Origin of the sequence: Myxococcus xanthus, assembly GCF_013116825.1 — a bacterium.
GTDB lineage: Bacteria > Myxococcota > Myxococcia > Myxococcales > Myxococcaceae > Myxococcus > Myxococcus xanthus_B.
Window position 1 is genome coordinate 1 of record NZ_JABFNS010000053.1, and the last position, 54,906, is coordinate 54,906.

Sequence of the window (54,906 nt, forward strand, 5' to 3'; positions counted from 1 at the left end):
GGGGCCGGTGGTGCCGCATCCTTGTTCGACATGAAGAACACCGCGCCGCCCGCGATGAGGCCCGCCAGCGCGAGCCCCCCCAGGCCACCCGTGAGCAGCGTGCGCTGCCGGGCGCGCTTGACGTCCCGGGGCACCTCCACGCTGATGTCCACCGCCAGCGTGTCACCGGATTCGGTGTTGTTGCCCACGTTGGAGAACAGCGCGGGGGACGGGTAGGGGCCCGTCGTCGTCGCGCCGCCGGGCCGCTTGAAGATGCCGCTGTTGCCGCCCGCGGCCATGCTCGCTTCGCGCAGGCCCTCCAGCAGCTCATCCATTGTCTGGTAGCGCCGCGCCGGGTCCTTCTCCAGGCAGCGGCGGACCACCGCCTCGATTTCCGGCGGGATGTGGAGGTCCGGCCGCACCTGCTGGAAGGTGGGTGGGGCTTCCTTGTAATGGGCGAAGATGAGCTCGATGTGGTCGCGCGCGATGAACGGCGGACGCCCCATCAGCATCTGGAAGAGCACGATGCCCAGCGAGTACACGTCGCTGCGCGCGTCGGTGGCGTTGCGCGCCTGCTCGGGCGCCATGTACTGCGGCGAGCCCAGGAACGTGCCGTTCTGGGTGATCTCAGGAGAGAGCTGCCCCTCCTGGGGCGCCGCCACCGACTTCACCAGGCCGAAGTCCAGCACCTTGACCAGGTCCTGATCCTGCTCGTTGAGGAGCATGATGTTGGCCGGCTTCAGGTCGCGGTGGACGATGCCCTGGCTGTGCGCCTCGCGCAGCGAGCGGCAGATCTGCTGGGTGATGGCGATGGCGCGAGACCACGCCAGCGGGCCGACCTGCCCCAGCACCTGGGCCAGCGTCCGGCCGTCCAGGTACTCCATGGCGATGTAGAAGATGCCGTCGTCCGTCTGCCCGTAGTCGATGACGGTGACGGTGTTGGGATGGCGCAGCTTGGACGTCAGCGACGCCTCGCGCAGGAAGCGCTTCTGGAAGCCAGGGTCCCGGCTGCTGGGGAAGCTGGGGTTGAGTACCTTGAGCGCGACCACGCGCTCGAGCGGCGCCTGCAGGGCCCGGTAGACCTTGCCCATGCCCCCGATGCCCAACGGTTCCAGGATGCTGAAGCGGCCGTTCAGGTTCCGCCCGATGAGAGGATCCGCGCCCGTTCCAGTGGGTGCCTCGGGATTCGGCGAGTCGCCCTTGATCATTCGTAGCCCCAGACTGCAAGCAACATCGGTTCTCCAGAAGTGTCGCCGCACTTCATCAAACCATACCTGCCGAGCGCTACGCACCAGTGGGCTGTCCGATCCAGCACGTCTGATGCCTTCCGTTGCCGCCATCACCCGCCAATCGTGTGAGAGTGAATGCCGGTTAGCCCGCATTGACGCCTCTTTGTCGGACAGACTAGCGTGCTCCAATCCCGCGCTTCAGTGACAGGCGGGAGTTCCCCTGATGGCAGATACACCAGACAATTCCATGTTCGCGCAGTCGCGCCGTCTCTCTGTCGAGGAGCGGTTGAGTCAGCTCGAGGAGGAGCAGGTCCAGCTGCGCCAGGAGCTGGCGTCGCTGACGGGCGAGCTGCGACTTCCAGGGATGTACCTGGCGGTGGACGCGGCGGGGACCAGCGCGCTGATGGACGCGGAGACGGTGCAGGAGGTGGTGCGGCTGGTGGAGCTGGAGCCGCTGCCTGGGGCGCCCGCGCATGTGGCGGGGACCTTCGTCTACCGGGGCAGCCCGGCCGTCGTCGTGGACCTGGCGGCGCTCCTGGGGGTGAAGCGAGAGGCCTCCCTGGATGCGCACCTGGTCGTCTGCGGCGGCGGTGCGCGGACGGTGGCCGTGCTGGTGGACCGCGTGCGCGACCTGGTGGAGTCCCCGGTGCTGGTGGACGGGACGCCGGATGGGGCGTCGCCGCTGCCGTGGGATGCCAGCGGGCTGATGGCGGGTCTGTGCCGGACGCCCGACGGCGTGCGTCCGTTGCTTCGGACGGCCGCGGTGCTCGTGGGGCCGGAGGCGCCGTGAGCGAGGGCGTGCTCGACGACGCGACGCTGGCCCGGGTCGAGGACGTCCTCCAGTCGGCCTGTGGGGTGACGTTGGCGCGCAGCCTGCGCCGCTCGCTGGAGACGGCGCTGGGCCGGGCCGCGCGTTCGCGAGCCCTGGAGCCCGACGCCTTCCTGCGCAAGCTCCTGGTGCGCGAGGCCGCGGCGGTGGAGTGCTTCATCGAGCACGCCGTCATTGGCGAGACGTACTTCTTCCGTCACCCGGAGCACCTGCGCGCCCTGGCGCGTCTGGCGCAGGCGCACCCGGCCCCGTGCTTCCAGGTGTGGAGCGCGGGCTGCGCCAGCGGCGAGGAGCCCTACAGCATCGCCATGGCCTTGATGGCGGAGGGGTTGCCCGAAGGCCGCTTCCGCGTACTGGCGACGGACGTGTCGGGCCGGGCGCTCCAGCGCGCGCGGGAGGGCGTGTACGGCCCGTGGTCCCTGCGCCGCATCGAGCCGGAGCAGGAGAAGCGCTTCCTGGTCGCCAACGGCGACGACTACGCCGTCATCCCCCAGGTCCGGAACGCCGTGGAGTTCCGGCGCCACAACCTGGCCGTGGACCCGCCGCCCTTCATGGGCCTGGGCGCCATCTTCTGCCGAAACGTGCTCATCTACTTCCCGACGGAGCTCGCGCGGGAGGTGCTGAAGCGCTTCATCTCCGCGCTGGCCCCCGGTGGGCTGCTCTTCGTCTCTCCGGCGGAGGTGCCGCTGACCAACGGTCTGGAGCTGGAGACGGTGGACGCCGAGGGCAGCGTGGCGCTTCGGGTCCCCGCGCCGGGCGTGCCTCGCGCGGGGACGCCGGCGGCGCGGCTTCCTCGCCCGAGGATGGGCCGCAATCAGGTGGCCTCGCCGGTGCCTCCTGCCGGGTGGCCTCATGCGCTGGACGATTCAAGGGCGCGCCGCGCGCGCGTGCCGGAGGGACGTCCAGCTCTGCGCGAGCCCGGGACGTCGCGCCCCGCGTGGGCCGCGTCAACGCCAGACCCCGTCACTCCCGCCGTGCCGCGCTCCGTGGCCGTGGATGCGCTCGCCGCCGAAGAGGTTTCTGCCCTGGAGCGCGCCATCATCGCGGCGCGCGCGGGACACTTCGAGGAGGCGGAGGCGCTGGCGCGCGAGGCCGCGAAGGCGCTCGTTCCCGAGGCGTACCTGTTGCTCTCCATGGTGGCCGAGGTTCGTGGCGACCTGAACGGGGCCGTGGAGGCGGTTCGCAAGGCGCTGTACCTGGAGCCCCGGTTGGCGCTGGGGCACGCCACGCTGGTGGCCCTCTATGGGCGCATGGATCGGCCCGAGGACGCGGAGCGCGCGCGGCAGAACGCCCTGCGCGCGCTGGATGGATTGGATGATGAACACCCGCTGCGTGGGGTGGAGACGATGACGGCCGGCGGCCTGAGGCAGGCCCTGGCGCCAGTCGAGCAGGCAGGCTGGCTTGGAGTGCGCTGAGTGGCGCGCGCTCCGCACGAGGTGGGAGGCAACGTGGACGTCAAAGGGACGCACCTGACACCGCCGGGCCGCGCGCCGGGGACCAGGCTCAGTCTGCGGATGAAAATCCTCGCGCTCACCGGGGCGACGGGGGGGCTGGTGGCCGTCATCCTCATCACCACGACGTGGATGCAGATGGGCGACGCGCTTCGCAACGACCTGTCCCGCCGAGCCAACTCGGTGAGCGTGGAGCTGGCGAAGACGCTGGCGCCCATGCTGAGCGCGAGGCGCGACCCGGAGCGGCTGCAGGAGTTGGTGCAGGGCGCGCTGAGCCTGGGGCCCGAGGTCGCGTATGTCCGCGTCCACGACGCGGACGGCGTCCTCCTGGGCGAGGCCGCCGCGGAGCGCTACGTCGGCGAGGCGCAGGCTCCGGCCTCCGTCGAAGGCGATGCCTCGGTGCTCCGCCGCAGGTCCGTGAAGGGCACGGGCCTGGTGGAGACGACGACGTCCGTGCTCGCGGCGGGCTCCACCGCGCAGCTGGGCACCCTCCAACTGGCGCTCCATGAGGAGGGGCTGAGCCAGACGCTGCGGGAGGCCACGCGCTTCACGGCCATCATCAGCCTGCTCGTGCTGGTGGCCTGCATGGTGGCGGCATGGCTGGTGTCCGGGATGCTCGTGGTGCCGCTGGAGCGGCTGGCGCGCGCGGCGGCGGGCATCGCGGCGGGAGACCTGCGCCAGCAGGTGGACCTCCAGGGCTCGGACGAGATTGGCGACGTGGCGCGCAGCTTCGCGGTGATGACGGACGCGCTCTCCCACCTGCTGCAGGACCTGCGCGGCGCGGCGGCGGAGATGGAGCGCGAGGCGGCGGGCGTGCTGGCCACCTCCACGCAGCAGTCGGCCATGGCCCACCAGCAGGCCTCCGCCATCAATGAGACGAGCACCACGGTGGCGGAGATTGCCCAGACGTCCAAGCAGGCCACGGCCTACGCGGACTCGGTCATCTCCCAGACGCAGAAGTCCGAAGCCCTCAGCGCGGAGGGGCAGCAGGTCGTCAGCGAGAGCGTCTCCGGCATGGAGAAGCTGGGCGAACAGGTGAAGGCCATTGCCCTGTCCATCACCGACCTCAGCGAGCGCACCATGCAGATTGGCGACATCATCGGCACGGTGAAGGACGTGGCCGAGCAGTCCAACCTGCTGGCACTCAATGCCTCCATTGAAGCGGCGAAGGCCGGGGAGCATGGCCGGGGCTTCGCGGTGGTGGCCACGGAGATGCGCACGCTGGCGGAGCAGTCCCGCATCGCCGCGGAGCAGGTGCGCGGCCTGCTCAACGAAGTGCAGAAGGGGACGAGGCAGGCCGTCAGCGCCACGGAGGAAGGCAGCCGCCGGGCGCAGTCGGCCATGGAGTTGGCTCGCGAAGCGGGGACGACCATCCTGGGCCTGTCGGAGGTCATCCGCGAGTCGTCGGGCGCGGCGCGGCAGATTGCCGGCAACACGCGTCAGCAGACCATTGGCGTGGAGCAGATTTCCACGGCCATGAGCGAGCTGACATCCGCCATGGGAGACTCAGTGGAGAGCACCCGGCGCATCGAACAGGTGTCAGGCAACCTGACCAATCTCTCGAAACGGTTCTCGGACCTGGTGGGTAGGTACCAGTTATGAACGCAAAGGTGCTCATCGTCGAAGACACGAAGACCATCACCAACCTTCTTCAGGTGTACCTGATGGGGTGGGGGTTGGAGTTCTTCGACGCTCCGAATGGCGCGATTGGACTGACCAAGGCGCGGGAGCTCAAGCCGGACCTCATCATCTCGGATGTGCAGATGCCGGAGATGGATGGCTTCGCGCTGTGCGCGGCGATCCGCGCGGACCGGCAACTCCACGACACCCCTTTCATGATGCTCACGTCGCTGAAGGACGACGCGAGCCGGCAGAAGGGCAAGCTGGTGGGTGCCAGCGCCTTCCTCAACAAGCCGGTGTCCGTGGACGACCTTCGTTCGAAGGTGCGCGACATCCTGAAGCTCCCCGCGACCCGGTACTGAGCGCATGTCGAAGGATGACGCCAAGATTGACTCCGCCGGGCTGCGACGCCAGCTCACCGAGGCGCACTCGCTGCTGGACGGCAAGCAGGGGGTGAGCCCCGAGAAGCGTCGCGAGGTGCTCAGCGCCCGCGCCCGGGCCCTGGCCGAATCCCGCCACGAGGAGCGCCAGGAGGTGCTCTCCGTGCTGGCCTTCCAGGTGGGCGGCGAACGCTATGCGGTGCGAATCGAGCACGTGGACCACGTGATTGAAGCGCGCGGCATCGCCTCGCTGCCCGGTGCTCCCCGGCACGTGCTGGGGGCGCTGGTGAGCCGCTCGCGCGTGGTGCCGGTGTTGGACCTGCGCCAGCTCCTGGGGCTGGAGGGGGGCGGCATGTCGGACCTCAGCAAGGTCGTGGTGGTCGAGGCGGATGACAGTGAAGAGGGGTTCGGGCTGGCGGCGGAGTCCGTCGAAGGGCGCAAGGAATTGCCGAAGGCGGAGCTGTCCCAGCCTCCGCCCGGGCCCTTCTTGTTCCTCACGCCGGACCGGCTGACGGTGTTGGACCTGGAGCAGCTCGGGGGCCCGTCCGCCACGCGGCCCGAAGGGGAGTAGGCACGCGCCATGGATCCTCAGCTCTTGCGCAGCATCTGGCCGGTGTTCTCCGCGGAGACGCGCGAGCAGATTCAGGCCATCGGGTCGAAGGTGTTGGGGCTGGAGGGCCCGGCGCAGGGGCGTGAGCCGGACCTGCTCCCGTCGCTCAAGCGGCTGGTCCACAGCCTCAAGGGCTCCGCGGCCAGCCTGGGCCTGGACGACATCGAGCAGGTGGTGCACGCCATCGAGGACGGGCTGGCCACCTTCAACCAGGAGGAGCGGCTGCCCCGCGACACGGTGGAGGCCATGCTGCGCGGCCTCTCCGCCATCGAAGGCGCCATGGCCCGTGGCGACGCCGGACAGTCGCCCGTGGTGGAGGGACTGGCCTCGCTGCTGGCCGCCCTGGGCCACGAGTCCGCGGAGGCCGTCCCCCAGACGGCGGCCTCGGGCGCGGCCGCGCAGGGGCTGGAGGTGTTGGACCTGCTCGAAGCGGGGTTGAGCGCGCTGTGCTCGCCGGATGTGCCGGACCGGGCGGCGGTGGTTCGCACGGCGGTGGAGCGGGCCCGCGCGTTGAAGGCGTCCGCCGAGTCCGCCGGGGCGCAGAAGGTGGCCACGCTGGCGGAGGCCGCGGCGTTGGGCTTCACGCGCATGGAGCCGGGCGGTGACTCCGCGGGGGTGGCCGCATCGGACGTGGCTGGAACGCTGGTGGACCTGCGGACGGCGTTGGAGGCCGAGGGTGGAGCGGGGGCGGTGGCCCGCGCCGTCCATTCGCTGCGCGCGTCGCCGTCGCCCGCGCCCGTGGAAAGCGCGGCGGCGCAGGGACCCGCGGGGGCCGCGGCCACGACAGAGTCCCGCGGACCGGCGGACCAGACGGTGCGCGTGTCGGTGAAGACGCTGGAGTCCATCGCGCTCCAGGTGGAGCTGCTCCTGGCCGGCCGCGCGCAGCAGACGCGGCGTGGCGCGGCGCACCGCGTGTTGATGGACGGCATGCGCGAGGTGCTGATGCACCTGGAGCGCGCGTCGTCGCAGCTCGCGATGGCGGGCGGCGGTCCCGCGCTGGAGCCGCTCCGCGCGGGCGTGACGCAGATGCGCGGACTGCAGAAGCAGCTCCTGGAGCTGACGAAGGAGTCGCACCGCGACGGTGAGCAGCTCACGCTGGTGGCCCAGGTGGCGCGCGATGATTTGCGCGACCTGCGCATGGTGCCGGCCTCGCAGGTGCTGGAGCCGCTGCGGCGCACCGTGCGTGAGACGTCCGCGCGGCTGGACAAGCAGGTGACGCTGGAGCTTTCGGGCGGCGAGGTCCGGCTGGACCGGCGCATCCTCGACGCGCTGAAGGACCCGCTGCTGCACCTGGTGCGCAACGCCATCGACCACGGCCTGGAGTCCACCGAGGAGCGGCGGGCCGCGGGCAAGCCCGAAGCAGGGCGCCTGACGGTAAGGGTGGAGCCTCGGGGCTCGCGCATCGCGGTGGTGGTGGAGGATGACGGCTCCGGTTTGTCACCCAGCCGGGTGCGCGCCACGGCGGTGCGGCGGGGGCTGCTGTCGGCAGATGAGGCGGAGAAGCTGTCGGACGCGCAGGCGGCGCGGCTCATCTTCCAGCCAGGCTTCTCCACGCGGGAGCAGGTGTCGGCGACGTCCGGGCGGGGCGTGGGCCTGGACGTGGTGCAGGCGACGGCGCAGCGCCTCCAGGGCTCGGTGGACGTGGCCTTCACGGCGGGCCGGGGTACGCGCTTCACCGTGGACCTGCCGCTGACGCTGGCCGCGGCGTTGGGACTGCTCGTGCGCACGGGCACCACGGTGTCCGCCATTCCCTCCGACAGCGTGAATCGCATCCTCCGGCTGAACCCGGACGACGTGGGCACCGTCGCGGGCCGCGTGGTGGCGCGGCTGGACGGGGAGCAGCTCACGTTCCTGCCGCTGGCGGAGGCCATTGGCCTGCCCCGGCTGCCGCTGGCGCTGGACTCCGGGAAGGTGCAGGCCGCCGCGCTGCTGACGGTGGGCGAGGACAAGGTGCTGTACGCCATCGACGAGGTGGTGGGGCAGCAGGAGATTGTCGTCCGCTCGCTGGGGCGCCACCTCAAGGGCGTGCGGCACCTGGCGGGCGCGGCGGTGCTGGACGACGGCCGCGTGGTACCGGTGCTCAACGCGGCGGAGCTGGTGCGCGCGGCGCGGCCGGAGACGCGCTCGGTGGTTCGCGAGACGGCGCGGCCTCGCATCCTCGTGTGTGACGACGCGCTCACCACGCGCTTCGCCATGAAGTCGCTGCTGGAGATTGCCGGCTACCCGGTGGTGACCGCGGCGGACGGCGAAGAGGCGTGGGGCATCCTGGAGCGCACGCCCTGCCAGCTGGTGGTCAGCGACTGGCAGATGCCCCGGCTGGACGGCGTGGGGCTGGCGCGGCGAATCAAGTCGCACCCACAGCTGCACCGCACGCCCATCATCCTGGTGACGTCGCTCGACAGTCCCGAGGACCGCGCCGCCGGTCTGGAGGCGGGCGCGGACGGGTACCTCGTCAAGCGCGAGGTGGAGCGAGGCCGCCTGCTGGAGCTGGTGCGCCAGCTGCTGCCCGTGTCCTGACGGCGCCGCGCCTCACGACTCGTGAGGCGCTACGGGCACGGTGTCATCCACCGGCAGGTGGACCACCCAGCCGTTGCCGGTCTCCTCCGGCAACGAGAGGCCCCCCCGCAGCCGCTGCGTCAGGTGCCGCAGCAGCGTGACAGTCTTCTCCGGCAACGGCTTGCCGCCGCGGATGTTGACGCGCAGCTGCCACACGCCCGCGTCCCCCGCGGCTTCCACGCGCACCGCCGCGGGCGCGCCCGACGCCGCCACCGCGCGGGCCAGCGAGCGCACCAGCAGCTCAACGTCATCGCGGGGGCCCGGAACGGCCACGGGCCGGTCCGGGAGCGTCATCGTCGTGTCCACGGCGCGCTGGCCGCGCGTGGCGGGGATGAAGGCCGTGCGAAGCATGGGGCGCAGGTCCTCCACGCCCTCGTCCTGCACCTTCGCCAGCCGGCGCTCGATGATGGCGCTCTGGTCGTCCGCCGAGCGGCGCAGCCGCTCCAGGTAGCGCTGGATGGGGGCTGTCAGCCCGCCCGCCGTTCCCTTCAGCATCATGTCCACGTATCCCTTGATGACCATCAACGGTGTCCTGAGGTCGTGTGACGCCCGGGAGCGCCGGTGCTCCTGGTTCACCACCCGCCGCTCCAATCGCCGCTGCGCCTTCAGCAACTGCACGTGCCGCGCCGCCGCGTCCGACTCCCGGGCATGCGCCGCGAGCAGCACGGCGCCGAACGCCGACATTCGCGCGAGCACCCGCGCCTCCCGGCCGGTGAGCCGTTCGGGCCACACCAGCAGGGCCGGCCGACGACGCATCCTTCCTCGGCCGCGCGTGGCCGTAACGACCCCGGTCGCCGCGACGCAGACGCGTCCGTCATAGAACGCCGCTCCGGAGGCGCCCGTCATCCGCTGGGCCTCGCGTACCAGGGACTCCAATCCCGCACGCGCACCACAGCGGAAGGCACGCTCGGCAACCTCCGCGAGCGCCTGTTCCACCCCTGCATCGGACTCGTCGCCGATGCGCCACCCCGTCCAAGCACCTGCCAGCACGCGGGAAGGTATGGGCACGCCACGCACGCGCCGCAACACTGCCCAGGGAGGGCGCCGGACGCCCGCGAATCGGAAATCCTTTTCCCTTCAGGGCGTGTGAGCCCCCCACTTTTTACCGTCAGGGGGTACGGAGGCGCCGCGCAACCCTGCTCAACTCTTAAGAAATAGCTCCTGGCCAGGCACTTGCTAACGGCATCCGTCACGGGTGGCGGAAGGGGCGAATGGGGACTCTCGATTACTACGCGGCGATCGCTCGACTTGCACCAGGCGGACTGGCGCGCAGCGCTGTGCGGCGTGTCCAAGGTGTGGCGCGGCAGGCCCTCTATCGTCGGCGCGAGCGCGCGGACGAGGTGCAGCTCCTCGAGTGCTACGGCGCGACGGATGGCGTGGAGCTGGTGGAGCTGGCGCTGGGCCAGCGCAGCTCACGCATCTGGTGTGAAGTCTCTCAGCGCGCGTCGGTGTTGGAGGCGCTCGCCTCGGTGCCCGGTGGCCTGGAGCGCGCGCGGGCCCGTGCCCAGGCCGCGCTTCGCCAGGAGTGGGACGTCTTCGGCACCCCGGTGCGTTTCGGCGAGGGCCGTCCCGTGGACTGGTCCCTGGATCCGGTGAGTGGTCACCGCTATCCGGTGGAGCCCGTGGAGCGCCTGTCGCTCGCCGTGACGGGGAGCGACCCGAAGTACCCGTGGGTGATGGGCCGGCTCGACAGCGTCGTGGCGCTGGGGCAGGGCTACTGGGTCGAGACGGCCGCTGACGCGCGCGCGCGGCTGGCGGATGCCTTCGTGGCGCAGGTGTTGGACTTCCTCCAGGCGAACCCCGTGGGGCAGGGCGTGCACTGGACGTGCGCCATGGAGGTGGCGCTGCGCGCCGCGAACCTGGCGCAGGCGCTGGCCATGTTCTCCGCCGCGCCCGCGGTGGCCCGGCCGGAGTTCCTGGTGCCGGTGCTGAGCGCGCTGGCCGAGCACTCCGCCTGGGTGGAGGCCCACCTGGAGGATCGCGGCGCGGTGCCCAACAACCACCTGGTCTCCAACTACGTGGGCCTGTTGGTGGTGGGCCTGCTCTTCCCGGAGCTGCCGGGCGCGCCGCGGCAGGTGTCGCTGGCGGTGGGAGGGCTGCGCGAACAGATGGAGCAGCAGGTGCACCTCGAGGGCACGTCCTTCGAGGGCTCCATTCCCTATCATCGCCTGTCCGTGGAGCTGTTCACGCTGGCGTACCTCGCCGCGCGCGGCGCGGGTGTGCCACTGGGGCCCAGGTACGAGTCCCGGCTGCGTCGCATGTTCCACGCCGTGCGGGCGTGGTGTTCCGAGCAGGGATTGGCGCCACAGATTGGTGACAACGACTCCGGCCGCGTCTTCCCGCTGCGCGATCGCGAGGACAACGCGCACGGCTATCTGGTGGGGCTGGGCGCGGCGCTCTTCGGCGATGCGTGCCTGGGCGGCGGCGAGTTCGTGGACGAGGCCGCGTGGCTGCTGGGGCGCGCCGGGCAGGCGCGTTTCGCCGCGCTCGCGCCCGCGCCGGAGCCCGTGTCGGTGAGCTTTCCGGAGGGTGGTTTTCACATCTTGCGCGGCGCGGGTGTCGTTATCACTGTCAGCGCCGGCAAGCAGGGACAAGGCGGTGTCGGGGGACACAGCCACAACGACAAACTCTCATTCGAACTCCACGTCGACGGGCGTCCCGTCATCGTGGATCCGGGCACCGGCACCTATACGCGAGAGCCCGCGTTGCGGAACTGGTTCCGCGGAACGGCCGCGCACAACACGGTGCAGGTGGATGGCGCGGAGCAGGCGCCCCTGGATTCGGCGCGGTTGTTCGCGCTGCCGGAGGAGGCTCGGGCGCGGGTGGTGGCCTTCCTGCCGGGGAAGTCGGTGGACAGGCTGTTGGTGCGGCATGACGGCTACCGCCGGCTGCCCGCGCCCGTGGGAATCGAGCGCACGTTCCGGCTGGACCGGGGCGAGCGCGCGCTGGCCGGACGTGACCGCTTCGTGGGCACGGGCCGGCATGACGTGGTGGGCAGATTCCATCTGCCAGATGAACAGGCGCGAGTGGTGTCGCCTCAAGTGCAGGTCCTGTCACGCGCGGGTCGTGTGATGGAGGAGCCGGTGTCGTTCGAGCCGCTCGTGGTGGAGCTGGGGCCGGAAGGGGCCCCGCTCGCCTGGGTGGTGCTGGAGAAGGGACTGACGGCGCGCTTGGTGCCGTCGAAGTATTCGCCAGGGTACGGGCGGGTGGTGCCGTCGCTGGCGGTGGAGTTCCGGGGGCAGGTGACGCCTCCGGCGTGGTTGAGGTGGGTGGTCGTTTTCCGCTGAGTGTCGGGTCGGGGCGTGACCGTCTTAACGGCACGTCGCATCAGGAGAGGTGAGGACGATGAGGGTGATGGTGAGCAGCCCGCTTCTGGATCGCATCAAGAAGCGGGACGCGAGGGTGGGTGTTGTCGGGCTTGGCTATGTCGGTCTTCCGCTGGGGATGGCGTTCGCGGAGGCGGGCTTCCCCGTCATGGGGCTCGACGTCGACAAGCGGAAGATCGACAAAATCGAGAAGGGGGAGAGCTACATCAAGCACATCCCCGGCGCTCCGCTGGCGGAGCTGAGCAAGTCGGGCAAGCTGAAGGCCACCACGGACTTCGCCAAGGCGAAGGACATGGACTGCGTCATCATCTGCGTGCCCACGCCGCTCACCGCGTCGCGTGAGCCGGACATGAGCTACATCATCCAGACGGGGGAGGCGCTCGCGCCGCACGTGCGCCCTGGACAGCTCTTCATCCTGGAGTCCACCACGTACCCGGGGACGACGGAGGAGGTGCTCAAGCCGCTGCTGGAGAAGAACGGCCTCAAGGCCGGCAAGGACTTCTACCTGGCCTTCAGCCCCGAGCGCGAGGACCCGGGAAACAAGAGCTTCAACACCAAGACGATTCCGAAGATTGTCGGTGGCTACTCGCCTGAGTGCTGCGAGGTGGCCGCGGCCCTCTACGGCAGCGCGCTGAAGGAAGTGGTGCTGGTGTCCTCCACCCGCGTGGCGGAGCTGACCAAGCTGCTGGAGAACATCTTCCGCTGCGTCAACATCGCCATGGTCAACGAGATGAAGATGCTCTGCGACCGCATGGGCGTGGACGTGTGGGAGGCCATCCAGGCCGCGAGCACCAAGCCCTTCGGCTTCATGCCCTTCTTCCCGGGCCCGGGGCTCGGTGGGCACTGCATCCCCATCGACCCGTTCTACCTGACGTGGAAGGCGCGCGAGTACGAGTTCCACACCAAGTTCATCGAGCTGGCCGGCGAGGTGAACTGGCAGATGCCGTACTACGTGGTGCAGCGCACGATGGAGGCGCTCAACAAGAACAAGCAGACGCTCAACGGCGCGAAGGTCCTCTGCCTGGGGGCGGCGTACAAGAAGGACATCGACGACATGCGTGAGAGTCCGTCGCTGCGCGTCATGACGCTGCTGGCGGAGAAGGGCGCGGAGCTGTCGTACCACGACCCGTACGTCCCCGAGCTGCACAAGGGCCATGGCTTCAACATGGAGCTGAAGTCCGTTCCGCTGAAGCCGGAGACGCTGGGCCAGTACGACGCGGTCCTCATCCTCACGGACCACTCGGACATCGACTACGCCATGGTGGTGGACCGCGCGAAGGTCGTCGTCGACACGCGCAACGCCACCAAGGGTGTCAGCAAGGGTCGTGAGAAAGTGACGAAGGCCTGACGGTCATTCGCCGCCCGCTCGGAAACCGACCCTCCGGGCGGGGGGCCCCTCGTTCACGGATTCCGCCTTCGCGGCATCCGTGAGCGTGGAGCTGCTCGTATCGTGGAAGGGATGGGCTAGTGTCGGGGCCGTGCAATCCCTCCTTCGAACCGTGTTTCCCCTGCTGGCACTCTCGGCGCTGCTGACGGCGGCGGCGCCCGTGCCGGATGCGCGCGTGAAGCTGCTCGAGGCGATGTCCGCTGAGCTGGCGCGCAACCACCAGCAGCTGAAGATGCAGAACCACGAACCCCCGTATTTCATGAGCTACCAGCTCAAGGACTACGAGCAGCACGCGATCTCCGCGCGCTATGGGGCACTGTTCATGGACGACGGCTACCGCGAGCGGAAGCTGTACGTCGACGTGCGCGTCGGTGACTACGACTTCGACAGCTCGGTGGCGGAGGGGCTGGAGTTCAGCTTCTCGACCAAGGGCACCAGCTATGTGTCGCGCAAGGAAGGCCCGCTGGACGACTCGCCGCTGGCGCTGCGCACCTCGCTGTGGCTCATCACCGATGAGAAGTACAAGTCCGCGCTGTTCCAGTACCTGAAGAAGAAGGGCGAGGACGTCTACGCGGTGGAGAACCCGAAGCGTCCGCCGTCCTTCACGCGCGAGAAGCCGGTGAAGCACGTGGATCCGCCGGTGGAGGCTCCGTTCGACCGCGAGCGCTGGGTGAAGGTGGCCCGCGACGTGTCGGCGCGCTTCAACGCGCACCCGGAGCTGTTCGACTCGGAGGTGCGCGTCACCAAGGACAAGGTGACGCGGCTGTTCGTGTCCTCGGAAGGCAGCCGCATCATCACCGAGGAGACGCTGTACGGCCTGCATGTCTCCGCCGTCACCCGGGCGCCGGACGGGCAGCTCCTGGACAACTCGCGCAACTTCTATGTGCCCACCGAAGCGGGGCTGCCGGACGTGGCGCGCCTGAACAAGGCGGCGGATGACGTCATCCAGGAGCTGCTGGCCCTGCGCGCGGCGCCCGCCATCGACCCGTACACGGGGCCCGCCATCCTCGCGCCGGAAGCGGCCGGGGTGCTCTTCCACGAAGCGGTGGGGCACCGGCTGGAGGGAGATCGGCAGGAAGGTGACAACGAGGGCAAGACGTTCAAGGGCCAGGTGGGCAAGCAGGTGCTGCCGTCGTTCATCTCCATCCACGACGACCCGACGCGGCGCGTGCTCCAGAACGAGCCACTCAACGGCTACTACCTCTTCGACGAGGAGGGCGTGCGCGGCCAGCGGGTGACGCTGGTGGAGAAGGGCGTGCTGCGCAACTACCTCCAGGGGCGCCGGCCGGTGGAGGGCTTCCTCCAGTCGAACGGCCACGGCCGCAGCCAGGGCAACCTGAAGCCGGTGGCGCGCATGGCGAACCTGATGGTGGAGAGCACGAACGGCGTGAGCGACGCGGAGCTGAAGAAGCGTCTGATTGCCGAGGCGAAGCGTCAGGGCAAGCCGTTTGGCCTTATCATCCGCGACATCACCGGGGGCAACACCAACACGTCCGGCTACGGCTACCAGGCCTTCAAGGGCGTGCCGCGCATGGTGTACCGGGTGGATGTGAAGACGGGGAAGGAGACGCTGGTGCGCGGCGTGGAAATCGTGGGCACGCCGCTGTCGGCGGTGAACCGCATCCTCGCCTCGGGGCAGAAGCCCGGCGTCTTCAACGGCTTCTGCGGCGCGGAGAGTGGCAACGTCCCGGTGTCCACCGTGGCGCCGGCCATGCTGCTGCAGGAACTGGAGCTCCAGCGCACCATGGAGGGGAAGGACCGCCCGCCGATTCTCACCAGCCCGGCGGCGCTGGAATCCCCGGCGGCGAAGCCGTAGCCGCGCGCCTCCGCGCCCCAGCCGCGCCTTACTCCGGGGCAGGTGAGGGGGCGACAGGCATGGGGCCCGCAGGCCGGGGGCGCGCCGGGTGGAGCTGCCTGGCGCCCTTGAAGCCGCGCAGGCGCACGTACCGGCGGAAGTCCTGGAGGAAGCGCTCCTGGGTGACGCCCACGGCACGCTGGAAGGCGCTGTCGAAGTCCGGGCCCTGGCTCATTCCGCGCAGCACCTTCCGGATGGTGTCCTCGCCATAGCGGCGCGCCAGGAAGGTGAAGGCGTGGTGGGCGGCGCCATACACGACGCCGCTGTCGGACTGGTAGAGCGCGTCGGCTTGCGACAAGGGGTCGGTGTCGGGGTGCTGGCGCCAGTAGCGCTCCAGGTCGTCCAGGCTGGCGACGCGGTAGCCCTGTTCGGCGGTGTAGGAGGCCATGCCTTCGCGGAACCAGAGGGGAATCCGCTTGCGTGTCCAGCCGAGCCGGTCCGAGGCCACCTGGTACATCAGGCTGTGGGTGAGCTCGTGCAGCAGCAGTTCGTCCACCTGGCCCTGGCTGGCGCCTCGGGCCGTCCAGGTCCGAGGGCTCTGCAGCTCGATTTGCTCGTAGCGCGCCCAGGCACGGAGGAAGTCATGCCCCGGGCGGTTGGCGGCCCGCTCCAGCGCCGCGTGGTTGGGGTGAACGACGATGGTGACGGTGTCGTCGAAGGTGCCCCAGCGCTGGAGGCGGGGAATGGCGCGCTCGACGGCGAGCTTCACCTGCACGGCCGCTTCGGTGTCGCGCGGTTGGTATTCGACGTCGATGCCGGCGCCGGTGCCCTTGCTGACGAGCACGCGGGCGCTCTGGGAGGCGTAGCAGCCGGTGAGCAGACTCAGGCCGAGCAGCACCGCTGCCCAGCCGGGACTGCCGCGACGGCCTTTCGTTGCTGGTGACTCCTGACTCACTCCGCACCCAACCAGCGAACCACCGCGCGTCCGACATCGGCCACGGTGGAGAAGGACTCCACCTCGGGCGCGGGCGGGCCGAAGTAGAGCACGGGCACGGGGTGAAGCGTGTGTCCCCGAGTGGAGAGGTCTTCCACGTTGCCATGGTCGCTACAGACGAGCACCCGGGCGTCGGCGGGGCGCGTGGCCACCAACGCGCGGGTGAAGGCGTCGAACGCGTCCAGCGCGGCCAGGGCGGCCATCCAGTCCTGGGCGTGGCCGGCCTCGTCCGCCAGGTAGTGCTCGAAGAAGGTGAAGTCCGCGCCTGAAGCAATGGCCCAGAACACGGCGGCGGCCTCCTCGGGCGTGCGCGCTGGCGCGGGCAGTCCGTAGGCACGGGCGCTGGCGCCGGTGATGTCGTGGGTGAGCCCGTCCCCGGCGCGGGCGTCATCCAGCGTCCGCAGGGGGATGCCCCCCGCGGCGAAGGCCAGCTTGGAGGCGGAGGGCTTCACCTTGCGGCGCGACTCCGGGGACAGGACGAGCTCGGGTGGGGAGGTGCTGGGCCGGCGGGGGACCTCCAGCGCGTCCAGGTAGGGGGCGGGATAGGCGTTGGCGAAGGTGGCGGTGCGGCCCGCCGCGCCCAGCCTCCGGATGATGGAGCGGTCCGCCATCAACCCCCGCAGCGGCGCGTTGGGGTAGCCGAGCACGTGGCGGCCCAGCAGGGCGGGGGCCGGGTCTCCCGTCAGGATGGCCGTCTGATTGGACGCGGACTGGGGCCGGCCGGGGACACCGAAGGTGGTGTCCGTGGGGATGCAGCGGCCTCCGTAGGGGAGGGGCGGGCTGGGGGCGTCCTCGAAGTGGGATAGCAGGTGTTCCCGGTGGGCGAGCGGATTCACGGCCGGGTCCTTCCGGCCAATCCCCACACCATCGATGAACAGGAGCGCGACGCGCACGGCTGGGGACTGTATCCTCGAATCCGACACGCATGGCCCTCCACGGTGACCTCTTCAGTTATCCGCTTCCCGAGTTCCTTCAATGGCTGGACAGCTCCCGCAAGACGGGGACGCTCCAGCTCTCCTGGGAGGCCGGCGAGCGCAAGCTCTTCCTTCTCTCCGGCCAGGTGGGAGCCACCGCCGCCGAAGGACTGCGTGGACGCGTCGCGCGGCTGCTCACGTTGTCCAAGCTGGCGTCGGGGACGAAGGTGCTGGCGGGCTTCGACGAGCTGGCGCGCACGCCGGACGTGGACGCCGCGTTCGACATCCACGGCATCCAGGCGCGGTGGATTCGGGACCTGGGCCGTGAGGAGCTGTTCGCCGCGATGACGGACCTGACCATCGCCGGTCGCGGCACCTTCCACTGGACGGAGGACGCGGACCGCTCCGGTGAGGACTGGGTGCCGTCCGACATGGGCATCCGCGAGCTGCTCTTCGAATCGCTCCGGTGGGTGGATGAGCAGCCCGACGTGGACAAGGCGCTGCCCATCGACGCGCTCAGCGTGCGCGCGCTGGCGCCGCCGAGCCCGAGCCAGCCCCTGATGCACCGGATCATCCTGGGGCTGTGCACGTCGCCGCAGAACCTGGGACGGCTGCGCCTGTCCATGGGCGTGTCCCGCTCCTCCGTGACGCGGCGCGTGCACGAGCTGTTGCGGTCGAAGCTGGTGGAGGTGGACGGGGCGCCGCAGGTGGAGGCGGACCCGGTGGCGGAGATGTTGGAGAAGGGCGCGGTGCTGATGCGCGAGGGCCAGTACGACGCCGCGGGCATCGTCTGTGCGTCCTTGCTGGCCAGCGACCCGGCGGACCGGCGCGTGCGCGAATTCGCCCGGCTGGTGCAGCGCGAGCACGTGGCGGCGCTCTACTCGGACATGCCGCCCCTGATGGTGCCCGTCATGATTCACGACCCGCAGGGGCAGGCGCTGCTCAAGCCCGAGGAGCGGCAGATTGCCGGGCTGGTGAATGGCACCTGGGACGTGTCCACGCTGGTGCTGGCCAGTCCAGCGCGAGAGCTGGAGACGCTGAAGACGCTGGCGAAGCTGCAGCGCATGGGGCTGCTGCAGCTCGTCTTCCCGCGCTGACCGGGGCGGAGGCTACTCCCCGTTGGGCAGGCCCACCGCGTTGAGGCGGATGAAGACCTGCATCATCACGTACAGGGAGAAGGCGGCGTCGTCCACGCGCAGGTGCTGCTGCGTGGCCAGCCCCTGGAGCCGGAGCAGGTCGGCGCCGTCCACGCGGAGCAGGAAGGCCTGCTGCCCCAGGGAGCCCTCGCCCGCGAAGGCCAGCGCGCGCCGGATGGCGTCGGTGCAGGCGGTGACGCAGGTGGCGTAGTCCCCCGTCATGAACGCGGCCTCGGCGGCGCGAGCATGGTCGAACATGTCGCCCGGCGCCAGGGCGCTGGCGGCGCCCAGCAGCTTCGGTCCGGGCTGGGGCGCGGGGATGGGCGTCGGCTCCACACGCGGAGGCGGCATGACGGCCACCGGGGCCACGCGAGGCACCGGGCCGCCCCCCTGCACCGGCTGGGACGCGACGGCGCCGGGCTGCTGCCGGTGCTGCAGGTGCTGGGTGAGCTGGGCCTCCAGGCCCGCGGGCTGTGCGCTCGCGGTGGGGCGGGGCGGCGGGACGATGCGCTTGGCGCGCAGGTCCTTGATGACCAGCCGGGTGATGGCCTTGAGCGTGTCGAGCACCCCACGGCCATTGGCGGCGGACGTCTCCAGCTCCGGGACGCCTCGGGGGTTGAGCTCCTTGCGGAGCACCTCCACCGGCAGCACGCCGTCCAGGTCCCGCTTGTTCCACTGCATCACCAGTGGGAAGCGGTCCAGGCGGATGCCGTGCTCGAAGAGGTTCTCCTCCAGGTTGGCCAGGGACTCGCGGTTGGCGTCCATGGCCTCCGGCTGCGAGTCCGCCACGAAGACCACACCGTCGGCGCCCTGGAGCACCAGCTTGCGGGTGGCGTTGTAGAAGACCTGGCCCGGCACGGTGTAGAGCGCCAGTCGCACGGAGCAGTCGCCCACGCGCTCCACCTTCACGGGGAGGAAGTCGAAGAAGAGCGTCCGGTCCCCCTCCGTGGCGATGGACATCATCTCGCCGCGGTGTGCGGGGCGGACAGTCTCGTAGATCTTCCTCAGCGAGGTCGTCTTCCCGGAAAGGCCCGGTCCGTAGAAAACGATTTTCGCGGCCACTTCACGGGCCATCAGATTGACGCTGCTCACGGTGTCAGCTTACCTAGAACGACTGGACACCTCGCGCCAGTTGACGGCGAGACATTCACCCCAGGTCCGCGAGGTTCAGCGCTGGGGGTGAGGCCACGGGCTCAAGACAGGCTCGCCAGGATGCGTACCCGCAAGGCGTCCGCGACGGCTCACACCGCTTCCCTGAAGAGGAATACGGTACGAACCGCACGAATGGCGGCCAATACGTCATGCCACCGGCGAACCACCGCGCTGCTCGAAAGCCAAGCAGGGATGCGGCGTCCGCACGGAATGAAACCGCTCGTGGGGGGCAGTCGCGCTGGTGAGACGCGCGTCATGCCCTCCCTCGAGCGAGAGAACCTCAAGCGGCCTTCGTCACCTTGCCCGCCTTGATGCAGCGGGTGCACGCGAGAACGCGCTGGGTGCTGCCCTGAACGCTGGCCCGGATCTTCTGGAGATTCGGCAGGGTCCGCTTCTTGGTCTTGTTGTTCGCGTGGCTGACGTTGTTACCCACCAGCGGACGCTTGCCACACAAGTCACACTTCCACGCCATGACCTCTAACTCCTTGAAAACTGGGGCGTTGGACGCCTGCCGAATAAAAGAGCGGCGGAACCTGCCAGATAACGGCCTGGAAATCCAGCCTTAGATCCAGGATCAGCCCTTGAGCGGATCCTTCTTCTTCAACATATCCTGCACCAGCCGTGCGGCCCGGATGCCCGCGAGCAGCTCGCCTTCCAGCCCCAACCCGGGGAGGACTTCGCGGTTGGCGAGCAGGATGTTCTTGGCCGGCGTGCGCTGAGTCAAACCCGTGACGCCCAGGATGGCTTCCGACTCGAAGCTGAACAAGGGGTGCGGCATCAGCCGGCTGCCACGGACTCCGCTGGCGTCCAGGTAGGGGGCCGAGCGCAGCACGCGGTACTGGGCCGTGAAGGGCATCAGCGCGTCCAGGTGCTCATCGATGCGCGTCGCGAGGCCCTGGAGGTGCTCCTCGCCCAGATCCCGCGCCGAGGCCGGGACGAAGGCGCCCGCGCACACCACGCGCAGCCCTTCCGTCGCCTTGGCCTCCTTGCCGCCGTGCGCCGGCGCCGCGCGCGCGGGGTGGACCTGGATCAGCACGGGCCCCAGCTCCGCGTCCCCCGTGTCCAGCAGGGCCAGTTCGCCCAGGCCGCGGGGCAGCGCCGACTCCGGCACCACCCAGTTCACGGTGAAGAGCAGCGCCTTGGTGTTGGACTGGTCCAGGTGCTCCAGCAAGCCGCGGTGGTGCTTCTTGTCCGTCACCAGCCGCCGCAGCGCGCCCGCGTCCGTGGCCGCCACCAGGCAGGACGCGCGGTACATGGTGTCCGAGCGCATCAGCTTCATGCCCGCGAACTTGCTGCCGTCGAAGGCCAGCTCCTCCACGATGAAGCCCGTCGGGTTGTCGCGCCCGAGCACGTCTCCGCCCAGCTCCGCCACGCGGCGGGCGAGCAGCTCGCGCAGGCCCTCATGGCCCCCGGGGAAGTAGGAAGGCGCCGACAGCACCTGGGACATGGCCCGAGTCAGCGCCAGGGGCGCCTCTGGACGGTCCAGGTGGGTGACGAAGGGCAATAGCCCCCGCACCAGGGACACCGAAGCGCTGTCTCCCGCGAGGCGGGGCGGCGTCTCCAGGCCGGGATGGGCCCTGATGAGCTTCTTCAGGCCCCAGCCCTCGAAGAAGCCGTCCGGTGGCAGGGCGGGGCCCGCCTTGAAGAAGGCATCACTGGCTTCGTGCTGCGCGGCGGCGCCGGCCAGGGCGCCCAAGAGGGACTCGCCTTCCTCGCCCAGCTCCCGCGTCACCTCGGCCTTGCGGCGGGCGGCATCGCCATGGAGGTCCAGGCGGCTGCGAGGCATGAGGAGCTGCAGCTCCGGCGCGTGGGGCCGCAGCGTGCGCTGGACGTTGGCGTTGAGGCCCAGCTCCGTGAGGGCCTCCTCCACCGCGGGCATGGCCTTGAGCGGCGGAGCGACGAAGGGGGCATAGGGGAGCACGTAACCGCCGTGCTCGTAACCGGGCCCCATGCCGTCGTGCTCCACCAGCAGGACGCGGTGGTTGCGCTTCGCCAGGAGGGCCGCCGCGAGCGCACCGCCCAGCTGACTGCCGAGCACGATGACGTCGTAGACATGCCGGGACGGCCCGGCGGGAAGCTTGAGCTTGGCAGAGGACGTCGCCATGAGGCGGGCAACACTACACAACGTGCTCGCCGCTGGCGCCCTTTTCACCACGGCGCGCCCGCGGAGGGCGGATCAGCGGGCCTGGGCGCTGAAGAGGCGCTGCTCCAGCGCAGGGGGCAGCTGGGTGAAGTCCTGGACCACCCAGTGCGCGCCGGCCGCGCGGAGGTCGGCTTCCGGCGCGGCGGTGGTCAATCCCACCACCGTCATGCCTGCCTCGCGGGCGGACATGATGCCCAGGACGGCGTCCTCGAAGGCGAGGCACTCGGTGGGGGCCACGCCCAGCGCCCTGGCGGCGGCCAGGAAGATGTCCGGGGCGGGCTTGCCGCGCGTCACCTGTTCGGCGCCGACGATGCTCGCGAAGAGGGGACGGAGGCCGAGCCCGTCCAGCACCAGCTCGCGGTTGCCCTGGGGCGCCGCGGTGGCGATGGCCGCCGGGACGTGGGCCTCCTTCAGGCGCTGGATGAAGGCCGCCGCGCCCCGGTGCAGCTTCAGGTGCGGCCGGTACAGGGTCCGGTAGTGGTTTTCCTTCTCCTCGGCGATGCGCTCCACTTCGTCCGGGGCCACCGGGCGGCCGAGCAGCTCGGGGATGATCTCCTCGTTCTTCCTGCCGGCGAAGCGGCTCTGGAAGTCGTTCGCGGTCAGCGGCAAGCCCCGCTTCTGGGCGAACGAGACCCAGGCCTCGTTGTGGAACTGCATGTTGTCGACGAGGGTGCCGTCCATGTCGAAGACGACGGCACGCAGGGGCGCCAGTGCGGAGGTCATGCGTTCCCCATAGCGCGTCTGTCCCCGAGGTGGGCCAATGAATCCACCCAAGGGGCTGCCCGCCTGATATCCCCGGCGCCATGATGGACGACCTTCTGCTCGAGACGCGTGGCGCGGTAGGCGTGGTGACCCTGAACCGGCCCAAGGCCCTGAACGCGCTGACCCTGGGCATGTGCCGCAAGCTGCACCCGGCGCTCGACGCCTGGGCGGCGGACCCGTCCATCCAGGCCGTGGTCATCCGGGGGGCTGGCGGCCGGGCCTTCTGCGCGGGCGGAGACGTACGCGCGGTGGCGCTGTCGGTGGGGGACGCGTCCGTCGACGAGAAGGAGCGGCTGTCGCGCGAGTTCTTCCGCGCCGAGTACGGGCTGAACCACCGCATCCACTATTTCGGCAAGCCGTTCATCGCGCTGGTGGACGGGGTCTGCATGGGCGGCGGGCTGGGCCTGTCGATTCACGGCACCCATCGGGTCGTCACCGAGAAGCTGGTGCTGGCCATGCCGGAGACGGCCATCGGGCTCTTCCCGGATGTGGGCGGCGGCTGGTTCCTGCCGCGCTTCCCAGGTGAGTCGGGCACGTACCTGGGCCTCACGGGGGCCCGGTGCGGCGCGGCGGACGCGATGTGGCTGGGCTACGCCACGCACCACGTGGAGTCCGCGCGGCTGGAGGCGGTACTGGACGCGTTGGTGGGGGCGCCCTGGGGCACCGGCGCCGCGAGCACGGTGGTGGACACGGTGCTGGCCGGCCTCCACGCGGACGCGGGCACGTCGCCACTCGGGGTGCAGCGCGCCGCCATCGACCGGTGCTTCGCGGCCGAGCGCGTGGACGACATCCAGCAGGCGCTGGAGCTGGAGGGCACGTCGTGGGCCCAGGAGACGTGGGCCACGTTGCTTCACAGGTGCCCGGCCAGCTTGAAGGTGACGCTGCGCCAACTCCGGATGGGGCGCACCCGCGACTACGACGAGATGGCCAACGTGGAGTACCGGCTCAGCCAGTCGATGACGGCGCGGCCGGACTTCCGTGAGGGCATCCGCGCGGTGCTCGTGGACAAGGACAACAAGCCGCACTGGCGGCCCTCCACGCTGGCGGAAGTCACCGAAGACATGGTGGAGGCGCTCTTCGCGCCGCTGCCTCACGACACGTGGAAGGTGCCCGCGCGCGGGTAGGGACTGTGGCTAGAGGTCCTCGTCGCTGAGGACGGTGACGCCCTTCGCGCGGAGTAGCGCAGTGGTGATGCCTTCGCCCGCGCGGAGCTGGCCGGACTCGTAGACTCGCTGGCTGCCGCACGACGGGCTCTTCTCCTTCAGCAGCGCCACCGTCGCGCCGAAGCGTCGTGCCGCTTCGAGCGCGAGCCGGGCGCCCTGTTGGAAGGCCTCCGTCCGGTCGGTGCCCGCGGCGCGCTCCACTGCGACTGCGCGCCCAGCCCAGACGTCGACACCGGTGCCTCCTCGCAGGTCGACGGGAGGGCGCGGCACGGGCAGGCCCGAGGCCACTTCCGGGCACACGGGGACGACGTCCTTGTCCGCCAGCGCCGCGAGGACGCGCTCGGAGCGTTGGGAGCGGCCGTCGTACCGACACGCCTCGCCCAAGAGGCAGGCACTGACCAGCACCACGCGGGCTTCCTGGAGCGCGGCGACTCGTTCGGCCTGCGAGGGCAGGGCGGTTGAGCCTTGTTCGTCTCGTGGGGACGAAGGGCCTCCCCGGGGCCCGGTGAACTGCCGCTCGCCAGCGACCACCCCGTCGTTGGTCGGCACCAAAGCGGCCTCCAGTGGCTGAACGTCGCCGTCATCCCCTGGCGCGGCGCTGGGGCGCTCCGGCTCCTGGTCGAATGTCTTCGGTCCGCTCACGCCGGGTCGACCGTCGCGCCGGGATTCCGAAGCGCCAGTTCGCCCACCGTGGCCCGCGCCTCCACTCGCGTGCGGGCCGCGTCCAGCGTCACCTTGCCCGTCACGGCGAGCCGCACGGCCAGCGGGTAGAGCCGGTGCTCCTCCGCGAGGATTCGCGCGCTCAGGGCCTTCTCGTCGTCATCCGGCAGCACCGGCACGGCCACCTGCGCGATGATGGGCCCCGTGTCGGTGCCCGCGTCCACGAAGTGTACCGTGCACCCGGCCACCTTCACGCCCCGCTCCAGCGCCTGTCGCTGCGCATGCAGGCCCGGGAAGGCGGGCAGCAGCGACGGGTGGATGTTCAGCACCCGCCCCGCGTAGTGGCCCAGGAAGTCCGCGCTCAACAAGCGCATGAACCCCGCGAGGCACACCCACTCCACGTTCGCCGCGCGCAGCGTGTCCAGCAGGGCCTTCTCGAAGTCCGTCTTCGTCGCGTGGGCCTTGTGGTCCACCACCTTGGCCGTCACGCCCGCCTTGCGCGCCCGCTCCAGCGCGAACGCCGTGGAGACGTTGGACACCACGCAGGCCACCTCGGCGGGAAAGTCCTCCTGCGCACAGGCGTCCAGCAGCGCCTGGAGGTTGCTCCCGCTGCCGGATACGAGCACCCCCAGGCGGACCCGCTGGCCGCTCATGGGTCGATGACCGCCGTGGCCTCGCCCTGGCCCGCTTCCACGCGGCCGACCTCGAAGGCCTGCACGCCCCGGCCGCTCAGCACGCTCAGCGCCTGGGCGACGTCTTCCTTCGCCACGACGAGGATGAGCCCCAGGCCCATGTTGAACGTGTTGAACATCTCGTCGCGGGCCACGCTCCCCAGCTTCGCGATGAGGTCGAAGATGGGCGGCTTGGGCCAGGTCTGCTCACTCAGCACCGCGCGAGTGCCGTCCGGCAGGCAGCGGGGCAGGTTGCCCGGAATGCCGCTGCCGGTGATGTGCGCCAGGCCCTTCACCTTCACCGCCTGGAGCAGCGCCAGCACGTCCTTCACGTAGATGCGCGTGGGCTCCAGCAGCGCGTCCACGAGCGGACGGTCCAGGCCCTCGGGCGTCGCGTCCAGGGCCAGCTTGCCGTCGTCCAGCAGCACCTTGCGCGCCAGCGAATAGCCGTTGCTGTGCAGGCCAGAGGAGGGGAGTCCGATGAGCGCGTCACCCGGCTTCACGCTCTTGCCGTCGATGATGGCCGCGCGCTCCACCACGCCCACGCAGAAGCCCGCGAGGTCGTATTCGCCGCGCGCGTAGAAGCCCGGCATCTCCGCCGTCTCGCCGCCGAGCAGCGCGCACCCGGCCTGCTCGCAGCCCAGGGCGATGCCCTTCACCACCTCGGCGGCGTCGTCGACCTCCAGGCGCCCGGTGGCGAAGTAGTCGAGGAAGAAGAGGGGCTCGGCGCCGCAGGTGAGGATGTCGTTCACCGACATGGCCACCAGGTCGATGCCCACCGTCCCATGGCGTCCAGCGGCGAAGGCCACCTTCAGCTTGGTGCCCACGCCGTCCGTGCCGGCCACCAGCACCGGCTGCTGGTACTTGCCTGGCGGCAGGGCGAACAGACCGCCGAATCCACCCACTCCGCCCATGACTTCAGGGCGCATGGTGCGCGCGGCATGGGGCTTGATGCGCTCGACGAACGCGTCGCCGGCCTCGATGTCTACTCCAGACTGCTTGTAGGTCGTTCCCACGGGCGGCCTTCTACCCGGCCCTCGCGCCGGTGTCTCGCGTGGCGTGGCGGCTGTCCCACCGGCGCGCACAGAAAAGGGAATTTGACCGGGCGAGTGTGGGCTGATTGACTCCTTTGCAGGATGGGCGCCGAGGAAACCCTCTTTCAACGTTTCGGCAAGGAGTTCCCCCAGGGCACCGAGCTCTTCCGCGAGGGAGAAGCCGGCAAGGAGATGTTCGTCATCCAGGCAGGACGGGTGGCCATCTCCAAGCGGGTCCGTGACGTCGAGAAGGTTCTCGCCGTCCTGGGTCCCGGTGAGTTCTTCGGGGAGATGGCCATCATCTCCAACAAGCCGCGCAATGCCTCGGCCACGGTCAACGAGGACGCGAGGCTGCTGGTCATCGACCCCAAGACGTTCGAGGGGATGATCCGCGGCAATGCGGAGATCGCCGTCCGGATGATCAAGAAGCTGGCGGAACGCCTCTCCGAGGCGGACGCCCAGATCGAGAACCTGCTGCACAACGACCCGGCCAGCCGGGTGGTGCACCAGATCATCCAGGCCTGCCAGAGCCGGGGTCGTCCCCTGGACGAGGGCGTGGAGATCGACTTCGCGGTGCGGGAACTGCCGCGCCAGATTGGTGTGGGCGAGCCCGCGGTCCGCGCCGTGGTGGACCGGCTGGAGCGTTCCGGTCTGGTCGAGCGGAACGGGGACCGGATGACCGTGCCGGACACGGCCAGGCTGCACGACTTCCTCCAATACCTGGAGATGAAGTGGAAGTTCGGAGACCTCTAGCGTGAAGCTGCGAGTCCTCGGCTGCCACGGCGGCGAGCTACCCAACTGCAAGAGCACCTGCTTCCTCGTCGATGACGTGCTGGCGCTCGATGCGGGGGCGCTCACGGGGACGTTGTCGCTGGATGAGCTGTGCCGCGTGGACCACGTCCTGGTGGGGCACAGTCACTTCGACCATGTGAAGGACCTGCCGCTGATGGCGGACCTGGTCATCGGCCGGCGCGACACCCCGGTCACCATCTACGCCTCGCGCGAGTGCGCCCGAGCCCTGCGCGACAACATGTTCAACAACGCGCTCTGGCCGGACTTCACCCGCATCCCGACGAAGCGCAAGCCCGTGCTGCAGATCAAGACGTTCCGGGCGGGCAGCAGCTTCCAGGTGGGCCCCTACACCGTGCGGAGCGTGCCGGTGAGCCACCCCGTGGAGTCGTGCGGCTTCATCATCTCCAACGGCAAGAGCGCCCTGGCGATGAGCGGCGACACCGGCCCCACGGACAAGCTGTGGAAGGCGCTGAACGAGACGAAGAACCTCAAGGCGCTGCTGCTGGAGACGTCCTTCCCCAACAAGCTCCAGTCGCTGGCCGACATCTCCGGCCACCTCACGCCGCACACGCTGAGCCTGGAACTCCAGAAGTTCGAGCGCAACGGCGCCTCGGTGCTGCTGTATCACCTCAAGCCCGCCTTCGTGTCGCAGCTCAAGAAGGAGCTGGCCGAGCTGCCGGTGGAAGTGCTGGAGCTGGGCGATACCTTCGAGCTGTAGACGCGTCGCGCCATACGGAAGGGTTGACGGCCGAAAGCGGCCGGATTAACCCCGCCCACCCCATGGCCTGGTTCTCGAAGAAGCCGCGCATCGCCGTCGACACCGAACCGCAAGCCGAGCCCCGTCCGTCCCGCATGGAGGGGCTCTGGGCGAAGTGCGAGACGTGCGACGAAATCATCTACCGCCAGGAGCTGGAGAAGAACTGGATGGTGTGTCCGCACTGCGAGCACCACCACTACTGGGCGGCTCGCGCGCGGCTGGCGGCGCTGCTGGACCCCGACAGCTTCGAGGAGTTCGACAAGGAGCTGGAGCCGCAGGACCCGCTCGGGTTCAGTGACTCGAAGAAGTACAAGGACCGCCTGAAGTCCACCCGGAAGAACCTGGGCGAGCCGGATGCCTTCATCTCCGGCGTGGGCCGCATCCAGGGCCACCAGGTGTCGGTGGGCTGCTTCGTCTTCGAGTTCATGGGCGGCTCCATGGGCTCGGTCGTGGGCGAGAAGGTGGCCCGCGTCTTCGAGCGCGCGCATGAGCTGAAGTGCTCCGCCATCGTCTTCTCCGCGTCGGGCGGCGCGCGCATGCAGGAGGGCATCTTCTCCCTCATGCAGATGGCCAAGACGTCGGCGGCCATCGCCCGCTTCCGCACCGGCACGCGGCCGTACATCTCCGTGCTGCTCAACCCCACCACGGGCGGCGTCGCCGCCTCCTTCTCGTGGCTGGGCGACGTCATCCTCGCCGAGCCCAAGGCCCTCATCGGGTTCGCCGGCCCGCGCGTCATCGAGCAGACCATCCGCCAGAAGCTGCCGGAGGGCTTCCAGCGCTCCGAGTTCCTGCTGGACCATGGGATGATCGACGCCATCGTCCACCGCAAGGACCTGCGCGCGAAGCTGGGCCAGATCCTGGGGTTGCTGGGCTGAGCGCGCCTCGGACACCGGAGGAGGCGCTGGCCTTCTTCACGAAGCTCAACCCCTCCGGCATCAAGTTGGGGTTGGAGCGCGTGCAGGAGGCCCTGGCCGCGCTGGGCCACCCGGAGCGGCGGTATCCGGCGCTCCACGTCGCCGGGACGAACGGGAAGGGCAGCACGTGTGCCATGACGGCGGCGTCGCTCCATGCCGCCGGGCACCGCGTGGGGCTCTACACGTCTCCCCACCTGGTGCGCGTCAACGAGCGCATTCGCGTGGACAGCGAGGACATCTCCGACGCGGACTTCGGCCTGCGCATCCTGGAGGTGTTGGAGCGCTACCCCAGCGCCGTGTCCTCTCCCATGACGTACTTCGAGTTCGGCACCGTCGTCGCCCTATGGCACTTCGCCCAGGTGCGCGTGGACGTGGCCGTGCTGGAGACGGGCCTGGGCGGCCGGCTGGACGCCACCACCGCCTCCAGCCCGGTGGTGACGGCGATCACCCCCGTGTCCTTCGACCACATGGAGTATCTGGGCGACACGCTGGCGGCCATCGCCGGCGAGAAGGCGGGCATCCTCAAGCCCGGCGTGCCGTGTGTCGTCGCGCGGCAGGCCCCGGAGGCATTGGAAGCCATCCTCCGCAAGGCCGAGCAGGTCGGAGCCCCGGTGCGGCTGGAGGGGCGTGACTTCACGGGCGAGCGTCAGCCAGATGGCGGCCTGTCGTACCGCGGGGCGACCTGGTCCCTGGATGGGCTTTCCGTCGCGCTGCGAGGGCCTCATCAGCGGCAGAACGCGGCGGTGGCGCTCGCCTGCCTGGAGGCCTTGCAGGAGCGCGGCGTCACCGTGCCGCCCGAGGCCGCGCGTGCGGGCCTGGCGTCGGCGTGCTGGCCGGGGCGCCTGGAGGAGGTGGGGCAGCAGCCCATCCTCCTGCTGGACGGCGCTCACAACCCGGCGGGCGTGGAGGTGCTGCTCGCGTCGCTGAAGGACCTCTACCCGGGGCGTCGCCTCCACCTCGTCTTCGGCGTGGTGGGGGACAAGGACCGGGGACCGATGATGCGAGCGCTGTTGCCCGAGTGTGCCTCGGTGCAGCTCACGCCTTTGGAGACGCCTCGCTCGTTGGCTCCCGAGGCCTACCTGGCAGAGGCGCGCGCGCTGTGCGCGGACGTGACTGCCTGGCCGGACGCGGACGCGGCCCTTGCCGCGGCGCGCAAGCGGGCAGCCGCGAATGACCTCGTCCTTTGTACAGGTTCACTGTTCCTTGTCGGGATGATGAAGGCTCGCATGTATCGAAACCTTGGCGCGATGCATCAGCCGCCGTAGATTCAAGACATGCGCCTGCCGGACTGGAGAGCCGCCGCGACATCGGGGCCACCCATCCCCTCCATCGACGAAGTCGATTTCAGGGCGCTTTACTCGAAGACGAAGTACGTCGTGGAGACGGCGGACGGCTGGTCGCTGGTCATCACCCGCTACCGTCCTGTGAAGCAGCCTTTTCCGCAACCGTTGTTTGGTGAGCCCCTGCTGCTGGTGCACGGTTTCTCACAGAACCGGCACACCTGGACCAGCGGGCAGTTCGTCAAGAACCTGCTCTTCTTCGGGGTGGACATCCACATCCTGGAGCTGCGTGGCCACGGCAAGAGCTCCATCGCGTTCCAGAAGGAGCGCGCCGAGCGCTTCAAGCGCCCCCTGCCGCCGGACCTCGACTACGGCTGGGATATCGACAGCTACTTCCTCTACGACCTGCCAGCGGCCGTCTCCGGCGTGAAGCGCATCACCCGGCGCGAGCGCATCTTCTATTGCGGCCACTCCATGGGCGGGATGCTGGGCTATGGCTACGCCGGCATCCACAATGACTTCGAAGGCCTCATCACCATCGGCTCCCCGGCGGACCTGGGACGCGGCTTCATGTTGCTGCGCCTGCTGGCGCACGGCGCGCCCATGCTGGCCGGGATGATTGACCTGACGCTCGCCGGCCTCAACGTGGGCAGCAGGGTGGAGGGGGCGGGGCGCTCGCTGCTCGCGCGGGGCGTGGGCGTGTTGAACAAGGGCCTGGGACGCCGGCTGTCACCGCGCGCGCGGCGGACGCTGCGCTTCGACGCGGTGCCGGTGGACATCATCCTCAAGACGCTGGAGCGCCAGCTCGCGAAGGCCGAGGACTCGCCGCTGTATCAACAGCTCACCACGCGCTTGAACCGTCTCATCAATCCGGAGCGGGTGAGCGCGGATGACATCCGCTGGTTGCTCCGCGAAGGTGGCGAGCGGGAGCCGCGCCGGGTGCTGGAGCAGTTCGCGCGGTGGATTCGCCGGGGAGAGATGGTCTGCTACCGCACCGGCTTCGACTTCAAGCGGGGCTTCGGTCGCATCGAGGTGCCCATGGCCATCATCTTCGGGGACCTGGACCCGCTGGCCTCGCTGGAGTCGACGCGCAGCGTGTATCGCGCCGCCAAGAGTGAGTATCTGCTCTGGCGTCCGGTGAAGGGGAATAGCCACATCGAACTGACGATGGGGCATGACATCCGGCAGATCTGCTACGACATCAAGAACCTCATCGAGTACGCGCGGACCCACCGGTATCGCTCGCCGAGCCTTCCGCGGCTCCGCTAGACGCGTCTGGACGGAAAGTTGGAGGCACGCTGGTGCGTGATAGCCTCCACGCTCTTCTGTCAACGTGAAGGGGTGTGGTCGATGAAGCCGTTTGCCGCGTGGCTGCTTGGTGTGGTGCTCGTGCCCTTCGTGGCGCTCGCGCAGGCGCCGGCCACGGACCTGAACACCATCACCGCGGTGCAGGTGAACGGTGGGACGGTGACCATCTCCGGCTCGCAGAAGGCCAACTTCACCACGTTCACCATGACGGACCCGCCGCGGCTCGTCATCGACATCTCCGAAGCCGTCTTCTCCGACGTGCCCGAGGAGATTCAGGTGGGCAACGGCACGGTGACGGCCATCCGCACCGCCAGCTACGGCTCCGAGGCGTCATCCATCGCCCGAGTGCTCATCGGCTACGAGCGCGAGGTGGAGTCGGACATCCAGACCCATGGCAACCAGCTCGTCGTCCGCGTCGCGGGCGGCGGAGGTCAGGCCGTGGCGCAGGCGCCGGGCACCGAGCAGCCCCAGGCGGGAAGCAGCGCCGCGGATGCCGCCGCTGCCGCCGCGGCGGAGCGTCAGGCCCAGGAGAAGGCCGCCGCGGATGCCGCCGCCGCGGCTCGCGCCGAGCGTGAGGCTCAGGAGCGGGCCGCCGCCGAAGCCGCCGCCGCCGCGAAGCGTGACGCGGAGGCCGAGGCGAGGCGCCAGGAGGAGGCTCGGGCCGCCGCTGAGCGCCAGCAGGAGGAGCAGGCTCGGGCCGAGGCGGAGCGCAAGCGCCAGGAGGAGGCTTCGCGTGCCTCGGCGCAGTCCGCCGCCGACGAGAAGCGGCGCCAGGAAGAGTCGGCGAAGGCGTCCGCGCAGGCCGCTGCGGAGGAGAAGCGTCGCCAGGAGGAGGCCGCGCGCGCGTCCGCGCAGTCCGCCGCCGACGAGCGCCGGGCCCAGCAGCAGGCCGCCGCCGAGGAGCAGGAGCGACGCAAGGCCGCGGCCCGGGCCGAGGCCGAGCAGCGGAAGGCCGCTCAGCAGTCCGCCGCCGAGGAGCGTCGTGCCGCCGCGCAGGCCGCGGCGGAGGAGCGCCGGGCCCAGCAAGAGGCCGCCGCCGAGGAGCGCCGTCAGCGTCAGGCCGAGGCCCGTGCGTCTCGGGAGAGCCGCCAGAATCAAGCGGCGGAGCCCTCTCGGCCGAGCAGCTCCGGCTCGGAGGCCGCGGTGTCCTCGCGTCGCAAGACGCTGACGCTGGTGGGGTTCCAGCAGCAGTCGGGCGTCTCGCGCGTGTTCATCCGCACCAACGAGCCGGTCAGCTACTCCGTGTCGGAGCGGGGCCGCTCCGTGGTGCTGGAGCTGGAGAACACCCGCGTGGATTCCAGCAACAACACGCTGCCGCTGGACACGTCCTACTTCGCGACGCCGGTGCTCCGGGTGGATCCGAGCGCGTCCGGGCGGGATGTGCGCATCACCATCCAGCTCCGCCAGTCCGCGCCATTCCAGGCCCGCCAGGAGGGCAACGTCATTTCATTGGACTTCCAGCGTACAGGCCGGTGAAAAGGGCGGGCCGCTCGGCCTGGGCGCGGCATACCCTGCACCCCTGAATGAGCTTCCTCGTTCCGCTCGCCGCCGCGCTGCTGGTCTCCACCTCGCAGGTGCCACTCGCCACCCCGTTGGCTCTGCCCAACGGTGAGACGGCGCAGCTGGCTGCGGACCTGGTCGTCTATCAAGCGGACACGAAGGTCGTCACCGCGCGCGGCAACGCCGTGCTGCGCACGGAGACGATGCAGCTGCGCGCCGACGAGGTGACGTACGACGAGGTGAACCAGCTCGTCACCGCCTCGGGCGGCGTGATGTTCGTGGGGCCCAGCGGCCTGGCCGCGGTCGCCGACACCGCGAAGATGGATGTGCGCACCTACGAGGCGAACCTCGAGGGCGGCCTCTTCATGCAGAAGCAGGGCGTCACCCAGGAGGCCCTGTTCACGGCGAAGACGCCCCAGGAGCTGCGGGCCATGGGGGAGACGCCCCTCCTCATGAGCGGCTCGCGCATCCGCCGGACGGGGGAGAACACCTTCCTCGTGGAGGACCTGGCCTTCACACCGTGCAACTGCAGCCCGGGTGAGCCCGGCTGGCGCATGGAGGCCTCGTCGGCCACCGTCGTCCTGGGCGAGCGCGCCACGATGACGCTGCCCGTGGTGTACGTGAAGTCCGTGCCCGTGTTCGCGCTGCCGTGGCTCTACATGCCGCTGTCCCAACGGCGCACGGGCCTGCTGCTGCCCAAGCCCACCTTCTCCTCGCTCAATGGCTTCTCCCTGGAGCAGCCCCTCTTCATCACGCTGGGGCAGAGCTACGACGTGACGCTCACGCCGGGGTACTTCAGCGGCGGCACGGACGAAGTTCACCGGGTGCGCAATGGCGCTACCGGCCTGGACGAGGATGTTCGTGAGCCTCGCTACCTGGGCGTGAAAGGACCCCGGCTGCTCACCGAGTTTCGCTATGCGCCCAGCGAGCGGACCCGAGGGCGGGCCACGCTGGGGTTCCTCTACGACTTCCGGCCCATCCGAGACCCTCGCTCCGGCGCGTTCTTTCGGCGGACGGTGGACGGTATTGCCACGACTGAGTTCGTCGACGAGCGCCGGGGACTCCGGGGCGAGGCGTCCTGGCAACACACCCAGGACATGGGGGGAGGGTGGCACAACCGGGTCGACGCCTCGTTCGTTTCGGACGGCAACTACACCCGCGACCTCACGGCGGACCTCGTCACCCGCGAGTTCACCTACCTGCGCAGCACGGGCACGGTGTTCCAGCGTCAGGACGACCTCTATGCGGGCCTCGACGTGGCGCTGCGCCAGGACATCCGGTGGGGGTACCGCTTCTTCCAGGACAACCGCATCCCGGCGGCGACGGACCCTTCGCGCCCGGACCTGAAGGGCCCCACCACGTTCCAACGCTTGCCGGCCATCACCCTGGCCCTTCCGGAGCGGCCCGTGCTGGGCGGAATCATGGGGGGCCTGTCGGTGCAGTATCTGCGGCTCGCGCCCCTGCGAGGCGGGTACGGCGACGAGGGCATCGACGGCATCTTCCGGGCCGACGGGTTCCATGTCCCGTTCGGCTCCGCCGGGTGGCCGTTTCCCGCGGACACCGCGCAGTCCGACGGCGTCTTCAATGCGAACGACCGCGAAGCCCGCGACCGCGTGGACTTCTTCCCCCGCCTGTCGACGTCCTTCGCTCTGGGCAGTCTGATGCGCGTGTCTCCCTCGCTGGGGATGCGCCAGGACGTGTGGCTGGGCGAGGTGTCGGGCCGGACGTGGCAGAGGGGCTACCCCATCGCTGGGCTGCTGCTCGAAAGCCAGGTGGCGCGCGTCTTCGAAGGACGTGAGACGAGCTTCCGCCATGCCATCACCCCTTCGCTGGAGCTGCGCTACGTGCCGGGCGGGTGGGGCCGGCTTCCCTCGGCCGGGGGCTCCGGGGAGGACCTGGCTCGCCCCTATGACGAAGTGGACGCCGCGGTGCCGTTCCAGAGCGACGGCCGCACCCGGGGCTTCCTCCACGCGGTGCTCGCCGTGGACCAGACGCTGCGGTTCAAGCGCGGTAACGACATCCGCGAGCCGCTGCGCCTGCGCATTGGACAGGGCTTCGACCTCACCCGACACGTGCCCGCGGCGGGGAAGGTGGACGACCCGGGGTCCGTGCTGCGCGACACCTTCGCCCGCCTCAGCGCCACCGCCGGAATCTTCACGGCCGCGGGCACCGTTCGCTACGACCCCAACGCGGGCCGCATCTCCGGGCTCTCCGCGGAGGTGAATGTCGACAACGGCAAGGGGCACGCCGTGTACGCGCGCTTCGATGACCTGCTGTGGACCGGGGGAGATGCGCTCAACCGCGGCGCGGATCCCCGTTCCGTGGGGCCTGATGTGCTCCGCCGCTCGCTGGATACCTTGGTAGGCGGACTATCCCGAGTAGAGCCCGGCTTCCCTCCAGCCGAACGGGCTCAAGCCCTCATCGCGGGTACGCGTTTGAAGCTCGGATTTGGGCTGGGAGTGCGGTACGAAGCAATTGTGCAACCGCTTTACCAGGATCTAGTAACTCAAGAAAATCGCCCTCTTGCTCAGCAGACATTCGGCCTCTCGTATGGGCCTGCATGTGACTGCTGGCGGGTAGAAGGGGTGGTGACGCTGCGGCGAGAGCTGGGGCTGGAATTCTCCGGCATCAACCTCATTGTGGCGGATTTCGGATCCTTTGGTTCCGGAGGCTAGGAATCACCAGCGGTGGGTGGTGGTTCCTCTAACCCCGAAACAGCCAGGAGAAGTACTTCGTGTCGGACCTCGGAAAACGAATTGGGCAGCGCATCCGCGAGCTTCGGACACAGCGGCCGGAGCGCTGGACGCAGGAAGAGCTCGCGGAGCGGGCGCAGATCAGTGTGTCGTTCCTTTCCATGATCGAGCGTGGCGAGCGTGTCCCCCATGTGGAGACGCTGGCGGCCCTGGCCAACGCCCTGGGCGTGAGCCTGGGCGAGCTCTTCACGGGAACGGAGCAGACCCTTGCTCAGACGGAGGACCTCCTGCGGCCCCTGTCTGACTTCGCGCGCGCCCGCGGCCTCACCGCCCGGGACGTGGACCGTCTGCTGGGCGTGGCCCGGGTGATGTTCAGCGGCACCGCCGCCTGACGTTGCCCCGTGGGATTCCAGGCCCTGGACGCAAGAGGGCGCCGGTCCACCTGTCCTGTCCTTGACTGGACGGTAGGTGGCCCGGGAAGATGAGGAAGATGCGCTGTGCGCTGCTCGCGTACAGCCCGCTTCCTTCATCGCCTTCAAGGAGTTTCCACTGATGCGTCCGGGTCTGGCCCCGTGGGTGGCCTTCGCGAGCCTGCTGTTTGTCGCATGCTCGCCGTCGGCCCCCGCCACACTTGAATTCGTGGACCAGTCACCGGCTCAGCCGCGACTGGGAGAAATCACCACGCTGCGCTTCCGCGCGGTGGACTCCCGAGGCCAGCCGCAGGCGGGTACGCCGGTGTCCTTCACGCTGGAGTCCCCCGTTCCGGGCGTCGAGCTGTCGCCCACGGAGGGTGTCACCAACACGGGTGACGGTATCGTGTCCGTGCAGATGACGGCGCGCGGCGGCCGGGTGGCCTCCGCCGTGGTCATCGCCACCGCCGGCACGGGTGCCGAGATGAAGCGAGCCGTCTCGCCGGTGGTCAGCTTCGCGGGCACCAACTCGAACTCGCGTCAGTTCACCTTCCAGTGTGGCTCGTTCTCGGGTGACGGCTCCGGTCTTCACCACGCCGTTGGCGCCTGGGACGAGACGCGCGCCCTCATCGCGGGCGTGAAGGTCCGGTGCATCGCCCACGTGGGCGATCGCAACGGTGACGGTGTGGTGGGCGCCCAGGTGTCCTTCCTCACGGAGGCGGGCACCATCGGTCCCAGCGCCGTGTCCGTCACCGACGTGGTGGGCAACGCGGAGGTCCTCTACAAGACGTCCCTGCCGCTGCCGCAGGACGTGGAGCCGGGCATCTTCAGCTGGAACCCGCAGAAGGACGCGACCCACACGGGCGAGTACTTGGCGCCGCTGTGGATGCACCCCTTCCTCTGGGACGAGAACCCCATTGCCGCCTACGGCAACGCCCCGCAGCCGCAGCAGGACCGTCCGGAGCCGCGCCGCCCGGACCCCATCCGCCCCGGCATCGTCCTCAACCCGCGTGACAACCTGGTCTCGCTGATCGCCATCACCAGCGGTGAGGAGGCCTTCGACGACCTCAACAACAACGGCGCCTGGGACACGGGCGAGCCGTTCGAGGACCTGACCGAGCCCTTCGTCGACAACAACGACAACGGCACGTGGGACCCGGGCGAGCGCTACGTGGACACCAACGGCGACGGTCGCTGGACGGGCAAGAATGGCCAGCACGACGCCAGCACGCTCATCTGGGTGCAGGAGCGCATCCTCTGGACGGGCATGCCCCACGCGCTGGACAAGGACCAGACGCAGCGGCAGCTCGACCCGCCGCCCAACGCGCCGCCGCCGCTCATCAACCACTTCGGTGGCATCTCGATTTCATTCATCGTCTCGGACCCCTGGTACAACCGCATGGCCCAGAACAGCGGCAATGACGGTTGCAGTGGCGGCGCGTCCGGCCCCGTCACGGTGTCCCCGGCCAACACGGGCATCGCGCTGACCTACCCGTCCTTCAACTTCGAGACGTACCTGGTCAGCGATGCGCACGAGCCGCCCGCCGAAGGCCCCCCGCCGCCGGTCTTCAACCCCCCGGTTGATTGGAGGGTGACGCCCATCTGCAAGTACACGGCGGCACAGCTGGAGGGCCACGAGGCCATCGTCCAGGGACCCATCGTGCGGGGCACGGTGGAGTAGTCTCCGTCGTTTCGCCGGGCGGGCCCACGAAGGCATTGACCCCAGGGCCCGCCCTCCGTAGGTTCTCCGCTGGTTGACTGGCGAATCACCCGCCGGTGGAGGACAACCGTGGGTCAGCAGAGCAAGCCGGCGGCGGAGAGTGGCACGCGCGAAAGCGAGCGCCGCCGCACCATCCTCCGCGCGGCCATCGACGTGTTCGCGCGCAAGGGCTACCACGGCTGCCGCATCGCGGACGTGGCGAAGGAGGCCGGCGTCGCGTACGGGCTCGTCTACCACTACTTCAAGAACAAGGATGAGCTGCTCGAGACGGTGTTCGACACCGGCTGGAGCGGCTTCGTCACGCGCGTGCGCGCGGTGGTGGAGGGCGAAGGCCCGCTGGCGGAGAAGGTCCGCGGCATCGTCGAGGTGGCCTTCGAGGCCTACCGGGTGGATCCGCGCGCGGTGAAGGTGCTCATCCTGGAGATTGCGCGCAGCCCGGCGGGCTCGCGCATCAACCGGCAGACGGCCTTCGTGGATGCCATCCGGCTCAGCTCGGCGCTCTTCAACGCCGCGCAGGAGCGGGGCGAACTGCGGCCGGGGTTGGATCCGCACCTGGCCTCCGCGCTCCTCTTCGGCAACATCGAGATGGCGCTCACCGCCTTCGTCGTGGGGTTGGCTGACGCGCGCGACCCCGACGCGCTGGAGCGGGCGAAGTCGCAGATTGCCGACTCCTTCCTTTACGGCGTCCTCACGGGGGCCCAGGCAGCGGAGACGTCCGAATGGAAGCCGGAGAAGTCCGCTACGAAGTCCAAGGCGCCCAAGCGCTCCTGACCATTGACCGGCCCAGGGCTCGCAACGCCTTGTCCCCCGGGGTGGTGCGCGAGCTGATGGCCGCGCTGGAGCGGGCCGACTCCGACACCTCGGCGCGCGTGGTGGTGCTGACGGGCGCCGGTGAGAAGGTCTTCTGCGCGGGCGGGGACCTGGGAACCATGGCCGGTGACGAGGGCTTCCTGTCCACGCACGAGGGCCGCCGTTCCTATGGGCGGCTGCTGGCGCGCTTCCAGGAGCTGCGCAAGCCCACCGTGGCGCGCGTCAACGGGCACGCGCTGGCGGGTGGCCTGGGGCTGGTGCTCGCGTGTGACCTGGCCGTCGCCGTGGAGGGCGCGGACCTGGGCACGCCCGAAATCGACGTGGGCCTCTTCCCGATGATGATGATGGCGCTGCTCCAGCGTCACCTGGGCCGCAAGCGTGCGCTGGAGCTGGTGCTCACCGGAGACCGGCTGCCCGCGCGCGAGGCGCTGACGTTGGGGCTGCTCAACCGCGTGGTGCCGGCCGCGGAGCTGGACGCCGCGGTGGGCACGCTCGCGGGAAAGCTGGCGGGAAAGAGCCAGGCGGTGCTGGCGTTGGGGCGCCGTGCCTTCTTCACCGCCGAGGACCTGCCGCTGCCCGCCGCGCTGGAGTACCTGGCCTCGCAGCTGTCGCTGAACGTGCTGGCGGACGACGCGGGGGAGGGCATCTCCGCGTTCCTGGAGAAGCGTCCCCCAAAGTGGAACGACCGCTGACGCCGGTTACTGCGTGCCCATCTCGGCGTTGCCGCCCCGGGCGACGCTGGCCGGCAGGTGCGGGAAGAAGTCCAGCTTCAGCAGGCGCTCTCCGTCCACCCACAGCCCGTCCACCTTCACGCCCCAGTGCAGGTGCGGGCCGGTGACGCGGCCGGTGCTGCCCACCTTGCCCAACAGCTGGCCTTGCTTCACCCGGGTGCCCGTCTTCACGTCGATGCGGGACAGGTGGAAGTACGCCGTGTAGAGCCCCGCGCCGTGGTGCACCAGCACGGTGTTGCCCGCCGCGTAGTTGTCGCGCGCCATCACCACCGTGCCGTCGTTGGCGGCCTGCACGGGCGTGCCCGGGTCCCCGTCGATGTCCACGCCGAAGTGCTGACTGGACAGCTTTCCGTTGAAGGTGCGGCGGTCGCCGAAGGGCGCGGTGATGCGGTCCGCCCTCGGCCACGCGAAGTTCTGCGCGAAGTGCGGCGCGCTGAACTCCTGGGCGAAGGCTTCAGCGAAGGCGCGGCGGTCCGCGGCCATGCGCTTGCGCACCGACGCGGGCGGCTTCACGTACTTGCCGGCCACGCGCAGCTCGCGAGACGGGTAGCCGGACTCCACGACGTCCAGCGTGCCCGTCAGCTCCACCTGCGGCGCGCCCGGCGTGACGGGGCCCATGGCCGTCACCTGCGCCGCGCCGGGCGCCATCTCCACCGGCAGGCCGGCGACGGCCAGATAGCCATCACCCCAGGGGAAGAAGCGCAGCGCGCGTCCAGCGAGCGTGCCGGTGGGAGGCGCCGTCATGCCGCTCACCGTCACCAGCACCGGGTCTCCCGGCTTGGCGGTGCCGGGCTGCAGCGTCAGCTGGGGAGGGGCCTCCAGGGAAGCGTCCTCGCTGGACGCGCGCACGGGGACCGAGGCGGTTCCGGCCGCACCGGCCTTCGCTCCAAGTGCGAGCAGGGCGAGGAGCAGGAAAGGGGACTTGGAATACTTCCGGCCGGGAGCGTGCGAAGCCATGGGCCGTTTTTACACCACGTCGCGCGCAACTCTTCCCGGAGTGTGGTGTTGAGCCGCCGGACGCCTGCTCCGCCCCTTGAAAGCGCTCGGCCCGTCGCCTGGGTGGGATGATGGCCGCACGCCTCCTCTGCGCGGAGCCGACGCCAGAGGTTGTCGGTACTTGGACGACGCATCTCGTCCGCGCGTCGCTTGCCTGGCCGCAGGGCAGGCGGGCCACCAGGGCGCATCCCGTCAAGGCGTACCCGGGGGACTGGGGGCTTCCTAGCTTCTGAACGGACTCGTTGATTGGGAGATTCGCGGATGCCTCGTCCCTATAGCTTTGACCACTACCAGGTTCCGAAGACGCTGCCGGCGCCGAAGCGAAGCCTGCGTCGGCAGGACAAGGCGCGGCTGGCCCACTCCAAGGCGCATCCCGGGGCCATGGAGAGCCACGAGGGCGTTCACTACGGCAAGCGCTTCGCGGAGACGGAAGAGCTCTACATCGCGCATCAGATGGAGGCGCAGTTGGAGGAACTGGCGCGGCCCGAGCCCGACGCCAAGTTCTCCCACGGTCCGGAGTTCAAGGCGGCACGTGGCGCGCCGAAGGGCAAGGCGCGCACGACCTCCGCGCCCGTCGTGGGAGGAACGGCGCCGATTGGCGCGCTGCCACCCACGCGCGAGCAACCGCCGCGCGGGCGGCTGCCAGAGATTCGCGACGAGGCGGAGCACCAGCTCCAGGCCCTGCGGGGGGGCCTGGGCGACGCCATCAAGGCCGTGTCCCGGCTCATCCTGCTGCCCGTCACGGTCGTCCGCATGGCCGCGGGCCGCATCCTTCCTCTGTCCTGATTGGGTGAGCGGCGCGCGTGGAGCTGAGGCTCGTTTCGTACAACATCCATAGTGGTATCGGAACGGACGGCCGCTTCGACCTGGGCCGCGTGGGCGCGGTGCTCCGCGAAGTGGACGCGGACATCGTCGCGCTCCAGGAGGTAGGCGACTTTCGCGCGGTGACGCCTCGGGAGGACCAGCCCGAACACCTGGCGGACATGCTCGGGCTGCACATGGCCTTTGGTCCCAATGTCGTGCGCAACGGCCGGCGCTACGGCAACGCCATCCTGTCGCGGCTGCCCATCGTCAAGTCGAAGAACTACGACTTGAGCGTGGGCCGCCGCGAGCCTCGCGGTGCGCTGCGCTGCGACCTGGACATCGGGGGAGGGCTGCAGCTCCACGTCTTCTCCCTCCACCTGGGCCTGCGCCTGGGGGAGCGGCGCAGGCAGGAGGCGCTGCTGTTGTCCTCGGACATCCTCCGCGATGCCGCGCGGAAGGCCCCGTTGGTGGTGTGTGGAGATTTCAATTACTGGGGGAATGGCCCGGTGCCCTCGCTGGTGCGCCAGGCCATCCACGACGCGGCGCTGGAGCTCGGCGCGCCCGCTCGCACATATCCCACGCGCCTGCCCCTGCTGCGGCTGGACCGCATCTTCGTGGACGCGGGCGTGCGCCCACTGTCCATCCATCCTCACCGGACGGAGTTGAGCCGGGTGGCGTCTGATCACCTGCCCCTCGTGCTGCGCTTCGAGGCCCCCGTCGCCGTGGAGCCTTCCGTCTCTCCTCCTGTGCAGCTCATCGGGTAGACTGGGCGGATGGGCCGACGCGCGCGTTCACTGGCCGACGCTTGCGTGCGCCGGACAAAAACTCCGTGACGTGGTTGTCGCGGAACAGGTGCATGCCTAGGTTGGCCCGCACCTGAGAGGCCGTATGCGTCGGCCGGAGAGCGCATGCACGTGGGAAGTGAACAGGCAGAGCGCGGGATTTCCGCGCTCGTCGGGCGCATGGCCGACGGCTTCAGCCGGCTGGTGACCCAGCACCTGCAGCTGGCGCGCATGGAGCTGGCCGAGGACGTCAAGGCCACGGGCCTGGACGTGGCGATGATCGTGGCCTTCGTGCCCTTCATCCTCGTGGGTTATGGCTTCGTGTGCGCGGCGTTGGCGGCGTGGCTGTCCACGTGGTTGGGATGGTCCGGGGCGCTGGCTGGAATCGGCCTGCTGAATCTGGTGGGAGGCGCGGGCGGCGCGATGTGGGCGGTGAACCGGCTGAAGGCGCGCCGGATGATGGACGATACGTCGCAGGAGCTCTCGCTCAGCGTGGCCGCGCTCACCAACGCCGCCCCCAGCGCATCCGTGAACGCGCTCCAGGGGACGAACCGTGAACTCTTCAAGGAGCCCCCGCATGGCCGGTAGCAATGGACAGCCCAAGGCCTACAGCCCCCGCAGCAGCGCGGACCTGCGTGCCGAAATCGAGCGCACGCGCGCCGAGCTGGCCACGTCCGTGAGTGCCCTTCGCGAAGAAGTGGCCGTGGCCGCCGACTGGCGCCAGTGGGTGAGCCGCAATCCCTACGCGTGTGTAGGCGCGGCGTTCGTGGTGGGCTTCTGGTTGGGCTCGCGCGACTGACGACTGCCGTAGTACCCCCAATTGAGGAGATGGCTTCGATGGAGATGAATCCGCAGCAGATGGCCGACAAGGCGCGTGAGCTTCAGGACCGCGTGGTGCCGCAGATTGACGAGGCCCGTCAGAACATCGTGGACCTGAACAACCGCGTGGTGAGCTTCATCCGCGCCAATCCCGGCACGTGCCTGCTGGGCGCCGTGGCCGTGGGTTTCCTCGTCGGCCGCATTGCCTCGCGCCGCTGAAGACGCGCGCTGGAACCACACGAGAGGGTGAACGCATGACGACGTTTCCAGGTGCATCGGGCAATGGCTCGCCGCAGGACCCGCAGGGCGGCGGCTTCGGGCAGCGAGTGGACCACATTGGCAGCGACGCGCAGCAGCTCTGGTCCGACGCGCGCGGCGCGGTGACGGACTTGGGGCAGACGCTGGACCTGCGGGGGCGCGTGGAGCGCAACCCGTACGGGATGATGGCGGCCGCCGTGGGCGTCGGCTATCTGTTGGGCGGCGGGCTCTTCACGCCGCTGACGGCGCGCATCCTCCGGCTCGGCGTTCGCCTCGCGGCGCTGCCACTGGTCAAGGATGAGCTGCTGGGCATGGCGGAATCGGCCTTCCAGGGCTATCAGACTGGACGTGGTATGGCGGGTCCGAGCCCGCAAGGCTCCGCCTCGGCGAACGCCACTTCCGCAGGCACTCCTCGCCCGCCGACGTACTGAGGCCGGGCTTTCCTCCACCCCACAACCCCGGAGTCTCAAATGGTGAACTTCAACAACCTCAAGAAGCTGGACAAGGACGACCTGCTGCACCTGGTGGGCCTGGAGACGCGTCGGGACACGGTGGACACGCTCCTGCCCGTCGTGGGCGCCTTCGCCGCGGGCATCCTCGTGGGCGCGGGCCTGGGCCTGCTGCTGGCGCCCAAGCCGGGCAACCAGCTGCGCGATGACCTCCGTCAGCGCCTGCACAGCGGCCAGGAGTACCTGTCCAACGCGGTCGGCCGCTCCTCCGAGGGCGCGGCGCAGACGGGCCCGCAGGGCTCCGTGTCCCGCACCGCCTGATTCGCGGCATCCGCCGCACACGGCCCCGGAGGGGGCCAAGGGCCTCCATTCGCGCCGGCAACGGCCGCGGGTGGGGGCCTTCCCGTTTGGAGCCGGTTAGAGTCCACGGCCGTGAGCGAGACGACGCAGGGTGGGATGGTGAAGCACGCCGGGGCCAGCCAGGGCGTGAGCCCGGACGCGGCGCTGGCGCGGCTGCGCGCGCTGGAGACGCTGGAGTCCGGGTATGAGGCGTGGCTGGAACTCCAGGTGGAGCACGCGGCGTCGCGCCTGCGCTTCCGTGAGGAGCGCGAGCGGCTGGAGCAGCAGGGCTCGTTCCTGTTGGGCGCGGTGCGCGCCGCGGGGCTGACACCTTCGTCGGGCGCCGAGCCCGCGCTGGTGACTCCGCCCGCCGCTCCAGGGGACTTCCTTCGGGACGCGGAGGACAAGCTGACGCAGGCCCGCGACGCGCTTGCCCGGCGAGAGGCGGAGAGCGAGGCGAAGCATGCCGAGGCCTTCACGGAGATTCGGGCCACGCTCAAGGACCGCGTCCAGCGCTACCTGAGCGCGAGCCGCCCGTCCCTGACCTTGCTGCTGCGCCGTGTGGGGACGGAGCGCGCGATTCTTCATCTGGAGCGCGTGTCCGGAGACACGCCCGTGCTGCTGTGCTTCCTGTTCGCGGCCAGGATTCCGTCCCGGTACGGCTTCCTGCTGGATGACGCGACCGAGGACGTGTCGTTGCCGCCCGCGCCGCTCTATGCCGACGCGGGCGTGGCCGCGGACGAAGTGCGTCCGGACGCGGTGGGGTTGGAGTCGCGCGTGCGGGAGGCAGGGGAGGTGGTGCCGCTGAAGGGCTTCCTCCCCGTGTTCGTTCCGCGCCCTTCGGGAGGCGAGGACTTCTTCCGGCTGCTTCAGCGGGGCGTGGTGCTGGAGGTGGAGGTCGCGGACGGGACGGCCTTCCGCAACGTCCTCTCCCGCGAGGAGTCCGAGCGCTTCGCGGGGCACCTGCTGCGCCTCAAGCTGGAAGGGCGCATCGGGCTGGACATCGAAGTGGGCTGACGCGCCTCGCGCCGGCGGGGCCGTCCTACCGCGTGCGCACCACGCCCACCTCGGCGGTACCCGCCAGCAGCGCGCTGCCGAGGAACAGGTTGCCGGATTCGGCGCCGCCCATTCGCACGGCGTGGAAGATGACCAGGTAGGTCTGCTCGCGCTGGGGGAAGGCGGTGCCCGGAATCGTCACGCGGGCCTCGCGGTACGGGCCCGGCAGGCCCACCAGCTGGAGGAACTGGACCGGCGTGGAGGGCAGGTTGGTGTACGTCGGCTCGCCCTGCGCGCCCTCGGCGCTCAAGGGCACCACGGTGACGAAGCCGAGCGTGCGGTCCGTATTCGCCGGGGGCGCCGGCCGGTCGAAGGACAGGGGCGTGCTCGCGTCGATGCGCAGGAAGCCTTCGGGCGGGTGCAGCGCGGCGATGGTCTCCTTCATCGGCGCGTCGTCCACCTGGCCCACGTAGCGCGTGCCACCCCGGTTCGCGATGAACTGGTAGGTGGCGCCGGGCTGGTAGGTGAAGTCGGAGGCGCCCACGCTGGTGCGGCGGTAGTTGCCGGAGCCCTCGTCCGCGAGCTCCGTGGCCTCGCCACCGACCGGCTGCACCGCGATTTCGGCCCCCGCCAGGCCGGAGGGCTGCGAATCCTCACCCGTCTTGCTGCCAAAGAAGACGATGGCGGCCGTCTGCGCGGGCAGGGCGAGCACGTCGCCACCGTCCGGGCCGAAGGTGCCCGCGTCATAGCCGGCCAACGCGGAAGCGGAGACCTCCACCTCGGGGGTGGAGAGCAGCGTGCCGACCATGACGTGGTCGGCGGTGAGCTGCTCCAGGTCGCAAGCCAGGAAGGCGAGGGAGGAGGCGGCGAGCGCTGCGGACACCAGGGTGCGTTTCATGGGAGCACGAGCATAGCAGGCACCCCCGCAACGGCGACCGCGCTCGGGCCCATCTCGGGGTATCCTCCGGGCCACCCGTGCAAGGTCACCGCGTTCACTCCGCAGGCCGGCGCTTCCTGAAGCGGCTTGGCGTCTCCCTGTTGATGGCCCTCCTCTTCGGAGGCGTGCTGGGGCTGCTCGTGTACCTGCGCCCCCCAGGCATCGTGCCGCCCAAGGACCCGCAGTCGGCGTGGGTCCCCTCCGCGGCGGTGGATGCCGCGCAGGCCTGGCTGGAAGGCTGGGAGCGTGTCACCTACGACTGGCGCGTGCGGGAGCTGGGCGAGCGCTCCGAGCGTCCCGACGAGGCCGTCGTCATCGCCATCGACGACGAGACGCTGGCCGAGGCCCGCCAGGATGTGCGCCCTGGCGTCGCCACGCAGCCCTGGCCGCGCCAGCTCGTGGGCCGAATGGTGCATCGGCTGGTCCAGGAGGGGGCGCTGCTGGTGCTCGTGGACCTGCCCTTCACGGACCTGAGCCCCAACGCCTGCGCTGAAGCCTCGCCCGCGTCGGCCTCGTCGCTCTCCTGCGATGACGCGGCCTTCGCCGCGCAGCTGGCGAAGGACCCGGGCCGGGCGCTGCTGTCGTTCACCTGGGAAGCGCAGGGGCCTCGGGTGCTGCCCCCCGCCAACCGCCTGTGGCCGTACCGCGTGAAGCTGGGCGTCTATGACGCGTCCGAGGCGGCCTCCCTGCGCGCGCAGGCCGTGCTCGCGGCGCAGCGCCCGGCCTTCATCATCCCCGCGGGCAGCCAGGTGGAGGTCTGGGGGGGCGCCATGGACGACGCGGACGGCAGGGCGCTGGGCTCACGCCTGGGCGTCACCGCGCATGTCCTCGAGGAGCGCCGCGCCGCGGACGACAGCTACCGCGTGGGCCCCACGGAGCTCTTCATCGCGCTGGCGGAGGTCCAGGTGGAGGGACTGGACGCGGCGAACCTCATCGAGCTGCGCCAGATTCAGCACCCGGTGGTGCCGCTGTTGAGCGGAAGCGCGGGGTTCGGTGCGTCCACGCTCGTGGCGGGCCGGGACGGGCGCGTGCGCGCCGTGGCGCACCTCATGAGCTACACCGTGCGCGGCAAGCGCCACATCCTGCCGTCGCTGCCCCTGGCCGCGGCCATGCGGCTCGCCGGTACGCGCTCGCTCCGTTACGCGGACGGCAAGCTGCACGTGGGGGACCAGTACGCGTTCCCGATGAGCGCCTCGGGCCTGAGCCTGCTGCGCTGGGATGCGCCCAACGCGGGCCGGGGCTCACGCGGCTCGCTGGCGCGCTCCATCCGCGCGTGGAACGTGCTCCTCAACGTCTTCGACGTGGCGGACGAGCGCCCCGCGCGCTTCGAGAACGACCTGGAAGGCCGCACCGTCGTCCTCACGCGGACCGCCGGCGAGTCCGCGCACCTGCGTTCCACGCCCCTGGGCCCGGAGACGCCGGGGGGCGCGATTCTGGGGCAGGCGCTGGCCAACATCCTCCGTTCGGAGGGCATCACCCGCGCGGCGCCGGATTTGGACCTGCTCCTCACGGTGGGGCTGGCCTTCCTCGGCGCCTTCCTGGCGCTGTCGCTCAGCTTCCTGCTGCGCTCGGTGCGCGGCGCCGTGCTCTACGTGGGCTTCCTGGTGGCGGCGGCCGCGGGCTACGCCTTCGGTGCCGCGTACGTCTTCGTCGAACAGCGGCTGTGGGTGGCCATGGCCGGGCCGCTGCTGGCCATGGTGGGCGCCTTCGTCGCCACCATCCGCTACGCCTACGGGACGGAGCGGCAGATTCGCGACTTCGTGCACAACGCGCTCGGCCGCTACGTCAGCCCGGACGTGGCCCGCCTGGTGGCGAGGGACTTGAGCCTGATGCGCCCCGAGCGCCGGAAGATGTCCGTGTACGTCTGTGACATCGAAGGCTTCACGCGGCTGTCGGAGAGCATGCCGCCCGAGCAACTGGTGGGCCTCTTCAACGCGTACCTCACCGAGATTTCCGCGGTGGTGCGGTCCACGGCGGGGCAGGTGGACAAGTACATCGGCGACTCGGTGCTGGCCTTCTGGGGCGCGCCGGTGCGCACGGACCGCCACGCGCACCTGGCCTGCGAGGCGGCGCTGAAGATGCGGGAGGTGCTGACCGAGCGTCAGTCCGCCTGGGAGAAGAAGTACGGCCACCGCCTCAGCTTCCGCGCGGCCGTGGACACCGGGGAGCTGGTGGTGGGCGACCTGGGCAGCGAGATGAAGTCCAACTACACCGTGCTCGGAGACGCGGTGGGGCTGGCCTCGCGGCTGGAGGCCATCAACAAGGTGTACGGCACCTTCGTGCTGGCCGGGGACACCACCGCGCAGCTCGCCAGCGGCAGCTACGTCTTCCGCTTGGTGGACCTGGTGCGCTTCAAGGGCCGGCCGCAGCCGGTGCGCGTGCATGAGCTGGTGGCGCGCCGCGGAGAAATCACGCCCCGCATGCAGGAGCAGCTCGCGCTCCACGAGCAGGCCCTCACCGCCTACCACCAGCGCCGCTTCGCGGAGGCGCATGCCCTCTTCGAGCGCGCTGCACACGAGTACCAGGACACCGTCGCCGCGCTCTACGCCGGCCGCTGCGCCCGCTTCCTCGTCACGCCGCCGCCCGCGGACTGGGACGGCGTGCACGGCATGGAGGAGGGCGAGCCCACCGCCGCGGCGGCGTGAGTCACGCCTCGCCGTCGTCCGAGTCCGGTTGGCCGAAGAGCTCCTTCACCGGGGCGTCCTTCGCGATGTGCTCCGCCACCACGCGGCGCATCTTCTCCGCCGTCATCGCCGAGTAGTACACCTCTCCCGGCCAGCCCATGAGCTGGTAGTCCTCGGGAGAGAGCGGGTCTCTCTTGCGGCCGGTGTCCTCACGGACGACGACGTTGGGCCCCATGTGGCAGAAGCCGTAGCAGCCGCCGCGGTACAGCTCACAGCGCGGCACCAGCCCCTGGCCGGAGAGGGCGTCCCGGGCCTCGGCGTAGACGGCGTCCGCGCCGCCCGCCTTGCAACTGGAGCCCTTGCACACCGACAAGCGGTAGCGCTTCACGGCGGCGTCTCCGGGAGGTCGGCATCAAGCGTATTGAAGAGGTTCAGCTTCACCACCAGCCCCCTGAAAAAGCGCCGGCCCGCCTTCCGCTTCAACGCGGGAGGGCGGGCCGGGAGTCCTGGTGAGGCCGCTACGGCCTCACTGGGAATCTGGATTCACTTGATGAACTTCGTCACCTGGATGGGGCCCTGCTGCGTGACGACGGCCTGGTGGCCCGCCTGGGCCCCCGCGGGCAGCGCCTTGCCGTGGCCGCCGTGCTCTCCGTGCGGCAGCTTCAGCTCCACCAGTCCCTCGCCGATGCGCGTGTGCGCTTCCTTGTGGACGTGGTGCGGCTCCTCGGAGCCCTCGCGCTTGTTCCACGGGTCCGACGGGTGGGACACCGGCGCGCCCTTGAGCAGCTTCGGGATGTCGTAGACGAAGTTCTGCCGCGTGTACTCGGGCGGGGTGTGCATGTAGGTGTCCATGCGGATGGCGTCCTTGGGGCACGCATCCACGCAGAGGCCGCACACGATGCACCGCAGCTCGTCGATGACGAACTGGGTGGGGTACTTCTCGATGACGCGGTCCTCGGAGTCCGAGGCTTCGTCCTCGTACTCACCCGCCTCGATGTAGATGCACTGCGCCGGGCAGATGGTGGCGCACATGTAGCAAGCCACGCAGCGCGGCTTGCCGTCCTCGCGCGGAACCAGCCGGTGCAGGCCGCGGTAGCCCTCGGGGTAGATGGGCTTCTCTTCGGGGTACGCCACCGTCGTCATCAGGCTGGCGCCGGTGCGGTCCACCACCTGCGTGTTGGTGTCACGCGTCCCGAAGAGGTTGCGGAAGAAGTGCTTCGCGGTGATGCCCAGGCCGCGGAGCAGGTTGGGCACATAGGTCCGCTCGCGGATGTCCGTGCGAGGGTCCTTGCTTACCTTGTAGGCCATGATGGTTCTCGATTCCCGGATGCTGGGGCCGAAAGGGGCGGCCTAGTGGGTGGAGGCCGGGGCCACGCCGTGGGCGTGCGCCGGCAGGTCATGGGCACCGTGCCCACCGTGGGCGTGGGCATGCCCGTGGTCGTGACCATGGCCGACGTGCGCCCCGTGCGCACCGCCCGCGGGGACCTTCGTCGTCGTGGTCAACACCACCAGGATACCAATCTCCGCGATGCCGAGGACCGCCAGCGCCCGCAGGGACGGATCCCAGAGGACCAGCGCACCGGTCACGAACACGTTCGCCAGGCCGAGGGGAAGGAGGATCTTCCAGCCCAGCGACTGAATCTGGTCGTAGCGGAAGCGGGGGAACGTCCAGCGGATGAGCAGCTGCACCCAGATGAGGAACAGCACCTTCAGCCAGAACACCGTGCCCAGGATGGTGCCCAGCAGCCAGCCGTGCTCCTGCATGATGGGCAGGTTGGCCAGCCACTCGTTGCCGAAGGGCAGGTGGTAGCCGCCGAAGAAGAACGCCGTCGTCACGCCGGCCAGCACCACGACCTCCACGAACTCGGAGATCATGAAGAGGCCGAACTTCATGCCGGAGTACTCAACGAAGTAGCCGATGATCTCCGACTCGCCTTCCGGCAGGTCGAACGGGGCGCGCTTGGTCTCCGCGAAGGACGCGGCGAAGAAGAGCAGGAAGCCCAGCGGCTGGATGAAGATGCCCCACGCGGGCAGCCCCAGGTCGAAGGCGCCGTCCGTGCGCCACAGGTAGCGGCCCTGGCCGGTGCCGCCGGTGAGCGCGTTGCCGATGTCACCGATGATGGCCGGGAACTGCACCGAGGAGAACGTGAGGAAGATGCCGACCAGGGACAGGCCGAGCGCGACCTCGTAGGCGATCATCTGCGAGGTGGCGCGCACGCCGCCCAGAAGACCGAACTTGTTGTTGGAGGCCCAGCCGGCCAGCGCGGTGCCGTAGACGGCCAGCGAGGCGATGGCGAGCACGTAGAGGGCGCCGAAGTCCGGCGTGGCCACCACCATGTCCACGTTGCGGCCGAACACCTGCACGGACGGACCGGCGGGCACCACGGCGAACAGGGCGAAGGTGGGCGCGAAGGCCAGGATGGGGCCCAGGTTGAACATGAACCGGTTCGCGGCGGCCGGAATCAGGTCTTCCTTGGTCAGCATCTTCAGCACGTCCGTGAGGATGTGCGGGAGGCCGCCCAGCGAGCGGTTCTTCAGGCCGGGCAGGGCGATGCGGGCGCGGTTGGGACCCATGCGGTCCTGGATGAACGCGCTCCACTTGCGCTCCGCCATGGTCAGCAGCGTGGCGATGACCATCACGAAGATGAGGACGAGGAACAGCACGTTGGTCAGCCGGCTCGCGCCAGTGAACCAGTGCTCCTCCACCAGGCCACCCACGAGGTAGGCCGACGCCATGCCACCCGCCATCAGGAAGACGATGGTGAACATGGCGACGAGAATCGTCAGTACGCGGCTCATGACTAGATACCCCTCACCCGAGGCGTGCCGAACTCACGGTACCCCGCGGGGCGACCGTCGGCACCTGCCGGCAGCGGATTGATGCCCGGCTTCTCCCGGTCCGCCGGAGACGCCTTCTCCCAGTTGAACTCCGCGAACTCGGCCACCTTGCCAGCCAGCTCGCGCCACACGTCGACGGCGCGCTTCCAGGTGGACTCGCCACCCAGCTCGCTCGTCAGCTCCCTGACCCACTCCCAGCCCGGGACGACGTCGCCCTTGGGCGGGTACGCCTTGCGGAAGCGCTGGATGATGCCGTCCTGCTGCACGAACGAGCCCTCGTCCTCGACAGGGACGGAGGCCGGCAGCAGCACCGTGGCCTGCGCGGTGATGGCGGACTCGGTGAAGGCCTGCGCCACGAACACGTCCAGCTGAGCCGCGGCCTCCGCGAAGGCGTCCACGTTGCCCGGCACCTCGGTGCCGATGGCGTAGAGCGCCTTCACCGTTCCCGCCTTCAGCGCGGTGGTGAGCGCGTCGAAGGTCTCCAGCTTGAGGCCCAGCCCCTTCGCGATGAGCTCCAGGCCCTTGCGGTTGGGGTTCTTGTCCGCCGTCATCAGGAAGTGGTCGGCGGCGCCCGAAGGACGGCCGCCCACGTACACGGTGGACACGCCCAGCGTGCTCTTGGCGAAGTTCAGCCCGGCCAGCAGGTCCTCGTTGGAGGCCAGGGGCGAGGCCAGCACCGCCAGCTGCTTGCTGCCCTGCACCGAGCGCAGCGCCTTGGCCGCGGCCTGGGCCGCTTCCTTGCGCGTGGTGACGGGCACCGCCTCACCGGCGCGGTTGGCGCGGCGGCCCACCTGCGCCTGGAGCACGCGGCCCAGGTTCAGGTACTTGTAGGTGAGCCGGCCCTCGTCGCACATCCAGCTCTTGTTGATGGCCTCGTTCTCCCGCGGGCGGTAGCGGTACGAGTCCTGCGACATCCAGTCCACGTAGGTGGTGCAGCCGCGCGAGCAGCCGGTGCACACCGACGGGGTGGCGGACAGGAACCACGCGCGCGCCTTGAAGCGGAAGTCGCGGCTGAGCAGCGCGCCCACCGGGCACACGTCCACGGTGTTGAGGGAGTAGTTGCTGTTCAGCTCGCTGCCCGGGAACACGTCGATGCGCTCGTGGCTGCCGCGGCCGAACACGCCCAGCTGCGGCTCCTTGGCCACCTCGTTCATCACGCGCACGCAGCGGGTGCACATGATGCAGCGCTCCTGGTCGATGACGACGCGGGGCCCCAGCACCTTGCGCTTGTTCTTGAGGGCCTTGGTGCCCTCCAGGCGCGAGGGCCGGTAGTCGTACTTCATGTAGTAGTCCTGCAGCTTGCACTCACCGGCCTGGTCGCAGATGGAGCAGTCGACCGGGTGGTTCAGCAGCAGGAACTCCATCACCGCGCGCTGCTGCTCCTTCACCTTGGGCGTGGTCGTCTTGACGACCTGGCCTTCGGCCATGGGCGTCTGGCACGCGGGCACCATCTTGGGCGCGTTGGACGCCTCGATGAGGCAGATGCGGCAGTTGGCCGCGATGGAGAGGCGCGGGTGGTAGCAGTAGTAGGGGATGTCCGAGCCGACCGCCTTGGCCGCCTCGATCATGTTCGTCCCCGGCTTCACCACGACTTCCTTGCCGTCGATGGTGGCGGTGATGAACCCCGGGTTCTTCGGCGCCGGCTTGGGCGGCGGGCCGGAGGGCGGCTTGGGCGGCGGCGTCCCCGTGGGGCCGCTGGCGGCGGCGGGCGGGTTGTCCAGCTTCGCGCCGGCGGGCGGGTTGGACGGCTCCGAGCCAATCTTGGCCGCGGGGGTGTCCGTGGGCGCCCCCTTCGGAGGCGGCTGCGCATCACCGGTGGGCTTCTTCGTGTCGTTGTCGCTCACTGCTCGACCTCGCCGCCGATCATGTTGATGGTGTCAAACGTAGGGATGAGGTCCGCCAGCATCTTGCCTTCGATGATGTGGGGGACGGCCGCGAGCACCGGGAAGCCCGGGGCGCGAACGTGGACCTTGTAGGGACGGCCGCGGCCGTCGCTCACCAGGTACCAGCCCAGCTCGCCGTTGGAGGCCTCGGTGGCGTCGTACACCTCGCCGGCGGGCACCTGGATGCCCTCCATCACCAGCTTGAAGTGCGACATCACGCCTTCGATGGTGCCGTAGACCTCGGGCTTGGGCGGCAGCGCGATGCGCCAGTCATCCACGATGATGGGGCCCGCGGGGATGGTGTCCATGGCCTGGCGCAGGATGCGGATGGACTGGCGCATCTCCTCGAGCCGGACCAGGTAGCGGTCGTAGTTGTCGCCGTGCTCGCCCACCGGGATGTCGAAGTCGAACCGGTCGTAGACCCAGTAGGGCTTCGTCTTACGGATGTCGTAGTCCACGCCGCACGCGCGCAGGGCGGGGCCGGTGTAGCCGAACTCGATGGCGTCCTCGGCGCTGATGACACCCGTGCCCTTCGTGCGGTCCACGAAGATGCGGTTGTTCGTCAGCAGGCCTTCCATCTCGTCGAGCAGCGCCAGGCCCTGGTCCAGCGTCTTGTGGACGCGGGGAATCCAGCCCTCGGGCAGGTCGCGGTTGCTGCCACCCACGCGGCCGAAGCTGGTGGTGAGGCGCGCGCCCGTCAGCTCGGCGGTGCGGTCATGGAGCAGCTCGCGGAACTCCATGGCGAGGAGGAACGGCGCGAAGCCGCCCATCTCCAGGCCGGTGGCGCCCACGCACGTCAGGTGGTCCGTCAGGCGGTGGAGCTCGGAGCCGATGACGCGGATGTACTGGGCGCGCTCGGGAATCTCCAGGCCGATGAGCTTCTCCACGGCGTTGAGGAACCCGAAGTTGTTCATCATCGCGGACAGGTAGTTGAGCCGGTCCGTGTAGGGCAGGCACTGCGTCCACGTGACGTTCTCGCAGCTCTTCTGGAAGCCGCGGTGCAGGAAGCCGATCTCAGGGTCGATCTTGACGATCGTCTCACCCTCGAGCTCCACCTTCAGCCGCACGGTGCCGTGCGTGGCCGGGTGGGAGGGGCCCATGTTGATGACCATCCGCTTGGTCTGGAGGTGGGCGTCCAGCTCCGACTCGTGGGCGTACGCGTCGGTGTCGGGGTTCGGCGCTTCGGGCTTGAGGGTGTCAGCCATGGATGTCCTCGCTCAGGAGAGCCCGCTGGTGCCAGGACCGCGGAAGATGTCCTTGATGGGGCGCTCGGGGATGAGCGGCTGCCGGTCACGCAGCGCGTAGTCCTTGCGCAGGGGGTGCCCCTCGAACTCGTCGTAGAGGAGGATGCGGCGCAGGTCCGGGTGCCCGTCGAAGCGGATGCCGTAGAAGTCGAAGGTCAGCCGCTCCCACCAGTTGGCGCCGCGGAAGAGCGGCACCAGGGTGGGCACCACCGGGTTGGCTTCACTCACCCGCACCTTGAGCCGCACGTGCTCGTGCCGCTTGAGGGAGTAGAGGAAGTAGACGACCTCGAAGCGAGGGTCGTTCTCCGCCAGGTGCAGCCGATCCACGGCGTCGATGGAGCCGAACAGCTTGAACTCCAGCTCCGGGTCGTTCTTCAGGAACGCGGCGACCTTCGGGAGCGAGTCTGCATGGATGACGGCCCAGGCGCCTCCGGTCCGATCCACGTAGCGATCCGCCACCGCCTCTGGGAGCTGGGCGGAGACCCTGTCCAACGCGAAAGTGCTCAAGGGTGCCCCAATGACTAAGGGAGAAGAATCCGCGGCTTTATAAGGAGCCCTCGGCGGGTGCGTCAACGTAAACCCTCAACCATGTAGCCCACTTAGGAGGCCCAGAAGCGGGCGTTGCGCGAAACCGGGTGCGAAGATGGGCGGCGGCCAGGACAGGGGGTGGATCAGCCGGCCGCGAGCGCGACTCCGAGCTGTCCTACACTGGGTGTAAAGGTGGCCATGGGCCGTCACTTGCCGGGCGTGGAGGTGGGATTCACCGGCACCCAGGCGAAGGGCCTGGCTGTCATCGGGATGGACGCCATGAGGTGAGGCAGGGCCTCGCCGGCTGCCCGTCGAGGCGGACTCCCTCCGTCGATTCTGCAAGGCCCTCGCGCGGAGGGCACGTTGGCGCGGGGCGGTCGTCCGGCCGGCACACGCCTGTTTCAATCAGGTATAGAAGAGGAGGTCATGCCCGAATCCCCCCCTTCCGGCATTCTCCGTTCCTGGTGGCCGCGCCTGCTCGTGGGGGCCGTGCTGGGTGTGTTGCTGTTCGCCGCCGAGTCGTGGCTGCTGCTGCGCTCGGGTGTCGTGGGCATGGACATCCCGGTGGATGGCCCCTACGCCGCGTTGATGGCGGCCGTGCGGCCCGTCCTCCCGGGCCTGCTGTTGCGAATCGCTGCCGTGTATGCCGTGGCAGGCATGGTGCTGGCCGTGGCGGGGACATTGCTTGCGCGTGCCTGGGGGC

Annotated in this window: 50 protein-coding genes and 1 pseudogene; 32 read left to right on the plus strand and 19 right to left on the minus strand. The window is 69.9% G+C overall.

Annotation, left to right across the window (positions count from 1 at the left end; all coding sequences use genetic code 11):
* Window positions 1-1,187 (minus strand): serine/threonine-protein kinase (locus HNV26_RS17290; protein ID WP_171452833.1); only part of this gene is annotated, 1,187 nt, incomplete at its 3' end.
* A gap of 244 nt (window positions 1,188-1,431) precedes the next feature.
* Between HNV26_RS17290 and HNV26_RS17295 the strand changes: the two genes are divergently transcribed.
* The 6 genes from HNV26_RS17295 to HNV26_RS17320 are packed head-to-tail and all read left to right on the plus strand — an operon-like array spanning window position 1,432 to window position 8,615.
* Window positions 1,432-1,998, plus strand: a complete 567-nt coding sequence (locus HNV26_RS17295; RefSeq protein WP_171444890.1) for a chemotaxis protein CheW — start codon at window positions 1,432-1,434, stop codon at window positions 1,996-1,998.
* The gene (locus HNV26_RS17300) at window positions 1,995-3,452 is read left to right on the plus strand and encodes a CheR family methyltransferase (protein ID WP_171444889.1); all 1,458 of its coding nucleotides are present in this window, start codon (window positions 1,995-1,997) and stop codon (window positions 3,450-3,452) included. The genes HNV26_RS17295 and HNV26_RS17300 overlap by 4 nt, the downstream gene beginning before the upstream one ends.
* A gap of 21 nt (window positions 3,453-3,473) precedes the next feature.
* Window positions 3,474-5,090: a methyl-accepting chemotaxis protein gene (locus HNV26_RS17305; protein ID WP_171444895.1), complete on the plus strand. Its 1,617-nt coding sequence runs from the start codon at window positions 3,474-3,476 to the stop codon at window positions 5,088-5,090.
* Window positions 5,087-5,470 carry a response regulator gene (locus tag HNV26_RS17310; RefSeq protein ID WP_011552752.1) on the plus strand — a complete coding sequence of 128 codons (384 nt, stop codon included), beginning with the start codon at window positions 5,087-5,089 and terminating at the stop codon, window positions 5,468-5,470. Before HNV26_RS17305 ends, HNV26_RS17310 begins: the two co-directional genes overlap by 4 nt.
* A gap of 4 nt (window positions 5,471-5,474) precedes the next feature.
* Window positions 5,475-6,059 carry a chemotaxis protein CheW gene (locus HNV26_RS17315; RefSeq protein ID WP_171444888.1) on the plus strand — a complete coding sequence of 195 codons (585 nt, stop codon included), beginning with the start codon at window positions 5,475-5,477 and terminating at the stop codon, window positions 6,057-6,059.
* Window positions 6,060-6,068: 9 nt separating this feature from the next.
* Window positions 6,069-8,615 carry a hybrid sensor histidine kinase/response regulator gene (locus HNV26_RS17320; RefSeq protein WP_171444887.1) on the plus strand — a complete coding sequence of 849 codons (2,547 nt, stop codon included), beginning with the start codon at window positions 6,069-6,071 and terminating at the stop codon, window positions 8,613-8,615.
* 12 nt (window positions 8,616-8,627) lie between these two features.
* On the opposite strand, the gene HNV26_RS17325 is transcribed toward HNV26_RS17320, so the two are convergent.
* Window positions 8,628-9,644 (minus strand): histidine kinase dimerization/phospho-acceptor domain-containing protein, encoded by a 1,017-nt coding sequence (locus tag HNV26_RS17325; RefSeq protein WP_366816889.1) that lies wholly within the window; start codon window positions 9,642-9,644, stop codon window positions 8,628-8,630.
* Window positions 9,645-9,949: 305 nt separating this feature from the next.
* Here HNV26_RS17325 and HNV26_RS17330 point away from each other — a divergent pair, with 305 nt between their 5' ends.
* The 3 genes from HNV26_RS17330 (at window position 9,950) to HNV26_RS17340 (ending at window position 15,183) form a co-directional block, all read left to right on the plus strand.
* Window positions 9,950-11,941, plus strand: a complete 1,992-nt coding sequence (locus HNV26_RS17330; protein WP_171444893.1) for an alginate lyase family protein — start codon at window positions 9,950-9,952, stop codon at window positions 11,939-11,941.
* Window positions 11,942-12,008: 67 nt separating this feature from the next.
* Entirely contained in the window at window positions 12,009-13,328 is a 1,320-nt protein-coding gene (locus tag HNV26_RS17335) for a nucleotide sugar dehydrogenase (protein ID WP_171444892.1), read from the plus strand.
* A gap of 79 nt (window positions 13,329-13,407) precedes the next feature.
* Complete coding sequence (locus tag HNV26_RS17340) at window positions 13,408-15,183, plus strand: TldD/PmbA family protein (protein WP_171444886.1); 1,776 nt, start codon at window positions 13,408-13,410, stop codon at window positions 15,181-15,183.
* A 28-nt stretch (window positions 15,184-15,211) separates the two neighbouring features.
* On the opposite strand, the gene HNV26_RS17345 is transcribed toward HNV26_RS17340, so the two are convergent.
* Window positions 15,212-16,117, minus strand: coding sequence for a DUF6055 domain-containing protein (locus tag HNV26_RS17345; RefSeq protein WP_171444885.1), 906 nt, complete (start codon window positions 16,115-16,117; stop codon window positions 15,212-15,214).
* On the minus strand, window positions 16,114-17,049 hold the full coding sequence (locus HNV26_RS17350) for a metalloenzyme (RefSeq protein WP_171452834.1): 936 nt from the start codon (window positions 17,047-17,049) through the stop codon (window positions 16,114-16,116). The genes HNV26_RS17345 and HNV26_RS17350 overlap by 4 nt, the downstream gene beginning before the upstream one ends.
* A gap of 32 nt (window positions 17,050-17,081) precedes the next feature.
* Between HNV26_RS17350 and HNV26_RS17355 the strand changes: the two genes are divergently transcribed.
* The gene (locus tag HNV26_RS17355) at window positions 17,082-18,167 is read left to right on the plus strand and encodes a DUF4388 domain-containing protein (protein WP_171443408.1); all 1,086 of its coding nucleotides are present in this window, start codon (window positions 17,082-17,084) and stop codon (window positions 18,165-18,167) included.
* Window positions 18,168-18,179: 12 nt separating this feature from the next.
* On the opposite strand, the gene HNV26_RS17360 is transcribed toward HNV26_RS17355, so the two are convergent.
* From HNV26_RS17360 to HNV26_RS17375, 4 genes are all read right to left on the minus strand, one after another.
* The gene (locus tag HNV26_RS17360) at window positions 18,180-19,298 is read right to left on the minus strand and encodes a GTP-binding protein (RefSeq protein ID WP_171443407.1); all 1,119 of its coding nucleotides are present in this window, start codon (window positions 19,296-19,298) and stop codon (window positions 18,180-18,182) included.
* Window positions 19,299-19,638: 340 nt separating this feature from the next.
* On the minus strand, window positions 19,639-19,830 hold the full coding sequence (gene rpmB / locus HNV26_RS17365; protein WP_011552763.1) for a 50S ribosomal protein L28: 192 nt from the start codon (window positions 19,828-19,830) through the stop codon (window positions 19,639-19,641).
* Window positions 19,831-19,932: 102 nt separating this feature from the next.
* Window positions 19,933-21,462 (minus strand): NAD(P)/FAD-dependent oxidoreductase, encoded by a 1,530-nt coding sequence (locus HNV26_RS17370; RefSeq protein WP_171443406.1) that lies wholly within the window; start codon window positions 21,460-21,462, stop codon window positions 19,933-19,935.
* 72 nt (window positions 21,463-21,534) lie between these two features.
* Window positions 21,535-22,224 carry an HAD family hydrolase gene (locus tag HNV26_RS17375; protein ID WP_171443405.1) on the minus strand — a complete coding sequence of 230 codons (690 nt, stop codon included), beginning with the start codon at window positions 22,222-22,224 and terminating at the stop codon, window positions 21,535-21,537.
* Between the two features lie 80 nt (window positions 22,225-22,304).
* On the opposite strand from HNV26_RS17375, the gene HNV26_RS17380 reads away from it, so the two are divergent.
* Window positions 22,305-23,387 (plus strand): enoyl-CoA hydratase/isomerase family protein, encoded by a 1,083-nt coding sequence (locus HNV26_RS17380; protein WP_171443404.1) that lies wholly within the window; start codon window positions 22,305-22,307, stop codon window positions 23,385-23,387.
* A gap of 9 nt (window positions 23,388-23,396) precedes the next feature.
* Here HNV26_RS17380 and HNV26_RS17385 read toward each other — a convergent pair whose 3' ends face one another.
* From HNV26_RS17385 to purM, 3 genes are read right to left on the minus strand one after another with little or no spacing between them, the layout of a single operon-like run.
* Entirely contained in the window at window positions 23,397-24,068 is a 672-nt protein-coding gene (locus HNV26_RS17385) for a 2-thiouracil desulfurase family protein (protein ID WP_366816890.1), read from the minus strand.
* The gene (purN, locus tag HNV26_RS17390; protein ID WP_171443403.1) at window positions 24,065-24,739 is read right to left on the minus strand and encodes a phosphoribosylglycinamide formyltransferase; all 675 of its coding nucleotides are present in this window, start codon (window positions 24,737-24,739) and stop codon (window positions 24,065-24,067) included. The genes HNV26_RS17385 and purN overlap by 4 nt, the downstream gene beginning before the upstream one ends.
* Window positions 24,736-25,773 carry a phosphoribosylformylglycinamidine cyclo-ligase gene (gene purM / locus HNV26_RS17395; protein ID WP_011552769.1) on the minus strand — a complete coding sequence of 346 codons (1,038 nt, stop codon included), beginning with the start codon at window positions 25,771-25,773 and terminating at the stop codon, window positions 24,736-24,738. Before purM ends, purN begins: the two co-directional genes overlap by 4 nt.
* A 120-nt stretch (window positions 25,774-25,893) precedes the next feature.
* On the opposite strand from purM, the gene HNV26_RS17400 reads away from it, so the two are divergent.
* From HNV26_RS17400 to HNV26_RS17450, 11 genes are all read left to right on the plus strand, one after another.
* The gene (locus tag HNV26_RS17400; protein WP_140862022.1) at window positions 25,894-26,544 is read left to right on the plus strand and encodes a Crp/Fnr family transcriptional regulator; all 651 of its coding nucleotides are present in this window, start codon (window positions 25,894-25,896) and stop codon (window positions 26,542-26,544) included.
* Window position 26,545: 1 nt separating this feature from the next.
* Entirely contained in the window at window positions 26,546-27,301 is a 756-nt protein-coding gene (locus HNV26_RS17405; protein ID WP_011552771.1) for an MBL fold metallo-hydrolase, read from the plus strand.
* Between the two features lie 62 nt (window positions 27,302-27,363).
* Window positions 27,364-28,215 (plus strand): acetyl-CoA carboxylase, carboxyltransferase subunit beta, encoded by an 852-nt coding sequence (accD, locus tag HNV26_RS17410; protein WP_090489023.1) that lies wholly within the window; start codon window positions 27,364-27,366, stop codon window positions 28,213-28,215.
* 71 nt (window positions 28,216-28,286) lie between these two features.
* A complete protein-coding gene (locus tag HNV26_RS17415) occupies window positions 28,287-29,519 on the plus strand; it encodes a bifunctional folylpolyglutamate synthase/dihydrofolate synthase (RefSeq protein WP_171443402.1) in 1,233 nt (410 codons plus the stop codon).
* A gap of 9 nt (window positions 29,520-29,528) precedes the next feature.
* Entirely contained in the window at window positions 29,529-30,803 is a 1,275-nt protein-coding gene (locus HNV26_RS17420; RefSeq protein WP_171443401.1) for an alpha/beta hydrolase, read from the plus strand.
* An 18-nt stretch (window positions 30,804-30,821) separates the two neighbouring features.
* On the plus strand, window positions 30,822-32,318 hold the full coding sequence (locus HNV26_RS17425; RefSeq protein ID WP_171443400.1) for an AMIN domain-containing protein: 1,497 nt from the start codon (window positions 30,822-30,824) through the stop codon (window positions 32,316-32,318).
* A gap of 47 nt (window positions 32,319-32,365) precedes the next feature.
* Window positions 32,366-35,017, plus strand: a complete 2,652-nt coding sequence (locus HNV26_RS17430) for an LPS-assembly protein LptD (RefSeq protein WP_171443399.1) — start codon at window positions 32,366-32,368, stop codon at window positions 35,015-35,017.
* Window positions 35,018-35,076: 59 nt separating this feature from the next.
* Window positions 35,077-35,427 carry a helix-turn-helix domain-containing protein gene (locus HNV26_RS17435; protein WP_002634858.1) on the plus strand — a complete coding sequence of 117 codons (351 nt, stop codon included), beginning with the start codon at window positions 35,077-35,079 and terminating at the stop codon, window positions 35,425-35,427.
* A 160-nt stretch (window positions 35,428-35,587) separates the two neighbouring features.
* Window positions 35,588-37,126, plus strand: a complete 1,539-nt coding sequence (locus HNV26_RS17440; RefSeq protein WP_171443398.1) for an Ig-like domain-containing protein — start codon at window positions 35,588-35,590, stop codon at window positions 37,124-37,126.
* Window positions 37,127-37,234: 108 nt separating this feature from the next.
* Window positions 37,235-37,936, plus strand: a complete 702-nt coding sequence (locus HNV26_RS17445; RefSeq protein WP_171443397.1) for a TetR/AcrR family transcriptional regulator — start codon at window positions 37,235-37,237, stop codon at window positions 37,934-37,936.
* Window positions 37,885-38,667 (plus strand): enoyl-CoA hydratase/isomerase family protein, encoded by a 783-nt coding sequence (locus tag HNV26_RS17450; protein ID WP_171443396.1) that lies wholly within the window; start codon window positions 37,885-37,887, stop codon window positions 38,665-38,667. The genes HNV26_RS17445 and HNV26_RS17450 overlap by 52 nt, the downstream gene beginning before the upstream one ends.
* Window positions 38,668-38,673: 6 nt before the next feature.
* Here the strand turns inward: HNV26_RS17450 and HNV26_RS17455 are convergent, their stop codons facing one another.
* Window positions 38,674-39,663, minus strand: coding sequence for a M23 family metallopeptidase (locus HNV26_RS17455; RefSeq protein WP_171443395.1), 990 nt, complete (start codon window positions 39,661-39,663; stop codon window positions 38,674-38,676).
* Window positions 39,664-39,963: 300 nt separating this feature from the next.
* Between HNV26_RS17455 and HNV26_RS17460 the strand changes: the two genes are divergently transcribed.
* The 8 genes from HNV26_RS17460 to HNV26_RS17495 all read left to right on the plus strand — a co-directional run bounded on the left by HNV26_RS17460 (window position 39,964) and on the right by HNV26_RS17495 (window position 44,170).
* On the plus strand, window positions 39,964-40,488 hold the full coding sequence (locus tag HNV26_RS17460) for a hypothetical protein (RefSeq protein WP_171443394.1): 525 nt from the start codon (window positions 39,964-39,966) through the stop codon (window positions 40,486-40,488).
* A 17-nt stretch (window positions 40,489-40,505) separates the two neighbouring features.
* Entirely contained in the window at window positions 40,506-41,270 is a 765-nt protein-coding gene (locus tag HNV26_RS17465) for an endonuclease/exonuclease/phosphatase family protein (RefSeq protein ID WP_171443393.1), read from the plus strand.
* A 144-nt stretch (window positions 41,271-41,414) separates the two neighbouring features.
* A complete protein-coding gene (locus HNV26_RS17470) occupies window positions 41,415-41,876 on the plus strand; it encodes a phage holin family protein (protein ID WP_090489007.1) in 462 nt (153 codons plus the stop codon).
* Window positions 41,866-42,087 (plus strand): DUF3618 domain-containing protein, encoded by a 222-nt coding sequence (locus tag HNV26_RS17475; RefSeq protein ID WP_090489005.1) that lies wholly within the window; start codon window positions 41,866-41,868, stop codon window positions 42,085-42,087. Before HNV26_RS17470 ends, HNV26_RS17475 begins: the two co-directional genes overlap by 11 nt.
* A gap of 38 nt (window positions 42,088-42,125) precedes the next feature.
* Window positions 42,126-42,326: a hypothetical protein gene (locus tag HNV26_RS17480; RefSeq protein WP_090489004.1), complete on the plus strand. Its 201-nt coding sequence runs from the start codon at window positions 42,126-42,128 to the stop codon at window positions 42,324-42,326.
* Window positions 42,327-42,361: 35 nt separating this feature from the next.
* Window positions 42,362-42,796, plus strand: a complete 435-nt coding sequence (locus tag HNV26_RS17485; protein WP_171443392.1) for a hypothetical protein — start codon at window positions 42,362-42,364, stop codon at window positions 42,794-42,796.
* A gap of 39 nt (window positions 42,797-42,835) precedes the next feature.
* Window positions 42,836-43,135, plus strand: coding sequence for a YtxH domain-containing protein (locus HNV26_RS17490; protein WP_171443391.1), 300 nt, complete (start codon window positions 42,836-42,838; stop codon window positions 43,133-43,135).
* Window positions 43,136-43,246: 111 nt separating this feature from the next.
* Window positions 43,247-44,170 (plus strand): hypothetical protein, encoded by a 924-nt coding sequence (locus tag HNV26_RS17495; RefSeq protein ID WP_171443390.1) that lies wholly within the window; start codon window positions 43,247-43,249, stop codon window positions 44,168-44,170.
* A 25-nt stretch (window positions 44,171-44,195) separates the two neighbouring features.
* Here the strand turns inward: HNV26_RS17495 and HNV26_RS17500 are convergent, their stop codons facing one another.
* Window positions 44,196-45,047, minus strand: a complete 852-nt coding sequence (locus HNV26_RS17500; protein WP_216612437.1) for a hypothetical protein — start codon at window positions 45,045-45,047, stop codon at window positions 44,196-44,198.
* 143 nt (window positions 45,048-45,190) lie between these two features.
* Here HNV26_RS17500 and HNV26_RS17505 point away from each other — a divergent pair, with 143 nt between their 5' ends.
* Window positions 45,191-47,731 carry an adenylate/guanylate cyclase domain-containing protein gene (locus HNV26_RS17505; RefSeq protein WP_171443409.1) on the plus strand — a complete coding sequence of 847 codons (2,541 nt, stop codon included), beginning with the start codon at window positions 45,191-45,193 and terminating at the stop codon, window positions 47,729-47,731.
* Between the two features lies 1 nt (window position 47,732).
* Here the strand turns inward: HNV26_RS17505 and HNV26_RS17510 are convergent, their stop codons facing one another.
* The 6 genes from HNV26_RS17510 to HNV26_RS17535 form a co-directional block, all read right to left on the minus strand.
* Window positions 47,733-48,098 carry a (2Fe-2S) ferredoxin domain-containing protein gene (locus HNV26_RS17510; protein WP_171443388.1) on the minus strand — a complete coding sequence of 122 codons (366 nt, stop codon included), beginning with the start codon at window positions 48,096-48,098 and terminating at the stop codon, window positions 47,733-47,735.
* A 155-nt stretch (window positions 48,099-48,253) separates the two neighbouring features.
* Window positions 48,254-49,018, minus strand: coding sequence for a NuoI/complex I 23 kDa subunit family protein (locus HNV26_RS17515; RefSeq protein ID WP_090488990.1), 765 nt, complete (start codon window positions 49,016-49,018; stop codon window positions 48,254-48,256).
* A 42-nt stretch (window positions 49,019-49,060) separates the two neighbouring features.
* Window positions 49,061-50,509, minus strand: a complete 1,449-nt coding sequence (locus HNV26_RS17520; RefSeq protein ID WP_171443387.1) for a complex I subunit 1/NuoH family protein — start codon at window positions 50,507-50,509, stop codon at window positions 49,061-49,063.
* A 2-nt stretch (window positions 50,510-50,511) separates the two neighbouring features.
* On the minus strand, window positions 50,512-52,392 hold the full coding sequence (locus HNV26_RS17525; protein WP_171443386.1) for an NADH-quinone oxidoreductase subunit G: 1,881 nt from the start codon (window positions 52,390-52,392) through the stop codon (window positions 50,512-50,514).
* Complete coding sequence (gene nuoD / locus HNV26_RS17530; protein WP_090488985.1) at window positions 52,389-53,636, minus strand: NADH dehydrogenase (quinone) subunit D; 1,248 nt, start codon at window positions 53,634-53,636, stop codon at window positions 52,389-52,391. The genes HNV26_RS17525 and nuoD overlap by 4 nt, the downstream gene beginning before the upstream one ends.
* 12 nt (window positions 53,637-53,648) lie before the next feature.
* Window positions 53,649-54,167 carry an NADH-quinone oxidoreductase subunit C gene (locus HNV26_RS17535; RefSeq protein WP_020478794.1) on the minus strand — a complete coding sequence of 173 codons (519 nt, stop codon included), beginning with the start codon at window positions 54,165-54,167 and terminating at the stop codon, window positions 53,649-53,651.
* Between the two features lie 462 nt (window positions 54,168-54,629).
* On the opposite strand from HNV26_RS17535, the pseudogene HNV26_RS17540 reads away from it, so the two are divergent.
* A pseudogene (locus HNV26_RS17540) lies at window positions 54,630-54,906 on the plus strand (sulfatase-like hydrolase/transferase); the annotation flags it as partial.

Bases quoted from the DNA above. Each gene is read 5' to 3' on its own strand.
- HNV26_RS17295 (WP_171444890.1), top strand. From the start codon at position 1,432: ATGGCAGATACACCAGACAATTCCATGTTCGCGCAGTCGCGCCGTCTC.
- HNV26_RS17310 (WP_011552752.1), top strand. From the start codon at position 5,087: ATGAACGCAAAGGTGCTCATCGTCGAAGACACGAAGACCATCACCAAC.
- HNV26_RS17315 (WP_171444888.1), top strand. From the start codon at position 5,475: ATGTCGAAGGATGACGCCAAGATTGACTCCGCCGGGCTGCGACGCCAG.
- HNV26_RS17320 (WP_171444887.1), top strand. From the start codon at position 6,069: ATGGATCCTCAGCTCTTGCGCAGCATCTGGCCGGTGTTCTCCGCGGAG.
- HNV26_RS17335 (WP_171444892.1), top strand. From the start codon at position 12,009: ATGGTGAGCAGCCCGCTTCTGGATCGCATCAAGAAGCGGGACGCGAGG.
- HNV26_RS17355 (WP_171443408.1), top strand. From the start codon at position 17,082: ATGGCCCTCCACGGTGACCTCTTCAGTTATCCGCTTCCCGAGTTCCTT.
- rpmB (WP_011552763.1), bottom strand. From the start codon at position 19,830: ATGGCGTGGAAGTGTGACTTGTGTGGCAAGCGTCCGCTGGTGGGTAAC.
- HNV26_RS17370 (WP_171443406.1), bottom strand. From the start codon at position 21,462: ATGGCGACGTCCTCTGCCAAGCTCAAGCTTCCCGCCGGGCCGTCCCGG.
- HNV26_RS17375 (WP_171443405.1), bottom strand. From the start codon at position 22,224: ATGACCTCCGCACTGGCGCCCCTGCGTGCCGTCGTCTTCGACATGGAC.
- HNV26_RS17380 (WP_171443404.1), top strand. From the start codon at position 22,305: ATGATGGACGACCTTCTGCTCGAGACGCGTGGCGCGGTAGGCGTGGTG.
- purN (WP_171443403.1), bottom strand. From the start codon at position 24,739: ATGAGCGGCCAGCGGGTCCGCCTGGGGGTGCTCGTATCCGGCAGCGGG.
- HNV26_RS17400 (WP_140862022.1), top strand. From the start codon at position 25,894: ATGGGCGCCGAGGAAACCCTCTTTCAACGTTTCGGCAAGGAGTTCCCC.
- accD (WP_090489023.1), top strand. From the start codon at position 27,364: ATGGCCTGGTTCTCGAAGAAGCCGCGCATCGCCGTCGACACCGAACCG.
- HNV26_RS17420 (WP_171443401.1), top strand. From the start codon at position 29,529: ATGCGCCTGCCGGACTGGAGAGCCGCCGCGACATCGGGGCCACCCATC.
- HNV26_RS17430 (WP_171443399.1), top strand. From the start codon at position 32,366: ATGAGCTTCCTCGTTCCGCTCGCCGCCGCGCTGCTGGTCTCCACCTCG.
- HNV26_RS17440 (WP_171443398.1), top strand. From the start codon at position 35,588: ATGCGTCCGGGTCTGGCCCCGTGGGTGGCCTTCGCGAGCCTGCTGTTT.
- HNV26_RS17450 (WP_171443396.1), top strand. From the start codon at position 37,885: ATGGAAGCCGGAGAAGTCCGCTACGAAGTCCAAGGCGCCCAAGCGCTC.
- HNV26_RS17455 (WP_171443395.1), bottom strand. From the start codon at position 39,663: ATGGCTTCGCACGCTCCCGGCCGGAAGTATTCCAAGTCCCCTTTCCTG.
- HNV26_RS17460 (WP_171443394.1), top strand. From the start codon at position 39,964: ATGCCTCGTCCCTATAGCTTTGACCACTACCAGGTTCCGAAGACGCTG.
- HNV26_RS17470 (WP_090489007.1), top strand. From the start codon at position 41,415: ATGCACGTGGGAAGTGAACAGGCAGAGCGCGGGATTTCCGCGCTCGTC.
- HNV26_RS17475 (WP_090489005.1), top strand. From the start codon at position 41,866: ATGGCCGGTAGCAATGGACAGCCCAAGGCCTACAGCCCCCGCAGCAGC.
- HNV26_RS17480 (WP_090489004.1), top strand. From the start codon at position 42,126: ATGGAGATGAATCCGCAGCAGATGGCCGACAAGGCGCGTGAGCTTCAG.
- HNV26_RS17485 (WP_171443392.1), top strand. From the start codon at position 42,362: ATGACGACGTTTCCAGGTGCATCGGGCAATGGCTCGCCGCAGGACCCG.
- HNV26_RS17490 (WP_171443391.1), top strand. From the start codon at position 42,836: ATGGTGAACTTCAACAACCTCAAGAAGCTGGACAAGGACGACCTGCTG.
- HNV26_RS17500 (WP_216612437.1), bottom strand. From the start codon at position 45,047: ATGAAACGCACCCTGGTGTCCGCAGCGCTCGCCGCCTCCTCCCTCGCC.
- HNV26_RS17505 (WP_171443409.1), top strand. From the start codon at position 45,191: ATGGCCCTCCTCTTCGGAGGCGTGCTGGGGCTGCTCGTGTACCTGCGC.
- HNV26_RS17515 (WP_090488990.1), bottom strand. From the start codon at position 49,018: ATGGCCTACAAGGTAAGCAAGGACCCTCGCACGGACATCCGCGAGCGG.
- HNV26_RS17520 (WP_171443387.1), bottom strand. From the start codon at position 50,509: ATGAGCCGCGTACTGACGATTCTCGTCGCCATGTTCACCATCGTCTTC.
- nuoD (WP_090488985.1), bottom strand. From the start codon at position 53,636: ATGGCTGACACCCTCAAGCCCGAAGCGCCGAACCCCGACACCGACGCG.